General features: G+C 69.6%; 46 protein-coding genes, 1 tRNA gene and 2 pseudogenes (1 of these 49 running past the window's edge). 22 read left to right on the top strand and 27 right to left on the bottom strand.

Going from position 1 to position 57,671, the window contains the following annotated elements; genetic code table 11:
• The 3 genes from OH735_RS20585 to OH735_RS20575 all read left to right on the top strand — a co-directional run.
• On the top strand, positions 1–1,284 hold the 3' portion of the coding sequence (locus OH735_RS20585) for a hypothetical protein (protein ID WP_406382974.1). It extends 11,040 nt beyond the left edge of the window; 1,284 of the gene's 12,324 nt are visible here — the last part of the coding sequence; the start codon falls outside the window, past its left edge; it ends in the stop codon at positions 1,282–1,284.
• 774 nt (positions 1,285–2,058) lie between these two features.
• On the top strand, positions 2,059–5,001 hold the full coding sequence (locus OH735_RS20580; protein ID WP_406382973.1) for a hypothetical protein: 2,943 nt from the start codon (positions 2,059–2,061) through the stop codon (positions 4,999–5,001).
• Between the two features lie 49 nt (positions 5,002–5,050).
• Entirely contained in the window at positions 5,051–6,475 is a 1,425-nt protein-coding gene (locus OH735_RS20575) for a hypothetical protein (RefSeq protein ID WP_406382972.1), read from the top strand.
• A gap of 457 nt (positions 6,476–6,932) precedes the next feature.
• Here OH735_RS20575 and OH735_RS20570 read toward each other — a convergent pair whose 3' ends face one another.
• From OH735_RS20570 to OH735_RS20545, 6 genes and pseudogenes are all read right to left on the bottom strand, one after another.
• Entirely contained in the window at positions 6,933–8,051 is a 1,119-nt protein-coding gene (locus OH735_RS20570; protein ID WP_406382971.1) for a hypothetical protein, read from the bottom strand.
• A gap of 298 nt (positions 8,052–8,349) precedes the next feature.
• A pseudogene (locus OH735_RS20565) lies at positions 8,350–9,225 on the bottom strand (IS5 family transposase).
• 112 nt (positions 9,226–9,337) lie between these two features.
• The gene (locus OH735_RS20560) at positions 9,338–9,820 is read right to left on the bottom strand and encodes a hypothetical protein (RefSeq protein WP_406382970.1); all 483 of its coding nucleotides are present in this window, start codon (positions 9,818–9,820) and stop codon (positions 9,338–9,340) included.
• Positions 9,808–14,607, bottom strand: coding sequence for a putative T7SS-secreted protein (locus tag OH735_RS20555; RefSeq protein ID WP_406382969.1), 4,800 nt, complete (start codon positions 14,605–14,607; stop codon positions 9,808–9,810). Before OH735_RS20555 ends, OH735_RS20560 begins: the two co-directional genes overlap by 13 nt.
• Positions 14,608–14,609: 2 nt before the next feature.
• Entirely contained in the window at positions 14,610–15,275 is a 666-nt protein-coding gene (locus OH735_RS20550; RefSeq protein WP_406382968.1) for a hypothetical protein, read from the bottom strand.
• Positions 15,265–15,603, bottom strand: coding sequence for an SseB family protein (locus OH735_RS20545; protein WP_406386655.1), 339 nt, complete (start codon positions 15,601–15,603; stop codon positions 15,265–15,267). The genes OH735_RS20550 and OH735_RS20545 overlap by 11 nt, the downstream gene beginning before the upstream one ends.
• Before the next feature lie 600 nt (positions 15,604–16,203).
• On the opposite strand from OH735_RS20545, the gene OH735_RS20540 reads away from it, so the two are divergent.
• Both OH735_RS20540 and OH735_RS20535 read left to right on the top strand, forming a co-directional pair.
• On the top strand, positions 16,204–17,436 hold the full coding sequence (locus OH735_RS20540; protein ID WP_406386653.1) for an HNH endonuclease: 1,233 nt from the start codon (positions 16,204–16,206) through the stop codon (positions 17,434–17,436).
• A 54-nt stretch (positions 17,437–17,490) separates the two neighbouring features.
• Positions 17,491–17,751, top strand: a complete 261-nt coding sequence (locus tag OH735_RS20535; RefSeq protein WP_406382967.1) for a nucleoside triphosphate pyrophosphohydrolase — start codon at positions 17,491–17,493, stop codon at positions 17,749–17,751.
• Between the two features lie 225 nt (positions 17,752–17,976).
• On the opposite strand, the gene OH735_RS20530 is transcribed toward OH735_RS20535, so the two are convergent.
• Positions 17,977–18,050: transfer RNA gene (locus tag OH735_RS20530), tRNA-Thr, on the bottom strand.
• Positions 18,051–18,229: 179 nt separating this feature from the next.
• On the opposite strand from OH735_RS20530, the gene OH735_RS20525 reads away from it, so the two are divergent.
• The 3 genes from OH735_RS20525 to OH735_RS20515 all read left to right on the top strand — a co-directional run bounded on the left by OH735_RS20525 (position 18,230) and on the right by OH735_RS20515 (position 20,768).
• Positions 18,230–19,366: an ABC transporter ATP-binding protein gene (locus tag OH735_RS20525; RefSeq protein ID WP_406382966.1), complete on the top strand. Its 1,137-nt coding sequence runs from the start codon at positions 18,230–18,232 to the stop codon at positions 19,364–19,366.
• Positions 19,367–19,609: 243 nt separating this feature from the next.
• Positions 19,610–20,023 (top strand): hypothetical protein, encoded by a 414-nt coding sequence (locus OH735_RS20520; RefSeq protein ID WP_406382965.1) that lies wholly within the window; start codon positions 19,610–19,612, stop codon positions 20,021–20,023.
• A gap of 34 nt (positions 20,024–20,057) precedes the next feature.
• Complete coding sequence (locus OH735_RS20515; protein WP_406382964.1) at positions 20,058–20,768, top strand: NDP-sugar synthase; 711 nt, start codon at positions 20,058–20,060, stop codon at positions 20,766–20,768.
• Positions 20,769–20,895: 127 nt separating this feature from the next.
• Here the strand turns inward: OH735_RS20515 and OH735_RS20510 are convergent, their stop codons facing one another.
• The 6 genes from OH735_RS20510 to OH735_RS20485 all read right to left on the bottom strand — a co-directional run bounded on the left by OH735_RS20510 (position 20,896) and on the right by OH735_RS20485 (position 27,350).
• The gene (locus OH735_RS20510) at positions 20,896–22,581 is read right to left on the bottom strand and encodes a DoxX family membrane protein (RefSeq protein WP_406382963.1); all 1,686 of its coding nucleotides are present in this window, start codon (positions 22,579–22,581) and stop codon (positions 20,896–20,898) included.
• Between the two features lie 116 nt (positions 22,582–22,697).
• Positions 22,698–23,654: a 23S rRNA (guanosine(2251)-2'-O)-methyltransferase RlmB gene (gene rlmB, locus OH735_RS20505; RefSeq protein ID WP_406382962.1), complete on the bottom strand. Its 957-nt coding sequence runs from the start codon at positions 23,652–23,654 to the stop codon at positions 22,698–22,700.
• A gap of 94 nt (positions 23,655–23,748) precedes the next feature.
• Positions 23,749–25,152, bottom strand: coding sequence for a cysteine--tRNA ligase (cysS, locus tag OH735_RS20500; RefSeq protein WP_406382960.1), 1,404 nt, complete (start codon positions 25,150–25,152; stop codon positions 23,749–23,751).
• 142 nt (positions 25,153–25,294) lie between these two features.
• Positions 25,295–25,798, bottom strand: coding sequence for a 2-C-methyl-D-erythritol 2,4-cyclodiphosphate synthase (gene ispF / locus OH735_RS20495; protein WP_406382959.1), 504 nt, complete (start codon positions 25,796–25,798; stop codon positions 25,295–25,297).
• A complete protein-coding gene (gene ispD, locus OH735_RS20490) occupies positions 25,788–26,534 on the bottom strand; it encodes a 2-C-methyl-D-erythritol 4-phosphate cytidylyltransferase (RefSeq protein ID WP_406382958.1) in 747 nt (248 codons plus the stop codon). Before ispD ends, ispF begins: the two co-directional genes overlap by 11 nt.
• A 333-nt stretch (positions 26,535–26,867) precedes the next feature.
• The gene (locus OH735_RS20485; RefSeq protein ID WP_006380568.1) at positions 26,868–27,350 is read right to left on the bottom strand and encodes a CarD family transcriptional regulator; all 483 of its coding nucleotides are present in this window, start codon (positions 27,348–27,350) and stop codon (positions 26,868–26,870) included.
• 666 nt (positions 27,351–28,016) lie between these two features.
• On the opposite strand from OH735_RS20485, the gene OH735_RS20480 reads away from it, so the two are divergent.
• Entirely contained in the window at positions 28,017–28,613 is a 597-nt protein-coding gene (locus OH735_RS20480; RefSeq protein WP_406382957.1) for a DUF461 domain-containing protein, read from the top strand.
• A 173-nt stretch (positions 28,614–28,786) separates the two neighbouring features.
• Here the strand turns inward: OH735_RS20480 and OH735_RS20475 are convergent, their stop codons facing one another.
• The gene (locus tag OH735_RS20475) at positions 28,787–29,467 is read right to left on the bottom strand and encodes a response regulator (protein ID WP_406382956.1); all 681 of its coding nucleotides are present in this window, start codon (positions 29,465–29,467) and stop codon (positions 28,787–28,789) included.
• Positions 29,464–30,738: a sensor histidine kinase gene (locus OH735_RS20470; protein ID WP_406382954.1), complete on the bottom strand. Its 1,275-nt coding sequence runs from the start codon at positions 30,736–30,738 to the stop codon at positions 29,464–29,466. Before OH735_RS20470 ends, OH735_RS20475 begins: the two co-directional genes overlap by 4 nt.
• Before the next feature lie 198 nt (positions 30,739–30,936).
• Between OH735_RS20470 and phoU the strand changes: the two genes are divergently transcribed.
• On the top strand, positions 30,937–31,617 hold the full coding sequence (gene phoU, locus OH735_RS20465) for a phosphate signaling complex protein PhoU (protein WP_383759178.1): 681 nt from the start codon (positions 30,937–30,939) through the stop codon (positions 31,615–31,617).
• Positions 31,618–31,895: 278 nt separating this feature from the next.
• Positions 31,896–32,045, top strand: a complete 150-nt coding sequence (locus OH735_RS20460; protein ID WP_351075307.1) for a hypothetical protein — start codon at positions 31,896–31,898, stop codon at positions 32,043–32,045.
• Between the two features lie 114 nt (positions 32,046–32,159).
• Here the strand turns inward: OH735_RS20460 and OH735_RS20455 are convergent, their stop codons facing one another.
• On the bottom strand, positions 32,160–33,491 hold the full coding sequence (locus tag OH735_RS20455) for an MDR family MFS transporter (protein ID WP_406382953.1): 1,332 nt from the start codon (positions 33,489–33,491) through the stop codon (positions 32,160–32,162).
• Positions 33,492–33,760: 269 nt separating this feature from the next.
• Between OH735_RS20455 and OH735_RS20450 the strand changes: the two genes are divergently transcribed.
• Positions 33,761–34,522, top strand: coding sequence for a phosphoglyceromutase (locus OH735_RS20450; protein ID WP_406382951.1), 762 nt, complete (start codon positions 33,761–33,763; stop codon positions 34,520–34,522).
• A gap of 389 nt (positions 34,523–34,911) precedes the next feature.
• Here OH735_RS20450 and OH735_RS20445 read toward each other — a convergent pair whose 3' ends face one another.
• Positions 34,912–35,454 carry a GNAT family N-acetyltransferase gene (locus OH735_RS20445; protein WP_406382950.1) on the bottom strand — a complete coding sequence of 181 codons (543 nt, stop codon included), beginning with the start codon at positions 35,452–35,454 and terminating at the stop codon, positions 34,912–34,914.
• A gap of 144 nt (positions 35,455–35,598) precedes the next feature.
• On the opposite strand from OH735_RS20445, the gene OH735_RS20440 reads away from it, so the two are divergent.
• Positions 35,599–35,724: a hypothetical protein gene (locus OH735_RS20440; RefSeq protein ID WP_406382949.1), complete on the top strand. Its 126-nt coding sequence runs from the start codon at positions 35,599–35,601 to the stop codon at positions 35,722–35,724.
• 171 nt (positions 35,725–35,895) lie between these two features.
• Here the strand turns inward: OH735_RS20440 and OH735_RS20435 are convergent, their stop codons facing one another.
• Positions 35,896–36,363 carry a hypothetical protein gene (locus OH735_RS20435; RefSeq protein ID WP_406382948.1) on the bottom strand — a complete coding sequence of 156 codons (468 nt, stop codon included), beginning with the start codon at positions 36,361–36,363 and terminating at the stop codon, positions 35,896–35,898.
• Between the two features lie 673 nt (positions 36,364–37,036).
• On the opposite strand from OH735_RS20435, the gene OH735_RS20430 reads away from it, so the two are divergent.
• Positions 37,037–37,285, top strand: a complete 249-nt coding sequence (locus OH735_RS20430) for a hypothetical protein (protein WP_351202622.1) — start codon at positions 37,037–37,039, stop codon at positions 37,283–37,285.
• Positions 37,282–37,539 carry a hypothetical protein gene (locus OH735_RS20425; RefSeq protein WP_406382946.1) on the top strand — a complete coding sequence of 86 codons (258 nt, stop codon included), beginning with the start codon at positions 37,282–37,284 and terminating at the stop codon, positions 37,537–37,539. Before OH735_RS20430 ends, OH735_RS20425 begins: the two co-directional genes overlap by 4 nt.
• 60 nt (positions 37,540–37,599) lie before the next feature.
• Here OH735_RS20425 and OH735_RS20420 read toward each other — a convergent pair.
• Positions 37,600–37,880: pseudogene (locus OH735_RS20420) on the bottom strand (zinc ribbon domain-containing protein); the annotation flags it as partial.
• Between the two features lie 53 nt (positions 37,881–37,933).
• Entirely contained in the window at positions 37,934–38,725 is a 792-nt protein-coding gene (locus OH735_RS20415) for a hypothetical protein (protein WP_406382945.1), read from the bottom strand.
• A 184-nt stretch (positions 38,726–38,909) separates the two neighbouring features.
• On the opposite strand from OH735_RS20415, the gene OH735_RS20410 reads away from it, so the two are divergent.
• Complete coding sequence (locus OH735_RS20410; protein ID WP_406382944.1) at positions 38,910–39,329, top strand: hypothetical protein; 420 nt, start codon at positions 38,910–38,912, stop codon at positions 39,327–39,329.
• Here OH735_RS20410 and OH735_RS20405 read toward each other — a convergent pair.
• On the bottom strand, positions 39,298–39,840 hold the full coding sequence (locus OH735_RS20405) for a YbjN domain-containing protein (protein ID WP_406382943.1): 543 nt from the start codon (positions 39,838–39,840) through the stop codon (positions 39,298–39,300). The two genes, OH735_RS20410 and OH735_RS20405, sit on opposite strands and share 32 nt — an antisense overlap.
• Complete coding sequence (gene mshA / locus OH735_RS20400) at positions 39,833–41,185, bottom strand: D-inositol-3-phosphate glycosyltransferase (protein ID WP_406382942.1); 1,353 nt, start codon at positions 41,183–41,185, stop codon at positions 39,833–39,835. Before mshA ends, OH735_RS20405 begins: the two co-directional genes overlap by 8 nt.
• A gap of 196 nt (positions 41,186–41,381) precedes the next feature.
• Between mshA and OH735_RS20395 the strand changes: the two genes are divergently transcribed.
• From OH735_RS20395 to OH735_RS20385, 3 genes are all read left to right on the top strand, one after another.
• A complete protein-coding gene (locus OH735_RS20395) occupies positions 41,382–42,173 on the top strand; it encodes a class I SAM-dependent methyltransferase (protein ID WP_406382941.1) in 792 nt (263 codons plus the stop codon).
• A 286-nt stretch (positions 42,174–42,459) separates the two neighbouring features.
• Entirely contained in the window at positions 42,460–43,542 is a 1,083-nt protein-coding gene (locus tag OH735_RS20390; RefSeq protein WP_406382940.1) for a C40 family peptidase, read from the top strand.
• A 610-nt stretch (positions 43,543–44,152) separates the two neighbouring features.
• Positions 44,153–45,541, top strand: coding sequence for a PP2C family protein-serine/threonine phosphatase (locus OH735_RS20385; protein ID WP_406382939.1), 1,389 nt, complete (start codon positions 44,153–44,155; stop codon positions 45,539–45,541).
• Here OH735_RS20385 and OH735_RS20380 read toward each other — a convergent pair.
• The 5 genes from OH735_RS20380 to OH735_RS20360 all read right to left on the bottom strand — a co-directional run bounded on the left by OH735_RS20380 (position 45,523) and on the right by OH735_RS20360 (position 50,668).
• A complete protein-coding gene (locus tag OH735_RS20380) occupies positions 45,523–45,855 on the bottom strand; it encodes a DUF2516 family protein (protein ID WP_383760261.1) in 333 nt (110 codons plus the stop codon). The two genes, OH735_RS20385 and OH735_RS20380, sit on opposite strands and share 19 nt — an antisense overlap.
• Positions 45,856–45,978: 123 nt before the next feature.
• The gene (locus OH735_RS20375) at positions 45,979–46,635 is read right to left on the bottom strand and encodes a hypothetical protein (protein ID WP_406382938.1); all 657 of its coding nucleotides are present in this window, start codon (positions 46,633–46,635) and stop codon (positions 45,979–45,981) included.
• Between the two features lie 67 nt (positions 46,636–46,702).
• On the bottom strand, positions 46,703–47,173 hold the full coding sequence (locus OH735_RS20370; RefSeq protein ID WP_406382937.1) for a helix-turn-helix domain-containing protein: 471 nt from the start codon (positions 47,171–47,173) through the stop codon (positions 46,703–46,705).
• Positions 47,174–47,531: 358 nt separating this feature from the next.
• A complete protein-coding gene (locus OH735_RS20365) occupies positions 47,532–48,380 on the bottom strand; it encodes a putative RNA methyltransferase (protein ID WP_406382936.1) in 849 nt (282 codons plus the stop codon).
• Positions 48,381–49,018: 638 nt separating this feature from the next.
• On the bottom strand, positions 49,019–50,668 hold the full coding sequence (locus tag OH735_RS20360) for a TlrC/CarA/OleB/SrmB family ABC-F type ribosomal protection protein (protein WP_406382935.1): 1,650 nt from the start codon (positions 50,666–50,668) through the stop codon (positions 49,019–49,021).
• A gap of 805 nt (positions 50,669–51,473) precedes the next feature.
• Here OH735_RS20360 and OH735_RS20355 point away from each other — a divergent pair.
• The 3 genes from OH735_RS20355 to galE all read left to right on the top strand — a co-directional run bounded on the left by OH735_RS20355 (position 51,474) and on the right by galE (position 57,405).
• Positions 51,474–53,216 (top strand): hypothetical protein, encoded by a 1,743-nt coding sequence (locus OH735_RS20355; protein ID WP_406382934.1) that lies wholly within the window; start codon positions 51,474–51,476, stop codon positions 53,214–53,216.
• 568 nt (positions 53,217–53,784) lie between these two features.
• Entirely contained in the window at positions 53,785–56,175 is a 2,391-nt protein-coding gene (locus OH735_RS20350; RefSeq protein WP_406382933.1) for an ATP-binding cassette domain-containing protein, read from the top strand.
• A gap of 213 nt (positions 56,176–56,388) precedes the next feature.
• The gene (gene galE, locus OH735_RS20345; RefSeq protein WP_406382932.1) at positions 56,389–57,405 is read left to right on the top strand and encodes a UDP-glucose 4-epimerase GalE; all 1,017 of its coding nucleotides are present in this window, start codon (positions 56,389–56,391) and stop codon (positions 57,403–57,405) included.
• Positions 57,406–57,671 lie beyond the last annotated feature (266 nt).

Genomic DNA, 57,671 nt, shown 5'->3' with positions numbered 1-57,671 from the left:
TACCGCGATGCTCTCGGATTCAGCAGCTTGTCCTTCAATCCCAATCACGGCCATTTCTGGAAGTCGGCCGTGCAGAATCTCCTGGATCACCAACCCCATGTTGCCAACAGTCCGGAGTACGCACAGTATCTCCAGCACATGGTCGAGTCGACAGAGAACGAGACGGGCGATCCGACACCGACCAACCCGATGAGCACACCCGCGAGTTCCGGGGTGAGACCTCCGTCCGACGGCACCACGGTAATCGAGAACAACGGCCTTGAGATCCGGATTCCATCCTCGGACGGAGGAAAACACGGATACAGAACCGACTCCGACAGTGACATCGAGGTTTCCACCGAGAATGGAGCCAAACGCTATCGCTCCGTGAAACGTGAACGGCACGAGTACCTGGGTCCGGACGCCGGAAGGATCGGCCGAGGCAGCGACAGGGCAAGCGGAGGAAGGCAGGCCGTCCGCGCCCTGGACGAAGGCGAGAGGAGCTTGATCAGGGCCACCCATCTGTCGGGCGACCGAGAGAAGCTGAAAGAAATGCTCATCAATTTCTCCACACAGGGAGGAGTGCGCGGAATTCCAATATCGAACATAGAGTTTTCCGATATCATCGGGCTGAGCCCGGGCCACATCGGGCGCATTATCCTCGGGAAGTCCGGCCACGAAGCCCGGAACCAGAGAGATTTCGCGAAAAGAGTGCAAACCTTCATAGGAAAAGGCGAGGAAGCAGCCAGCCTCACCGAAGATCATTGGCTTGCGCTCGTCAACGAGATGTCCAGATTCCACATCGACAAGGAGACCGCCGAAGACATTTCCGGACTTTCCGGGAAACTCTTCGACAGCGCATACGACAGGCACATCGGGAATGAGAACATCGGACGCCTCGCCACCTCTCCCGGCGAAACGCTGAAGCAGCGGATAGGGAAGCATTTCACTGGCGGCTTCGAAGAATTCCGCATGGGCTGGGAAGAACTTTTGCATGTAGACAAAAATAAGCTTTCCAGGATGAGCGCACCGGAAATAGAGAAGCTTCTGGAAATCTACGAGGAAATCAACTCAGAAGGTGTTGATATCGACAATTTGTCCACCTTGCTGGACAATCCGCACTTCGGGGAAGTGACCTTGGGTGGCCTGGAGCGCCTTCGGACAGAGGTGAACAGCCCTTACTTCGGAGATGACGCCCACCCCGACGAACAAGGCGCAGACGGAGAAAGCGAAGAATTTGAGGACGGATCTCTTCGGGCTCGCTATGAAGCATATCTACGACACCTTCACGGAAGGAAGGGGTGATCGTAACGAAAGACACCGATGATTCGGATTGCCTGGCCCTACCGAGAAGCACCCTCACCGCAGTGCCGGTCAAGCGAATATACCGGCTCATGACAACAACCTCCTCGACCACGGCAGCCCTACGATCCCGGATTCACCGCGTCGTCGATGAAGAATCCCACCCCACTCCCCTATTCCCCGGAGTCGAGCCTCCTCGTCGACGGGGCGGACGTTCCGCTGGACAGCAAGGAGATCCGCCTGTGCCCCGTCGCGTACCGTGCCCGGCCACCCGCGCCGCTGGATCCGGGCGGGCGTCGGGCCACCGCCCGACCGGCTCTCCCGTGTGCCCGCCGGGTTTCCCCGCACGGCTTCCCCGGTCCCGGCCGGTGCCGCAGACGCAGGACCTGACAGGTCGGTTCGACTTGCCGGGCGCGGCCGTCAGTGATCTCTTCGTCCGCCTGACCACCGGCCGGACGCAACCGTTCAGCGCCACCATGGAGGTGGACGCGGAGCACGGCGTAGCCCGGACCGTCCCGAAGGACGCTTCGTCGTGCACCGAACTCGGCGCCACCGCGGCCTTCTTGCTCGACCTGCACACCGACGGCCCCGGCCGGCCCCTCCTCCTGACGGGTCCCGACGGCATACCCCGCACCTTCCCGAGGCCCTCCGCCGACAAAGCTCACTCAGCCCTCACCGAATCCGCTTCGGGCAGCTCACCCGCGATGCCGGAGAACCACGCTCCCGCACGAGGCGCTCTTCATGATCGAATCGGGGCGACCAGACAGGGGAGGGCCAGTGCGACAGGGTGACGACGGACGGGCGGGGCGGGCCTCGGGTGGCATATCCGAGCGGATGATGCGTCGGTTCCGCCGCCGCGACACCGCGCCCGCCGAGGAGGCGGGCGACTGTGCCGCCGGTGCGGCACGGGAGGCGTCGCCGCGCACCGTGCGGGACGAGTTCCCCCACCGCTACCTGCTGCGTTCCTCAGCCGTGCCGGACTCCCCGGTCCGTGAACTCGTACAGGAGCTGCCCGCCGACCCCCGGCGGCCCGTCGTCGTGGTCGACGTGCCCCGGACGGCCGCCGACAACCTCGGCGAGGAACTGGGCACGCTGCTGGCCCGGTTGCGCGAGGAGGAACCCCTCTCCGTCCGGCTGGTGCTGTCCGGGTCCGCCGCCCCGGCCGGCGAGGCCGGACCGCTGGCCCAACGCCTCGCCGACGCCTGGGAGGTGACCCTGGAAGCCCCCGACGCCCCCGCCGTCCTCACCCCCGGCGGCCTGCTCCACGTCACCGAACCCGCCACCCCCGGCGGCGGCTGGTGGCGTTTCGCCCCGGGGGCGGCCCCCGAGGCGCTGGGCGCCCGCCTGCCCGCCCCACGCTGGCAACGCGCCCTGACCCGGGTCCCCCTGGGACCGATCGGGGAGAGCGTGGTCCGTGCCGTCCCCGCAGGACTGGCCCTGTATCCGGCGGACGCCGCCGCGCCACGACCCGACGGGCCCGCATACGCGGTCGCCGTGCACCCCGAACGGCTGAGTGTGCTGCTCGGCGCCCCGCGCGCGAAGCCGGTCGCGGCGGAGGACCTGGCAACTCTCCTGGCCGGCCTGCCCGTCGAGCCCCGCCGCTCCCTGCGGCTCGTCCCGGCCGACGGCCGTGAGGCGGTCGCCCTGGCCGAGGAGGTGTGCGACCTCCTCGGTACGGAGATCGAAGTGAGCCTGGGGCTCCCGGTCGCCGCCACCGGGGACGAGGGCGAATCCGTACGACTGGTCTCTCCCGAGGGCGAGTTCACCTGGTCCGCACCGCTGACCGCCCTGGTGTGCTCCCCCACCGGGGACGACGGTTCCCGCCCCACCCCTCGCCCCACCGCCTGGACGCTCCCCGGCACGGCGGGCACCCCGGGGGCGGAACCGGCGAGCCTGCGGCTGCCGTCCGGTGCCTGGGCCGTGGCGGTGCGCTCCGGGCTCTGGCTCGGCACCACCCCCGAACCGCCCCCCGAGGTACGGGACCGGGCCGCCGAGTCCCGCGCCCTGCGGGTGGAGATCGCCCCGGACTGCCTGACCGGGAAAACGGCACGTGAGCGGCACCTGAAGGACTTGTCCACGCTTCTCGCCGGTCTCGACGCTGCGGCACGTACCCACGCGGAACTCGCCGTCTCCGACGGTACGGAGCCCGAGGCCGTCGCCGGACTGCGACGATTCGCGGTCCGTACAGGGCTGACGCTGGCGGCCGCACCTCAGCGGAGGAACGCCCCGTCGTCGTCCGGGAACGCCCCGTCGTCGTCCGGGGAGGTGGGCACCCGGCCCGCCGAGGCCACCGCTACGCGGGCCGAAACGGCGACGCCTCACCCGGGCACGCCCGTAACGGAATCCGGCCCGACGACCGGAGGGGGCTCGGCTGCGGAGCCCGAGGCGGAAGAGGCCCCTGCGGCAACGGCCCGGACAAGCGAAGGCGCGGCCCCGCACGCCGAAGGCGGGGCGGTCTCAACGGAGTCCGCGGCGGCGGTGAACCCCACCGCGGAGACGGGCCCGGACAAACCACGTACCGAAGGCCGCCTCCCCGCAGCAGAACCCACGGCACCACTCACCCCCGCCCGCCCGGGAAATACCCCCGAACCGGAAACGGGCCGGGGCACATCACGCACCGAGGGCCGACCGGCCGTAACAGGAGCCGGGGGCGGGGGCGGAGGCGCCTTCGGGGCACGCCTCGGCACGGCGGGGCCCGTACCGGGCGGGCAGCGGAACGCCACGGCAGGCTCCGACAGGTCCGCCCCGGCCCAGCGGGAAGAGCCCGAGACCCCGCCCACGACCACCACCGGGACACCCGCCACCCCGGCCACCCCCGCCACCCCACCGCCGGGGGTGACGGGCGCCACCCCGCCACCCCCGGTGCCCGCCCCCAGCGGCCTGCCGACTCCGGCACCCAACGCCCCGTCCCGGACCAAGCCCCCCAGCCCCCCGGTCCAGGCCAGGCCCCCCGCCACCCCGGCCCCGGCCCCCGTCCGGCGCCACCGCGCGCCCGAAAGCTTCAGCGGCGAGCCGGATCGCCGGGCGTTCCGGGAACTGGCCGCCGAGGTCTGGGAGAAGCACAGCGGACCCGTGAGCCAGGCGCTCATCCGGCTGCCCGCACTGCGCGGAACCGGTGAGGAGGCCGCACGGGCCGATCTGATCGCCGTCCACCTGTACCTCTCCTCCTCCCCTGAGGACCCCTTCGGGGCTCGTGCCCTCGCCGAGAACGGCGAGGCGCTGCGCCCGTACGCGGCCTGCCTGGCGTCCGGACTGCAGCGCCTGCCCGCCCTGCGGGGCACCCTGGTGCGCGCCGTGGCACAACCGGCCGTCCCGGACGAGGTGGTGCCGGGCGCGGTGCTGGAGTGCGACGCGCCCCTGGACGTCGTCCACCTGGAGGCACAGAACGCGCCCTTGCCGCCCCTGTCCCACGTTCGTTACGTCATCCGGCCCGTGACCGCCCGGCGCACCTCGGTGCTCTTCCGTGACGGAAACGGTGTGCGGGCGCTCTTCGGTACCGGGGCCGCTTTCACGGTCCTGGCCCGTCACGAGGCGGAGGGCGACGTACCCGCCCGGGTCCTGCTGGCCGAACTGCCCACCGGGACCGGCCGGTTCCGGGAACCGTCCCCAGAAGCCGTGGAACGGCTGGACAGCGCCGCCCGCCGCCCGGGGGCGGCCGGGGCGGTTCCCTGGCCGGACCGGTGCACCGGGCCGTTCCACCTCGCCCCACCGGTGCGCTGAGCGGCGCCCCCGCAGAACTCTTCCTCCCGCCCAGAAAGGCAGACCAGCCATGGCAAGCAAAGAGTCCACCCCGGCAGGCGAAAGCACCGCAGGCTCCTCGGTGCGACGCGCGGCGGCACTCGCCGCCCTGACCGAGGAGCCGTCCACCGGCCTGTTCCCTGAGACCGCCACTTCCACCACCGCCGCTTCCACGAGCACGAGCACGGGCACCTCGGTCTCCGGTGCGGCGACAGCCACCGCCGTGGCCTCCGCACCCGCCGAACCGGCGGCGGAAGAAGGCACGAAGGAGGGCACGGACCCCGCGGCGGAAAAGGAGCCGCACACCACGGCCACAACGGTCCCGAGCGGCGAAACCGCGGCGGCCACCGCCGAGACGGCCGAAGCGACCACCACCGGGAACGCTGCCGCTCCGGCCGGGACCGCCTCCGAAACCCGGACCCAGACCCGTACCGCGTCCGAGTCGGCGGCCGAGGCCCGTCTCGCCACCGCGACGCGCTCCGGGACCTCCGGGGGGCTCACCACCGTCCTGCCCCTGGGGCGGCCGAAGAAGCCGGTGATCGCCGCCGCCATGCTCTGCGGGCTGGTCCTCATCGGGCTGCCCTTCCTCATCTCCGGCCCCGACGACAAGCCGCGACCCAAGGCCGCCGACGCACCGGTCGGCAGCTCGATGAACCCCGACGGTTCCGGCCCCGGACTCGTCCCCGGCGAACAGCACATCTCCGCCCCGGGCGTGGCCAAGGCCAAGGACGAGCACTCCGGCAAGGGCCCCGGACCCGGCACCGGGCCGGAGCACAGCACCGGCCCGCTCGGCGGCATACACGAGTCCGGCACCAGCGGCGAGGACAAGGGCACCAAGCCCGGCACCCCGAAGGACACCCCGCCCTCCGCGGAGAGCAAGCAGGCCCCCGCGAACGACACACCCGCCAAGGACAAGCCCGCGAACGCCCCGGCCGCCCCCGCCCCCGCCCCGGCCGCCACGTACTCGCACCTCATCGGCCCCGGCTGCAACACCCCCGGCTTCGCCACCGGGGACTACTACACCGACGGGAACGAGGGCTGGCGCGGCAGCCGGGGAAGCACCACGTCCTACGGCTGCAGCGGCTTCTACTACAGCCTGCCGATGTCCGGCAGTTCACGCTCGGACGGCATCTGGGCACAGTGGAAGTTCACGAGCGGCGACGTGAAGAAGGGCAACTGCTCGGTCCAGGTGTACATCCCCAACGTCCACGACCTCTCGTACGTCGGCGGCACTCCGGGCCACTACACCGTCTACGGCGCCTTCACCCAGACGTCGAGCAACCAGATCGGCTCCTTCGAGATCAACCAGCCCTCCCACCTGGGTCAGTGGGTCGCCGCCGGCACCTTCCCGATCACGGGCAACAAGATCTCCGTCGTCCTCGACAACCGCGGCAACGGCGCCGACAACCGCCACGCCGCCGCGGCCCCGGTCCGCGTCAACTGCACCGCGACCTGACCCTGTGCCAACGAAAGGCCAGGTCACGGGATATGTGACCTGGCCTTCTCCGGAGCCCCCTGTCGGATTCGAACCGACGACCTACGCATTACAAGCCCACTAGGGATCACGACGCCCCGTGCCACGCCATCGTGCGAGATCCCGTTTTCCCAGATCAGAGCACATGTCGCCGTCCCGCTGCTCAGGCTCGGTGATGCACTGTCCAAAGGCATCCGCGCTCCCCTCGCGCTCCCCCGTCACCCGGCGAGGCGACAAGTACCCGTGGTGCCTTCCTCATCTGCAACCTGGCACCAGCTTGTAGAGATCGCACAGGCTAGGCATCAGCATCGTGCCGACGGCTGGTCACGGGATTGCCGTCGGAGTCGGGCTCGCCTAGTACTCCTCTCGCTGATGGGAACGCTCGGCCCTCGTAGTGTCCAACCGGCTTGCCGGGTCTGCAGGGGATCTTCTTCACGTCTCAGCGACCCCCGAAGACGTCTGCGGGGGAAGTGCCCTGCGGGTACATACGGAAGCGCCAGGTCTTGAGAACGTGATCACGCTCCCAATAGTCGTCCGGGACCAGCTTGGCGAGAAGCGCCGGCTCGGGCTCCTCGCGCAGCGCGAGGATCTTGCCCTCGTCCGTGGTGATGGCGTCGAGGAACCGCTGTGTGTAGAGCTTACTGAGGTACCCGAAGAACGCGAAGCCCTGCTCCTCGATATGACGGGCCGCCTCCTCGTCCGGAAGCTCCGGCTCCGAGACGAAGTCCAGTCGCACAAGCCGTCCCTGCTCGTCGAATTGGGACTCCTGCTTCTGCGGCCAGTCGCCGTGCAGCATCAGGAACCAGGCCAGGTTCTTCTCGTCGGGATCGGTGATGATCTGGCCAGCGCTCAGCATCTCCACCCCGCCGATGGTGAATGCGCGGTTCTCTTCACCGTCCCCAAGCCGCTCCACGACCCGCTCCTTGTCCCGGTCCATGATCACCGAGAAGGTGAGGGGCGGCTCGGTCGCGAGCATTCCATCCCCCAGTAGGTGCATCTCGCTAACCTTGATCGCGTCGAGGAGCGAGAGGCGCTGGTGGCTCCCGACGAGATTGAAGGCGGACGGGTCGACCAGCGTCCACAAGCCCCCGCCGCTCCAGAAATGGGCGTAGAGCAGACGGCCGCCCGTGGCCTGGGCGTAAGCCTGTGCCGCGGCCATGTCCTTGGCCCGCACCCTGGTCTCCAGGGGGTTCTTGTTCGGAGCTACGTTCTTGACCTCGACCAGAAGGTGCGTCCCGTCGGGCAGGACGATGCGGAAGTCAGGCGGCTGGAGCTCGCCGCCCGCTTCATCGAAGTAGAACAACCCCGAGTCCTCAGTCTTGATGAGGCGAACGGCGCCGAGGGCAACCACCACGGCCTCGAAGGCGTACTGCGTCATCCAGCCTTGCAGCCTGGAAGGGTTGTCCAGCGACGTACGCAGAGCATCGCCGATCGCGGTGACGGCCTCTCCGTGCCGGTCGATCAGTAGCTTTCGCCCATCGGGCTCCGGCAGGGCGAGTTCGATCAGCGACACGGCTTCGAGCCCCAGATCGCCTTTCCGGCCTCGTCGCAGTGCCATGTGCAAGCCCCCTGGTTTTTCGGTCTGCTCCGGGCCGCGGCGCCACCGGGCCCCTGCTGGACCTTCATGCATACCCCCCCGGGAAGGCGGGGCAACCTTTGGCCAAGTCCCCTGGAGAGCGGACTGCTTGCTCCCAGTCGGGAAGGCCCTTGTCGGTGCCGTACGCCATCCTGGGGCCATGTCCGCATGGCCGCGTATCACCTGCCCTATCTGCCGCCGCTCCGTCGCCGTGAACCCGGACACCCGGCGGATCGCCGACCACAAGCACCCCCGGCCGGGTGCGTTTCGAAAGTGCTGGTCACAGCCACTCGTTGATGGCTGCAACCAGTACGGTCGCCTCGTAGCGGACGGCGAGTTTGTCGTATCTCGTGGCGACTGCGCGGTGTCGCTTGAGGCGATTGATTCCGCACTCCACCGCGTGGCGCTCTTTGTAGTCGGCCTTGTCGAACTTCGGCGGCCGGCCACCGTGGGAGCCGCGCTTCTTGCGGTTGGCGATCTGGTCGCGCTTCTCCGGAATCGTGCAGCGGATACCCCGCTTGCGCAGGTAGGCGCGGTTCGCGCGGGAGCCGTACGCCTTGTCGGCGCGAACCTTGTCCGGCCGGGTGCGCGGGCGGCCCGGCCCGAGCATGGGCACCCTGATACGCCCCAGGACCGCCTGGAACTGCGGGGAATCACCACGTTGCCCTGCCGTGATCGCCAGTGACATCGGCTTCTGGGCCTGCTCGACCGCCAGGTGGAGCTTGGTGGTCAGCCCGCCCCGGGAGCGTCAGAGCCCGTGGTCGTCGGGCTCGGTGAAGACACCGCCTGGCGGTTCGACCTGCAGATCCCCCTTTTACGGGCTCCCGCCGCATACTGGTGGGCGCGGGCGATGGTCGAGTCCACCGAGACATCCCAGGTGATCAGACCCTCGGCGTCGGCCCGGGCCTGCAACTGCTCGACGATGCGGTGCCAGGTGCCGTCCCGCTGCCAACGCCGGAACAGGCCATAGACCGTCTCCCACGGGCCGTACCGCTCGGGCACGTCCCGCCACGGAGCACCAGCGCGGGTGCGCCAGCGTATGCCGTCTATCAGCTGCCGCTTGGTGTGCACCGGCGAACCGCCCAGGCTTCTTCCCGACCGGGAGCAGAGGCTCCAGCTTCGCCCACTGAGCATTCGTCAGATCATGCCTTCCCACGAAGTGGATCTCGACACATCAAGATCCACTTCTGAAACGCACCCTAGGCAGACCTCGAAAGGCACCGTACGGCTCGTCTTTGGATGCCCGGTCCCTCCACCGTGAGCCGCGGTCAGACGGTGCCGGGTTCCTCCAGCGCCACCACGACCATCACCGGAAGATCGGCGTCCTGCTGCATCACACCGGCGGTCAGGATCCGGCCGTCGAGGGTCCACTTCTTCACCGCGATGAACTCGTCCCTGTCCGCCTCCGTCTGCTCGGCCTCGACGAGGTGGCCGGCGAGCGGGGACTCCTCGATCTCGGGCAGGAAGTCGGCCAGCGCCTGCTCCCCCTGCTCGTAGACGGCTTCCACGTCGTCGAAGTAGCCCGACTCGTCGACGTCGCGGATCCAGACGGCGAACGAGACGCTGACCACCCCACCGCCGAACGTCTGGATCCAGCCCCCGACGCCGTCCTTGTCCCACGACGTCTCCACGCCGTCACGGGGCTTACCCCCGGGCGTCCACCCCTGGGCCGTGAACCGCGCCGCCGCACCCTCGGCGGTTAGCGGGGCGATGCCCCTGAGCTCTTCCAGCATTGCGATCACTGCAGCCATGAACTCATTCCACTCATGCCGTTGCCGGGCACGTGATACGCCCTCAGCTGCCCGCTGGCATAGGCCTCGGGGAAGGCCTTGGACAGCACTTCGTTCACATGCGCGGCACCCCATTCATTGGACACCATATAGCGGACCCCCTTGCCTCCGAGATCCTCGTTGAGGGCGAGCAGCTTGTCGGTCTGCTGGGTGAGCCGGCTCTCGTCGTAATACTTGAAATCGGGGTTGTACGGGGACTTCTTCCATTCGGGAAGGTTGTCACCGCCGGTCCACTTCGCCTCCGTGATCCAGCCGTCCCGCGGGCCGCCGTCGACGTGGACCTCCCGACCGTCCGGCAGGATCCACTGCTGCTCGTAGCTCTGGTCGGTGACGAGCCGCTGGTACCGGAACGACGGGCGTTCGAGCATCTTGTCCGTCAGCCAGCCCAAGCCTTTGAACTGCGAGTACGGCGACAGGCCGAGGGGGTCGCAGACGGTGAACGGGTTGTGCACATAGGCGACCGGATTCGGCGCGGGGCCGAGGCCGAGGGGGTCCGGGGAGGTGTAACGACCGGTCTCCGGGTCATAGTGGCGGAAGAGGTTGTAGTGGAGACCAGTCTCCGGGTCGTAGTACTGGCCGGGAAAACGCAGCGGGGTGTAAGCCGTGCTGGAGCGGGCCCAGGCAGTAGTGCCCCAGAGGGTGCTCCTGGCGTGCCAGGCTATCTCGCCGGACTCGTCGACCAATTCGGTGGGTGTTCCCACGAGGTCAGTGGCGATGGCGAAGAACCGGCGGTCGATCTCCTCCTGCCGGCTGTCCGGGGTGAGGAGGCGTTCCGTCTGGGACAGCGGCACCAGGCCGCGGTGGTCCCAGGTGAGGGCGACCACGTGTGGCAGGCCCGGTGTGTGGACCGTCTGTTCGCACAGGGTCGTGCCGTCCCAGGAGAAGCGGACCTCCTCTGCGACCCTCTCGCCGTCGTCGGCGAGGCGCTGCTTTGCGGTGCGGCGGCCCAGGGGGTCGTAGAGATAGCGCCAGCGGGTGCCGTCGGGGGTGACCACGGCCGCGAGACGGTCCTCCGCGTCCCACTCGTAGCGCCAGGTGTCGGGCTTGCGCGACAGGCGGGTTTTCTGGCGCAGGGTCACGCGGCCGAGGGCGTCGTGTTCGAAGCGGACGTTGCCGGCCCTGGTGACGGAGGTTCCGGTGTAGGAGCGGGGGCCGGTGGCGTCGTGGCCGGGGTGTGAGCCGGGCCAGGAGGCCGCCGTCTGATTGCCTGCGGCGTCGTAGGCGTAGCGCTCGGTCCACCCCTCGGCCTGGACCGCGTTGACCCGTCCAGACGCGTCCAGGTCGAAGGTGCGGGAGCCTGACAGATCGTCGGTTATGGAGGTGAGATGGCCGTCGGCGCGGTGGGCGTAGTGTCGGTGGTTGAGGGAACGGCCCCGGATCGTCAGGTGCTGGGCGCAGATCCTTCCGGCCTCGTCCCAGGCGGAGGCCAGGGTGAGGGATCCGCCGAAGACGCGCTCGAGTTCCCGGCCGGCCGCATCGTGGGTGAAGGCGATCTCGCGGCCGCCGCTGGTTATCCGGGCGGCACGGCCGGCGGCGTCGTAGCCGTACTCGGTGATCGCGCCGGTGGGGGTGATGCGGCGGGCCCGGCGGCCCAGGGTGTCGTAGGTATAGCTCATGGCGCGGCCGTCGACGAGTTCGGTCTTGGTCCGGCCACGCCGGTCGTACGCGTAGAGGATCTCGCTGTCCGGTCCGGCCGCGTGCAGCAGGCGTCCGGCACGGTCGTACGCGTAGGTGGTCACCTTGCCCGCCACGTCCTTGCGGACCGCTTGGCCGAGCTGGTCGTAGGTGTAGGACACGGTCCGGCCGAGTGCGTCGGACCGGGCGGTGAGCTGCCCGGCGGCGTCGTGTCGGTAGGTGAGGGTGCGGCCGTCGAAGTCCGTCTCGGAAGCGAGCCGGCCGGCGGCGTCGTACGTGTAGGACCAGGTGCCGTGCGGGCCGGTGACCCGGATCAGCCGCAGGTCTGCGTCGTGCTCGAACGTGTGGCGGGTGCCGTCGGGCCCGGTGCGGGTGGTGAGCAGGTCGAAGTGCGTGTAGTCGAAGCGGGATATGCCGTCGGCCAGGCCGGTATGGCTGAGGGGATTCCCCTCGCCGTCGTACGTCCACGACTCGGTGGCACCGTCCGGGGCGACACGGCGGGCGAGATTGCCGTCCTCGTCCAGGGCGACCCGGGTGACGTTGCCCACCGGGTCGACGGTACGCACGATCCGGCCCAGGGCGTCACGTTCCAGTCGGGTGGTGCCGCCGGTCGGGTCGGTCACTGCCACCGGCAGCCCCGCGGCGTCGCAGCGCACGGTGGTGGTGGTGGCGCCGAGCGCGTCGGTGACGGCGGTCAGCCTGCCTCGCCCGTCGTAGGCATACCGGGTGGTGGCCCCGGCCGGGTCGGTGACGGCGGTGCGGTTGCCGTACTCGTCGAATTCCTGGAGCCAGCGGGCACCGTCCGGCCCGCGGAACTCCGTGGACAACCCCGACGGGTCGCGCACGGTGCGCAGTTCGCTCCCGTCCGGGCGAGTGACGGCGAGCAGGCGGTCGTCCTCGTCGTGGGCGAAGGCGGTGGTGCGGCCCAGTGGATCGGTGCGGGTCAGGGTGTTGCCGCGAGCGTCGTAGGTGAAGCGGGTGGTGTGGCCGAGCGGATCGGTGGTGGCCACCACCCGGCAGTGGCGATCGATCCGGTGCCGGGTCGTGTGTCCACCAGCCGTGGTGAGGCTAGTGGTGCGAAGACCGGTCTCCGGGTCGGGTTCTGTGTAGGTGAGGGTGATCTGGATGTGGCCGGCCTGACCGCCTTCGGCGATGACGCGGTCGCGGTCGTCGTAGGTGTAGTCGTAGCGGCTGTTGTTGGAGTCGATCCAGGCGGTGACGCGGCGGCGGTCGTCGTGGACAAAGGTGGTGGTAGCGCCGGACGGCTTGACGACGGCGGTGAGGTTTCCGTCCTCGTAGCCGTATCGCATCAGAGGAAGGCCCGCCCCGTTCTTTCCCGCTCCCACCAGGGACAGGGCCGCGACCCGGCCGTCGCTCACCACTACGGCCACCCGACGGCCTGCAGAACAGGTCAGGGCGAGCGGGGTGCCGTTTTCGCTACGTTCTACGGCCCACCAGTTGCCGTGGCGGTCTTCGACCCGGTCCAGCCAAGCGTCGCCGTCGCCGCCCGGTTCGCAGTCGGCCGGGGCGGTGAAGTGCCGGACCAGACCCGTGCCGGAATCGGTGACGGTGTAGTCGCCGTCCGTTTCACGGGACAGCAGTGTGCGGGCGGTCCCGGACTCCGGCTTGGTCGGGGTGCCTGGGGCGGGGTGCGGATAGGGGATCAGGAGGCCGTCGGCGGTGACGTGGACGACGCCGACCGCGTCGATCTCCAGGCGCTCGTCGACGGTGGAGGTCCAGGATGGGCCAAGGAACCGGCCTGCCAACAGGCCGGACTCGGTGCGGCGGGTGAAGACCAGCGGCAGGGTTCCCGGCAACACCAGGTCGGTCTGGGGCAGGAACATCCGTCCCGAGGCGAGGTCGACCGGGTCGGTGCCGGAAACGAGGCGGTGCCCGTCGGGGCGGTTGTGAGTGCCGTTGGGGACGTTGTCGAGCAACCTGCGGACCCGGGAGGCCTTTGCCATGTCCGCGGCGAGGCGGACACCCTTGACGACGGACCCGCCACCGCCGGTGGCCACGGTCAGTGCCGCGTCGGGCAGCAGCCGACCGAATCCTTCCGCAGGGTCCTTCATGAAGTCGCTGATCATCTGCTTGCCGGTGCCGACCGGGTCGTTGGCGGCGACCACCAGGCCGGCGGCAAGACTGTTTAGGCTGGTGGCGTACTCGGCGGGGTGGGTGATGTTGTACGGGTCCAGCGGATTGATCCCCCGGACGAAGTTCACCAGCCCCGCGGTGCCCTTGATGACGCCGCCGCCGACGTGGTCGTTGATGATCTGCCACTCCTGCAGACCGTCGCCCACCTGTTGTGCGTACAACGGCTTTTCCGGGGCCATGTCACGGGCGCCGCGGACCGCGGCACGGGCGGTCTCCGCAGCAGTGTTCCGCTGTTCACGGGCCTGGGCAAGGAGTTCCTGCGCGTCCCGCATCAGCGATTTGCCCGGGTCGTCGAACGTCGGCGCGGGACAGGGCGGCAAAGTACCGGGGTTGCGCTTTTCTGGGGCCTGTGCTTTGTAACGGTCCACGGCCTTGTTGTAGTCGTCGATCCGCTTGAGGTGTGCGTCGGCCGCGTCCTGGGAGGCTTTGACGCCCTCCTTCCACACGTCGATCGCCGTCTGCGCCTGGTTCTGCGCCCAGGTGACGGTGTAGGCGAACGCCTCCAGCGCGGCGGCCGCCTTCTCGCAGGCATCGGAGCCGGTGAACCACTTCGGCGGCTGGGTACTCACCGCGGTGCGCAGCGCATCGGCCGTCTCACCCTTCAGCCGAGAGGAGTCGAGACCCTTCAACCCGCCGCCGGCATCGTCGAACGCCTTCCGAAAGGAACGGAGTTGCTCCGCAGTGGAGTGGATCTTGCTGGGGCTGCCGTACACCAGCTTGGTCTTGTCCTCGGTCTGCCCGAGGTCCATCTCCTCGACATCGGCGCCCATCCGGTTCGCCACCGAACGCGACTGTTCCCGCACCCAGTCCGAACCTGATTCCCAGCCCACGTCGTCCAGCCGGTCCGCCGTCCAGTTCCCGGCGTCCTCGACCCGGTTGCCGACCCACTCGACACCGCCCTCGACCGCGTCCTCAACCGAGTCCGGCGTGATGTCCCTGATGAAATCCCCGACGCCCATCTTCAGTCGTCCCCGCCCGTGTTCGACTCGCCCTGTTGCTGTGCCTGCTGGGCACGTTCCTCGGGCGACGGCCCGAACGTGTCGTCCAGTGCCCGGTCCCATTGGCCGTCACTGAGGCCGAGCTCGGTCTTGAGCCTCTCCGACACCTGATCGCCCGCCCCTTCGGTGAGAACGGTGCGGCCGGTGTCCTTCCAGGTCTGCTCCATGTCCTGGCCGGCCTTTTCGAACGACTCGGCGCTCCAGTCCGGGTCCAGGTAGTCAGGGGTGAAGATGTCACCCCAGTTCTGCTGGGAGATGTCCTCCTCGTCGGCGTGCGGGTTGCCGCCCATCACTGCGCTGACGCCGACCTTGAAGGAGCCCTCAACGTACTGGTCGTGCTCCCACTGCGTGCCCGCCGCCAGCCCGAGACGGTCCGCGAGCGCGCTCGCGTCGCTCACCAGGGCGCGCACCCCCCACTCCCACCGTTCGCAGAAGTCCTCGAAATCTACCGACAGCCCGCGATGCCCGGCCTCCATGCCCGTCATGGCCAGACCCGAAAACCCCTTGCCCATCACCGACCCGGTGGCGCCGCCGAGTTCGCCGAGTTGATCAATGGTCGCGCCCACACCCTGCGTGAACTTCGCCACCGACGCCTGGTCGAAAGCGAGGTCCGACCCGTCACCGCTCACGGCCGCCCCCCTCCTCCGCCGCGCCGGAGTCGACCGCGACGCCGTCCGGAACGATTCCGGTGACCGGCGGGAAGAACATCGCCCCGTCTTCGTCGGCGATATCCACAGCGAGCCCGGCGGGTTCGTCCAAAGCCGACACGATCTCATCCACGATCCGCGCCCCGAGCAGCGCGACGTAGTCCATCGGACGATCACCCGGACCGTGGTGAACGGCGAAGCGAGCCAGCGCCGTCTCGTCCGTGAACGCGCAGATCCACCGAACACCGCCCGATCGGGCGCTCCACAGACCGGGTTCGGCCGACGGGACCAGAAGAACCGTGCGACGCATCTCACCAACTAACGCCCGTGGATCGCCAACTCCCGCCCGTTGCTCGGATATTCGTTGGGCGAGCACGGTCCTCGGCTGTCCCACGGGTTCTCCCTTGTCCTGGTCGGCTGATGGCACCGTAGAACAGAACGAGTGTGCGGGTGGGAGGGTTCTCGCACGTCCACGCACCACAGCCCCCCAGCCTCATGGACATGAACACCTGCTGATGTCCCACCGAGACGGTCGAGTGGGGGGGCCTTGCCGACGTCCGACGACGACACGTCCCGTCCTCTTGAGTACGGAAGGAGCTCGGGTCGGGGTCCACGCTCGGCAACGCCATCTCATCGGTCCACACCGGCGAAGCCTCAGTGAAGGACGCGATCGTGTACGCGGCCGTCCACGGCTGGTAAGAGGGGCATATCCAGGGCGAGGACGAATACCCCGGGTGCGACTTCCGGGGCGGGCTGCCCAAGCACAGCAATCGCGGCTGACCACTCCGGAATGCCGAGGAGCGCCACCGATGCGTCGGTGGCGGGCTACATCTCGGGCCTCCTGGACGCCACCCTCCGTCGCCGACGCCGCTCGCGCGATGCCGTACCTACAGCTCGTCACTGATTGTCGGTGACGTCACCTACTGTTCACCGCATGGCATTGGCGGACATCACAGGCTCAGAGATCACCAAAGCAATCGAGGAATGCGACCGCCTCGGCCGCGAGAGGTTTCTCCGTGCCCATGGGTTCAAGCGCGCTCAGCGCTACTTCCTCTCTCACAACGGCAGGCTTTACGACTCCAAGGCGATCGTCGGCGTGGCGCACGGGTACCTCCTCGACCAGGGACCATTTGAGGCGAAAGCTTTCTCCGGTGGCGCAGACCACGCCGTTGCTCTGCTGCGCAGGCTCAGTTTCGCCGTCGTGGACGGTCCCGGCGCGGAGTCGGAGGCGTACAAGGAACTCCTCAGCCGTGTCCACAAGCTGAAGGTGAATCGTTCCTCCGGCCGCCCTCTCCTCTACCAGCCGATCACCTTGCTCTGGGCCATTGGACGGGCTCGCCGCGGAGACGAACGGCTTCTTTCCTGGAGCGCCACGGTGGAAGCAGTCCGCAGCCTGCTGGAACAGCACGGCATGCGAAGGGAGCGCCCGCGCCCCGACTATCCTGTCGCCGCCCTGTACCACGCCGGCCTCTGGGCACTGCACGACCACTCGGACCCGGTGCCCACCGCCCACGGAGATTCCACGTTGAGACGATGGTTCGCCGACAACCATCCCCGCGGCGGTCTCGTCGAGCCGACCTACGACCTGCTGCGCCGCTCCGGCGAAGCCCGCGTCGCCGTGATCGACACACTGCTGTCCGCCTACTTCGACGGCCTGGACTACGGGCCACTCCTCCACCGTGTCGGGCTGTACGACGATGAGATAGCGGACGACCTCGCCACCGACGGCGCCAAGCCGCTGCCTCCGGTAGTCACGGCAGCCCAGTACGACCGGCTGTGCCGGATCGTCGAGCACCGCGAGGGCGAGAATCGAGACAGGCGCACGCCCGACACCTCATACAACCCATTCCGGTCGGGGACAGCCAGACGGGCAGTGCTCTTGCGTAGCAAGGGAGTCTGCGAGAACCCGAACTGCACTGGTCAACCTGCCGATGTGACGAGCAAGGGCGCACCGATACTCGAAGTCGATCACGTCATGGACCTTGCCTGCGGTGGGCGCGACCACCCCAGCCAGATGGTTGCACTGTGCCCGAACTGCCACGCAATCAAGACCCGCGGCCGGAGCCGCGAGGAACTCCGCGAAGTGTTGCTTGAGGTGGCACAGGAGCGTCACACCCACTGGACTACGTTCGAGGATGACTGATGGCAGATGGCAAGCTCGTGCGAGACCTAATTCCTCAGATCATCCGCGAGAGCGGTGCGGAGCCGATGGTCTACGTTGCTGGCCCATGAAGAGTACCGGGAGCGCCTGCGCCATAAACTCAGGGAGGAGGTAGCCGAGTTCCTTTCAGCTGACGACTCCGCTGTTGCCGAGGAGCTGGCAGACGTTCTCGAAGTGGTTCACGCACTTGCCCTCGACCTTGGCATTAAGCCGGGCCACCTGGAAGAACTCCGAGCGCAGAAGGCCGAGGCCAGAGGTGGCTTCGCTGGCAGAGTCGTTTGGACCGGCAATGCCTGAGCCTGCTGTGACAGCTTGCCGGCTCCGAGGAGCCTTGCCGATCCGATGAGCGGCGCCGTCGCGTTGCCTCCCGCGCATCCCGCCGCACAGGCGCTGCGCTCATGCGCTCCCCTCGCGCACCCCGTGGCTTCGGTGGCACGATCCGAGCCGGCAGCGTCCGCCGACAGCGCCCCACCGGACAAGGAAAAAGCCAGGTCAGAGAGTGTCTGACCTGGTCCTTCCCAGAGCCCCCTGTCGGATTCGAACCGACGACCTACGCATTACAAGTGCGTTGCTCTGGCCAGCTGAGCTAAGGAGGCGTGCCGGAGCAGTGTAACCAACACCGCTCCCTGTTCGGTCCCCGAATTTCGCGCCCCTCGAACTACTGACAGATTTCACATGGCCAGGTAGCGTCGCCGAGGATTCACCCAAGTGGACCAGACCACTCCCTTACTCGGATCGTCCGGCACGTTCCTGCCGGTGGAGGAGAAGATTCTGCATGGCCAGTGTCACGTTCGACAAGGCGTCCCGCGTCTACCCCGGCTCCACGAAGCCGGCCGTGGACCAGCTCGAGATCGACATCGCGGACGGTGAGTTCCTCGTCCTCGTCGGTCCTTCCGGTTGTGGCAAGTCGACCTCCCTGCGCATGCTCGCGGGTCTTGAGGACGTCAACGGCGGCGCGATCCGCATCGGTGACCGCGACGTCACGCACCTGCCCCCGAAGGACCGGGACATCGCCATGGTGTTCCAGAACTACGCGCTCTATCCGCACATGACCGTCGCGGACAACATGGGCTTCGCGCTCAAGATCGCCGGTGTGAACAAGACGGAGATCCGGGCGAAGGTCGAAGAGGCCGCCAAGATGCTGGACCTCACCGAGTACCTGGACCGCAAGCCGAAGGCGCTCTCCGGTGGTCAGCGTCAGCGTGTCGCGATGGGCCGTGCCATCGTGCGTGAGCCGCAGGTCTTCCTCATGGACGAGCCGCTGTCGAACCTCGACGCCAAGCTGCGTGTCTCCACGCGTACGCAGATCGCCTCGCTCCAGCGCCGTCTGGGCATCACGACCGTTTACGTCACGCACGACCAGGTCGAGGCCCTGACCATGGGTGACCGTGTCGCGGTCCTCAAGGACGGTCTGCTCCAGCAGGTCGACTCGCCGCGCAACATGTACGACAAGCCGGCGAACCTCTTCGTGGCCGGCTTCATCGGCTCCCCGGCCATGAACCTGGTCGAGGTCCCGATCACCGACGGTGGCGTGAAGTTCGGCAACAGCGTCGTCCCGGTCTCCCGCGAGGCGCTCTCCGCCGCCGCGGAGAAGGGCGACACGACCGTCACGGTCGGCATCCGCCCCGAGCACTTCGACATCGTCGAGCACGGCGGCGCCGCCGCGAAGTCGCTCTCGAAGGACAGCGCCGACGCCCCGGCCGGTCTGGCCGTCTCGGTCAACGTCGTCGAGGAGCTCGGCGCCGACGGCTTCGTCTACGGCTCCGCGCGGGTCGGCGGCGAGGACAAGGACCTGGTCGTCCGTGTCGGCGGCCGTGCCGTTCCGGAGAAGGGCACCAAGCTGCACGTCGTGCCGCGCCCGGACGAGCTGCACGTCTTCTCCACCTCGACGGGCGAGCGTCTCACCGACTGACGTCCCGCGCCCCGCGCACACGCACACGCACGCGCACCACAGCGGCCCCGCACGTTCTCCGTGCGGGGCCGTTCGCGCGCCGCGTGGCGTGTCCGGGTTTGAATCCGCAGGGTGCCGGATTCCCCGGCACACCGGGCATTTCACCGCGGTCCGTCAACACGCGATTCGAAAGGCACCCTCGAACCATCCCCCGCAAGGGTGACGAAATGTCGCCAAATCATCACTGGCCGCTACGCTCGCTGCGTGACCCACACCGCTCGCCGCATCGGCCGATCCCTCGCTTTCGTACTGCCCGTCGTGATGGTCCTTTCCGGGACCCTCGCCGTCACCAGCGTGCCGTGGGCAGCGCACAACTCCGAGTCCCGGGTCCTGGCCGCGTCGGCTCAGGACGTGTCGAAGCGCGCCAAGTCGCGCACCCCGCAGGACGTCCTGCGGGACCGGCTGCTGCTGGAGCTCCGGGCGAAGGACCCGGGTGTCGCGCTGACGGACCTGCAGCGTTCCGTCGAGGCCCGTCCCTCGCTCGCCCGGCACTGCATGTCGATCGCGAGGGCGCTGGGCCGCGCGGCGGTCGAGCAGTACGGTCCGACACGCGCCCACCGGTTCTCGCGTCCCGTCTGCGACACGTCGTTCGCCTCGGGCGTCGCCCGGTTCAGCTGACCGGCCGGTCCGGGCACGGCATATCGTGCCTGGCATGCATACGTATCCGACGCAGGCCGTGATCCTGGCAGGTGGCCAGGGATCACGGCTGCGCCCGTACACCGACGACCGCCCCAAGCCGATGGTCGAGATCCCGGGCACCGGGACTCCGATCATCGGCCATCAGCTTTCCTGGCTGGCCGCCGAGGGCGTGACCGACGCCGTGGTGTCGTGCGGTCATCTGGCCGAGGTGCTGCAGGAGTGGCTGGACTCGGCGGTGCTGCCGCTACGCGTGACGACCGTCGTGGAGTCCGAGCCCCTGGGCCGCGGTGGCGGGCTGAAGTACGCCGCCGCCCGGCTGCCCGATCCGGGCGAGCCCTGGTACGCCACCAACGGCGACATCTGGACGCGCTTCTCGCTGCGCGAGATGGCCGCGTTCCACGCCGAGCGCGACGCCACCGCCACCCTGGCCCTGGCCCGTCCCCGGATCCCGTGGGGTGCCGTGGAGACGGACGCGTTCGGGCACATCACCGACTTCATCGAGTCGCCGCCGTCCCCGTATCTGATCAACGCCGGTGTGTACGTCTTCTCGCCGACGTTCACGACGCTGCTGCCGGACCGGGGCGACCACGAGCGGACGACGTTCCCGCGGCTGGCCCGCGAGCGCAGGCTGGCCGGGTACCCGTTGCCGCACGGGGCGTACTGGCGGGCCATCGACACGGCGAAGGACCTGACCGAGGCCGCCAAGGAGCTCGACGGGCGGTAGCAGTGGCAGGAGCGAGAGCCCCGGCGGGCGACGAGGACGAAGGGGCGGTCACCGGATACGTGTCTGGTGACCGCCCCTTCGTCGTGTGCCGGCCTGCGGCTCAGCTTCGTCGTGTGCCGGCCCTGGCTCAGCCGAGCAGGCCGCCGATGGGGTTCTGCCCGCCGCCGGAGGTCCCGCCGGAGGTCCCGCCGGTGGAGCCGCCGCCGTTGTCCGTGCCGCCGCCGCCCGTGGAGCCGCCGCCGGTGCCGGTTGAGCCGGAGGAGCTCGGGCCGGAGCTGCTGGAGAACGGGGGCTGCTGCGGAGTCGTCTGCTGCGGGGGCTGCTGGACGGTGCCCTGGGTCTGGCTGGGCTGTCCCGCACCGGCCCCCGCTTGGCCGGACTCGCGGACGGCGCCCGCGGCGGGCGTGGACTCCTTGGTGGAGGGAGTGGTGGCGGCACCGCTGCGGGAGGGTGCGGGGCGTTGCCCGGCGGGCGTGTGGGAGGCCCGGCCGCTGCGGGATTCCTGCGGGAGCGGGGAGCCGGGCAGCTGGTTGGTCGGGTTGCCGTTCGGGCCGGGCACGGTGACGACCTCGGAGGAGCGGACCGCGCCACCGAGCATGGAGCCCACGAGCAGAGTGAGGCCGGCGACGACCGTGGCGACGACGGCCCCCCGCCGGAGCACCCGGCGGCGCAGGTCCCAGATCGCGGAGCGCGGGCCGAGCCTGCGCCATGCCTCACCGGCGAGGCGTCCGTCGACGGAGTAGACGGGGGCGCCCGCGATGATGAGCGGGCTCCAGGCGGCGAGGTAGATGATGTCCGGCGTGTCGTAGGCGGCGACGGTACGCCAGCTGACGGTGACCAGCAGGGCGGCGGAGAGGAGAGCACCGAAGGAGGCGGCGACCCGCTGCCAGAGGCCGAGGACGGTGAGGACGCCGACGACTACCTGCAGGAAGGCGACGGTCAGGCCGGCGCCGACGGGGTGCGAGAGCGCGAAGTCGCGGAGCGGCTCGGCCAGTGCCCAGGGGTGCAGCGAGGTCAGCCACTTGACCATCGAGCCGCGCTCGCCGCCGTCGAAGTAGACGGGGTCGCACAGCTTGCCCATGCCGGCGTAGATCGAGATGAAGCCGAGGAAGATCCGCAGGGGCAGGAGCACGACGCCGAGGTTCATCCGGCGGCCGGGGTAGTACGCGTGCCGTACGGAGTCGTTGCCGTGGCGTGGGCCGCGGGCCTCGGTGCTGTCGTCGTAGTCGTCCTCGTCGTACGCGTCGTCCCGGTCGTAGGCTCCCCGGCCGTACGGTCCGGGGTCGACGGGGTCGTAGGCGCCGACCGCCCGGCGCATGGGCGGCAGCAGGGGGCCGTTGCCGTGGCGGCCCGGCCGGCGGGGTGCGGTGATGACGGGGTTGGGCTGGGTCTCTTCGAGGCGCTCGATGACCTGGGTGCCGCCCGTGCCGAGCCCGCCGTCGAACTCGTGGCCCGCGTGGGCGGGTTGGGGCACATAGGGGTCGTAGGGGTCGTACGCGGTGGCCGGGCGGCCCGCGGTGGAGTTCCGTACGGCCTGGAGGAGTCCGGTGGCGCCGGGGTCGCCGGGGGCGGACCTGCCGCTCCATACGACGGGCGAGCGCCTGCCGCGCGCCGCTCCGGTGCCGCCGCTCATGGCGGGGATCCTGGGCACGCCGACGGGGGCCAGACCGCGCAGCCGCGCGCGCTGGCCGTGGGCGAGCTGCACCCGGAAGCTGGCGTGGTTGACGATGACCTGCGCGGGGTCGCAGTCCACCTTGGTCATGCTCAGGGCGGGTTGTTCGTCGAACCGAGGCGTTCTGGTGTCCACACTCATCTAACCGAGTGATGTGTGTTTAGGACACTGCCTTGACGGGCCCGAAGTGTCCGAGGCCCGTCAATGGCCTCCGGCAGGGGGGCGCCCCGGTCGGCCGCCCCCCGTCCGGGTGTACGTCAGGCCCGGCGCCGCGCGACCTCGTAGAGGACGATCCCGGCCGCGACACCCGCGTTCAGCGACTCCGCGCCGCCCGGCATCGAGATGCGGACCCGGTAGTCGCAGGTCTCGCCGACGAGGCGGCCGAGGCCCTTGCCCTCGCTGCCGATGACGATGACGACGGGACCGGCGAGTGCCTCCAGGTCCTCGACGGTGTGCTCGCCGTCCGCGGCGAGGCCGACGACGGTGATGCCGGCCTTCTGGTAGCCCTCCAGGGCGCGGGTCAGGTTCGTCACCCGGGAGACCGGCGTACGGGCCGCCGTGCCCGCGGAGGACTTCCAGGCGCCCGCGGTCATCCCGGCCGCGCGCCGCTCCGGCACGACCACGCCGTGGCCGCCGAACGCGGAGACGGAGCGGACGATCGCGCCCAGGTTGCGCGGGTCGGTGACGCCGTCGAGGGCGACGATCAGCGGGTCCTCGCCGTTGTCGTACGCGGCGGCGGTGAGGTCCTCCGGGTGCGCGTACTCGTAGGGCGGGACCTGGAGGACGAGGCCCTGGTGGTTCAGGCCGTTCGTCATCCGGTCCAGTTCGGGGCGCGGGGCCTCCATCAGGTTGATGTTGCCGCGCTCACCGGCGAGCTGGAGCGCGTCGCGGACCCGCTCGTCGTTGTCGATGTACTGCTGGACGTACAGGGTCGTCGCCGGGACGCCGTCGCGCAGGGCCTCGTAGACGGGGTTGCGGCCGACGACCATCTCGGACGTGCCCTTGGCGCCGCCGCGCCGGGGGGCGGGGCGGCGGGCCGCGGCCTGCTTGGCCTGGGCGTTGGCGATGCGGTTCTTCTTGTGTCCCTTGCGGGCGGAGGCGGGCGGCGTCGGGCCCTTGCCTTCGAGGCCACGGCGTCGCTGCCCACCGCTGCCGACCTGCGCGCCCTTCTTGTTGGACGTGCGGCGGTTCCTGCGCTGGCTGTTCCCGGCCATGACCTACCTGTTTCGTTGCTTCTCAGACGCGCGAAGACGTGCGTACGTATAAGTGAAGTGTGCCGCCCGGATCGCCGGGCGGCACATGGGGGGACTACTGGCGCGGGCCGAGTGTCCACCGTGGTCCGGCCGGGCTGTCCTCGATGACGAGCCCGGACTGGCCCAGCTGGTCGCGGATGGCGTCGGCCGCGGGCCAGTCCTTGCGTTCGCGGGCCGACTGTCGCTGGTCCAGGACGAGGCGTACGAGCGTGTCGACGACCCCGTGCAGGTCGTCTCCGTGGTCTCTCTCGCCCGCCCAGTTCTCGTCGAGCGGGTCGAGGCCGAGGACGCCGAGCATCGCGCGGACCTCCGCGAACCGGGCGACGGCGGCTTCCTTGTCGTCGGCGGCGAGCGCGGAGTTGCCCTGGCGGACCGTGGTGTGGACGATCGCGAGCGCCTGCGGGACGCCCAGGTCGTCGTCCATCGCCTCGGCGAACGCAGGCGGCACCTCGGTGGCGGGCTCGACCGTCTCGCCCGCCTTTTCGGTGACGCGCTGCACGAAGCCCTCGATCCGTGCGAACGCGGACTCGGCCTCGCGCAGGGCCTCCTCGCTGTACTCGATCATCGACCGGTAGTGCGGGGTGCCGAGGTAGTAGCGCAGCACGATCGGACGCCACTGCTTGACCATCTCGCTGACCAGCACGGAGTTGCCGAGCGACTTCGACATCTTCTCGCCGGACATGGTGACCCAGCCGTTGTGCACCCAGTAACTGGCGAACTCGTCGCCGTAGCCCTTGGCCTGGGCGATCTCGTTCTCGTGGTGCGGGAAGATCAGGTCGATGCCGCCGCCGTGGATGTCGAAGGCGGTGCCGAGGTACTTGTGGGCCATGGCGGAGCACTCCAGGTGCCAGCCGGGCCGGCCGCGGCCCCACGGGGTCTCCCAGCTGGGCTCGCCCGGCTTGGACGCCTTCCACATCGCGAAGTCGCGCTGGTCGCGCTTGCCGGTCTCGCCCTCCCCGGACGGCTGGCGCAGATCGTCCAGGTCCTGGTTGGAGAGTTCCAGGTAGCCGGGGAAGGAGCGCACGTCGAAGTAGACGTTGCCGTCGGCGGCGTAGGCGTGACCGCGTTCGATCAGGCCGCGCATCATCTCGATCATCTCGGGGATGTGGCCGGTCGCGCGCGGTTCGTAGGTGACCGGGAGGCAGCCGAGCGCGTCGTATCCGGCGTTGAACGCGCGCTCGTTCTCGTACCCGATCGCCCACCACGGGCGGCCCTGCTCGGCCGACTTCGCGATGATCTTGTCGTCGATGTCGGTGACGTTCCGGATGAACGTGACGTCGTAGCCGCGGTACTCGAACCAGCGGCGCATGATGTCGAAGTTCAGCCCGGACCGGATGTGCCCGATGTGCGGGGCGGCCTGGACAGTCGCGCCACAGAGGTAGATCGAGACACAGCCCGCTGTGAGCGGGACGAAATCACGGATCTGCCGGGCGCTGGTGTCGTGCAGGCGAATAGTCACGCCTCAAGGGTAGTGGGCGCGCACCAGTGCCCCGCGACCCCTTGGGGATCGCGGGGAAAAGTTTCCGGCGGCGTCGTGTCCGCGGAGAGGCCCCGTGGATCAGCGGGTCGGCCCGGGCGGCAGGGCAGCGGCAGCGCGGCGGTCAGCCCGTGCGGTAGACGAGCGCGGTCGCGATCCCGGCGAGGCCCTCGGCCCGCCCGGTGAAGCCGAGTCCGTCGGAGGTGGCGGCGGAGAGCGAGACGGGCGCGCCCACGGCGGCCGACAGAACCCGCTGCGCCTCGTCGCGCCGCTTGCCGATCTTCGGCCGTACGCCGACGACCTGGACGGCTACGTTGCCGATCTCGAAGCCCTCGGCCCGCACGATCCGCGCCGCCTCGGTCAGCAGGGTGACTCCGGCGGCGCCGGACCACTCGGGCCGCCCGGTGCCGAAGTGCTGCCCGAGGTCGCCGAGCCCGGCGGCGGAGAAGAGCGCGTTGCACGCGGCGTGCGCGACGACATCGGCGTCGGAGTGCCCGGCCAGACCGGGGCCCTCGCCCTCCCACAGCAGCCCCGCGCACCACAGCTCGCGGCCCTCTTCGAAGGCGTGGATGTCCGTGCCGATCCCGACCTGCGGGATCACGGGCCCGGTCCGTTCCTCAGAAGCCATCGGTCGCCCTCCGTCGCGCGAGTACCGCCTCGGCCAGCACCAGGTCCAGCGGCCGGGTCACCTTGAACGCCTCTTCGTGCCCGGGTACGACGACGACCGGCGTCCCGAGCCGCTCCACCATGCCCGCGTCGTCCGTGGCGCCCTCGCCGCTGACGGCGACGGTCTGGTGCGCGCGCACCAGGGTGTCGCGGTCGAAGCCCTGCGGGGTCTGCACGGCGCGCAGCCGGGCCCGCACGGGCGTGCCGAGCACCGGTTCCGGCTCCCCCGGCGCGCCCGGCTCGACCTCCTTGGCGGTGTCGGCGAGCGGCAGGGCCGGCACGACGGCGGGCGCGCCGTCCCGTACCGCTTCGATCACCGCGTCCACGGTGTCGACGGGCACCAGCGGGCGCGCCGCGTCGTGGACGAGGACGATGGAGATGCCCTCGGGCAGGGCGTCGAGGCCGAGCCGCACCGACTCCTGGCGGGTCTCACCACCGGGCACCACGAGATAGTCGGTGCGCTCGGGCAGCGCGTGCGCGTCGAGCAGGTTCTTGACCTCGGGGGCACCGTCCGGCGGCGCCACGACGACGACCAGGGAGACGGAACGGGACGCGGCCATGGCCCGTACCGCGTGGATGAGCATGGGCGTCCCGCCCAGCGCGCGGAGCGCCTTGGGGACGCCCGGGCCGAGCCGTACGCCGCGGCCGGCCGCAGGGATCACGGCGGCTGTGCGGTACGGACGCGATTGATCAGACATCGGTTGCACTCCGAAGCTTCGGCATGTTTGTTTCCACGGCCGACATGGGTATGGCCACAAGCGAGCCGGGCGCCACGCCATGACTCGCCCGGGCCCTTTCCGTGACACCCGGTCGACGACGGACACGCCGCACCGGCCGCTCGGGGTCGGCTGCGCAAGATCGCGAGCAACGTATCCGGGGGATTGCCGACGAAGCCAACGCATCGGTGAGTCGGGGCGAGGTCCGGCCATGCCGTGGCCGAATGCAAACATGCCGCAGCGCCCGACGACATCCCGTGAATACGGTTGTCAGCGGGCACCGCGGCACATCATTTACGGTCGGCGTGAGCCGGTTCAGGACGCGAGTACCTCGTCGAGCAGAGCCTCGGCCTTGTCCTCGTTCGTGTTCTCCGCGAGAGCGAGCTCGCTCACCAGAATCTGGCGAGCCTTGGCGAGCATCCGCTTCTCACCTGCGGAGAGTCCACGCTCGCGCTCACGACGCCACAGGTCGCGAACCACTTCGGCGACCTTGATGACATCGCCGGAGGCGAGCTTCTCCAGATTTGCCTTGTAGCGCCGGGACCAGTTCGTCGGCTCTTCGGCATACGGTGCACGCAGCACTTCGAAGACCCGGTCCAGCCCCTCCTGCCCGACCACGTCACGCACACCCACGAACTCCGCATTGTCCGCCGGCACACGAACCGTCAAGTCGCCCTGGGCGACCTTGAGCACCAAGTAGGTCTTGTCCACGCCTTTGATCTGGCGAGTTTCGATAGCCTCGATCAGCGCGGCCCCGTGATGGGGATAGACCACGGTGTCGCCAACCTTGAACGTCATGTGACAGGTACCCCTTCCGTGGCTATCAAGAGTAACACGAGAACAGCTTCTCCTGAATGGCGTTTTCGCAGGTCAGGGCATATCTCGGGGCTTGACAACAGCGACACGTACGTGCTGCGGAAGGTTCACGGGGGACGGTATTCGCAGGTCGGACGGGCTGTACGGGCGACGCGAAACACGCACGTCACACACATCCGAACCCCGCTCCGAAGTGGTTGAACGTCCCGTTTTGCCGGGTTCAGGATGATGAACTTTACGTACTCCGTTCGGAGATCGATCACCCGCTCGGACGCACGTGTGGCTGATCAATGGATATTGATCAGCACCCCGCTGCGATCGGTTAATACGAACGGAATGCGCCACGCTCCATGACACGTTCCATGACACGTTCCATGAATTGATCACCCGCGATATGTGAACGGCACGTGTCGATGGTTTCGGGGGGGTTCGGTGGTGCTCCGTTCCGTGCGCCCCGGCCCGGGCGCGGGACTCGAACGGCACCGGCCCCGGGACGTGCCGGAGCACGAAGGGGCGCGTAGGGGCGGGTCGGGTGCGGGGCGCGAGGGACGGCTCGGTAGCCTAAGGCCGCTGACACACCCTTAGGGCGGCTTTACGCCGCTCGCCCCTCCCGTCCGCTGTCCGAACGTTCAAGGAGTTGCCGCCGCCGTGAGCCGCAGCCTTCGACACGGCGCTCTCGCCGCCACAGCCATCGTGTTCTCGATCGCCTCGCTCGCCGCGTGCGGTGCGGGCAATGACGCAGCAACGCTCGATGTCAGGCCGGACAGTGCTGCCGCCAGGTCCGGTGACATCAGCATCCAGAACGCGAACGTCATCACCCAGCCCGAGCGCACCGCCACGGGCCCCGCCGTCGTCTCCGCGACGCTCTTCAACAACGGCACCAAGCAGCAGACCCTGGACGCCATCACCCTGCCGGGTACGAGCGCCGCGGTGCAGCTGCACGCCGCCCAGGGCAAGGGACCCGTCGTGGTCCCGGCCGGAGGCAAGGTGGTCCTCGGCGGCAAGGGCAATGCGTCCGCCGTGATCGAGAACGGCCACGAGGCCGCGCAGGCGGGCAATGTGCAGCCCGTCGTCTTCAAGCTCAGCTCGACGGGGGAGATCACGCTCGGCGCGTTCGTCGTTCCGGCAACCAGCTACTTCACGGACTTCGGCCCGAGTTCGCTGCCGGTGGCGCCGTCGAAGGCCCCCTCGTCGCCCAGCACTCCCTCCGGTTCCGCCTCCGCGACCCCGGGTACGCCGGGCTAGCCCCAGTCCGGTTCCACGGACGAGGCGGTCACCCCGACCGACGCCGCGTCCGCCTCGGCGCAGACCGGCTGACCGGCCGGCCCACACGGGATACGCGCGTACGCAACACGTGAACGGCGGAGGGCGCCCTCCCTTTCGGGGGGGGCGCCCTCCGCCGTCGTGTACGGGCCGGTCTACGGCTCGAACTTGTACCCCAGGCCCCGCACCGTCACCAGGAAGCGCGGCGCGCCCGGGTCGGGCTCGATCTTGGCGCGCAGGCGCTTGACGTGGACGTCGAGGGTCTTGGTGTCGCCCACGTAGTCCGCGCCCCAGACCCGGTCGATCAGCTGCATGCGGGTCAGGACCCGGCCGGCGTTGCGCAGCAGCATCTCCAGCAGGTCGAACTCCTTGAGCGGGAGGTCGACCTTGGCGCCGGAGACCGTGACGACGTGGCGGTCGACGTCCATCCGGACCGGGCCCGCCTCCAGGGCGGCCGGCGTGACCTCCTCCGGCTCACCCCGGCGGCGCAGCACCGCGCGGATGCGGGCGACGAGCTCCCGCGAGGAGAACGGCTTGGTGACGTAGTCGTCGGCTCCTATTTCCAGGCCGACGACCTTGTCGATCTCGCTGTCCTTGGCCGTGACCATGATCACGGGGACGTTGGACCGGCTGCGCAGCTGACGGCAGACCTCCGTACCGGGCAGGCCCGGCAGCATCAGGTCGAGCAGCACGAGATCCGCGCCGTTGCGCTCGAACTCGTCGAGCCCTTCCGGGCCCGTCGCCGCGATGGCGACTTCGAAGCCCTCCTTACGGAGCATGTACGACAGGGCGTCGCTGAAGGATTCCTCATCCTCGACGACAAGCACTCGGGTCACGGAAGGACCTCCGGGGCAGGAAATGGTTCGGGGGTGTCGGGGTGAGCGGGCCCGTAGGGGCCCTCGTCGCCGTTGACGATGAGCGGTCCGCCCGGGCTGCGGTCGCGGTCCCGTGCGGAGCCCGCTTCGGGCAGCCGCAGGGTGAAGGTGGAGCCCTGGCCCTCCGAGCTCCAGACCGTGACCTCCCCGCCGTGCGAGGCGGCCACGTGCTTGACGATGGCGAGGCCGAGGCCGGTGCCACCGGTGGCCCGTGAGCGGGCCGGGTCGACGCGGTAGAAGCGTTCGAAGACCCGCTCGCGGTCCTTCTCCGAGATGCCGATGCCCTGGTCGGTCACCGCTATCTCGATCTGGTCCCCGCCGGGTACGGACAGTCGCCTGGCGGCGATGCCCACTCGGGTGCGGGCGGGGCTGTAGTTGACGGCGTTCTCGACGAGGTTGCCGAGCGCCGCGGCGAGCTGGCCGCGGTTGCCCCAGATGCGGAGCTCCGCGGTGCCGCCCGCTGCCATGGTGATCTGCTTCGAGCCGGCCTGCTGGCGGCAGCGGTCGATGGCCTCGGCCACCAGCTCGTCCACCCGGACCGGCTCGGCGTCCTCCAGCGGGTCGTCGTTCTGCACCCGGGAGAGGTCGATGATCTCCTGTACGAGGTTGGTCAGCCGGGTCGCCTCGATCTGCATCCGCCCCGCGAACCGCTCCACCGCCTCCGGGTCGTCGGAGGCGTCCATCACGGCCTCGGAGAGCAGCGAGAGCGCGCCGACCGGGGTCTTGAGCTCATGGCTGACGTTGGCGACGAAGTCGCGCCGTACCGCTTCGATACGGCGGGCCTCGGTGAGGTCCTCGACCAGCAGGAGCACCAGCCGGGAACCCAGCGGGGCGACCCGGGCGGAGACCGCGAGGGCCTCGCCCCGCCCCGTACCGCGCCGGGGAAGGTCCAGTTCGACCTGGCGTATCTCACCGTCACGACGGGTGTCCCGGGCCATGGTCAGCATCGCCTCGACGGCGAGCCGCCCGCCCCTGACCAGTCCCAGCGCGTAGGCGGCGGAGCTGGCCTTGACCACGCTGTCGCTCTCGTCGAGCACGACCGCGGAGGAGCTGAGCACGGACAGGACCGTGTCCACCCCCGGGGGAAGGGGGGCGTTGCTGTCGGGCCGCAGGGACGTGCGCGTCGGCTTCTTCTGGTCACGCTCGCTCCAGCGAAACGCCAGCATGGCGATCACGCCGGTACCCGCACCGCCGATCGCCGCAGCTGCGGCGACTGCCGCGTTCACGTCCATACGTCAAGGTTATGCGGGTCCGGGAGGACTCTCCCAGCCATCCGAGCACCTGTCCGAACACTCGTCGCCCAGAGTTCACCGAGGAGCAAGGGTTGGTTCATTTGGGCGGCCGGATCCCGACGCGTAGGCCGCCCAGGGTGGCAGCGTGGGGTTCAAACCTGGCCCCGGCCTTAGACAGAGGACTGGAGAGGGACTTCCATGCGTGACGCTTACCACGAGGAACTCGACTCGATCGGCGAGGGACTGGTCGAGATGGCCCGGCTCGTCGGGTCGGCGATCGGCCGGGCGACGACGTCCATGCTCGACGCCGATCTCAAGCTCGCAGAGAGCGTGATCGCCGCGGACCAGAAGGTCGACGACCTCCAGCACGACCTGGAGGCGCGGGCCATCGCCCTGCTCGCGCGCCAGCAGCCCGTGGCGACGGATCTGCGGATCGTGGTCACGTCGCTGCGGATGAGCGCCGACCTGGAGCGCTCGGGGGACCTCGCCCAGCACGTCGCCAAGCTGGCCCGGCTGCGGTTCCCGGAATCGGCGGTGCCGCACGACCTGCACGCCACCATCCTGGAGATGGGGCAGCTGGCGCAGCGCCTGATGGCCAAGGCCGCCGAGGTGATCATCACCAAGGACGTCGATCTGGCACTTCAGCTGGAGCAGGACGACGACGAGATGGACCTGCTGCACCGCACGCTGTTCCAGCACCTGATGGACGACCGCTGGAAGCACGGCATCGAGACGGCCGTCGACGTGACGCTGCTCGGCCGCTACTACGAGCGCTTCGCCGACCACGCGGTGTCGGTCGCCAAGCGGGTCGTGTACCTGGTGACGGGTGAGCACGCGGACGAGATCCAGCAGCAGCAGACGGCGGTGGAGGGCGCGTAGCGGGACGCGAAGCGGGGACCGTGGGGCTGTCCGTGGCGGGTGAGGGCTGTCGGGGCGCGTGGGGAGCATGAGGCCGCGGGACCGTGGGGCCGTGACGCAGGGTTGGTGGGCGTACGCGGTCGCATTCGGTCGCACATGTGTCTCTGCGCGTGTGCGCCGTTGATGCGCCCGCCCGGGTGGGCGTGCAATGGGGTGGGGCGGCACGTCTTGTCCGTACGCCCCGGTCGTGCGCGCGTCGCTGTGGCGTACGGCCCTGTCGTACGCCTAGAGGAGGAACCATGGCCGATTCCCCCACGACCGACCCCCAGCAGGAGGCACCCGCAGACGTGGTGCACCTGACCGTGCTCGGCGCCTGCGGCTGCGGCTCGGGCTGCGGATGCGGCTGCCAGTCCGGGGCCCCGTGCCAGTGCGGTGGCTGCTGCGGCTGACCGACCGCCACGGAAGCCGAAGGGCGCCCCGCGCGGAGCAGGCTTTTCGCTGCTCCGCGCGGGGCGCCGTCGTGTGCGGGCGGCCCGTCTCAGGCCGACCCGTCTCAGGCCGTATCAGCCCGCCGGCTCGACGGAAGGCCCGGCCCCGGCCCCTGAAACCTCGGGAACACCGCTCCCCTCGCCCGCTTCGCTCTCCGCCACCCGGCTGCCGCTCCCGGAGGCCGCCCCGTCCTCCCCCGGAAGATTCCGCATCAGCAGCCAGTACCCGAGCGCGGCCCCGGTCCCCAGGACGGCGCAGGTGCCCCACAGCCACGCCGCCCCGAAACGGTCGATCACCACACCCGACATCAGTGGTGCGACCAGCGCCGCCGCGGACCAGGACATCGTGTACATGCCTTGATAGCGGCCGCGGCCCTGGGCGGGCGAGAGCCGGACCACGAGACCGGTCTGAATGGGCGAGTTGACGATCTCGGCGACCGTCCAGACGCAGATGGTCAGCGCATACACGGCGACGGACCCGGCGAACGCGGTCAGCCCGAATCCGTACCCCGCAAGCAGCGACGACACGATGAGCAGCCGGCGCGGATCGCGGTGCTGGATGAAGCGGGTGACCGGGATCTGGAGCACCACGATCAGCACACCGTTGACGGCGACGGCGGTGCCGAAGTCTGAGCTGGAGAACCCGTCCGCCCCCATGGCCACCGGCAGCCCCACGTACCCCTGCTGGAAGATCAGCGCGATCACGAAGGACAGCCCGACGACGCTCATGAACCGCCCGTCGCGCAGCACGGTGGAGAGCCGGACCTCGTCCGCGCCGCCGACCGCGCGGCCCGGCACCGCCGCCGACTTCTCGGGCCGCGACTCGGGCACCTTCATGAAGACGACGAAGGCGCAGACCAGCGTCATCGCGGCCTCGCCCAGGAACCCGGCGAGATAGCTGTACTCAGCGACGAACCCGGCCCCGGCCGAGGAGACGGCGAAGCCGAGGTTGATCGCCCAGTAGTTGAGCGAGAAGGCCCGGACCCGGTCCTCGGGCCGGACGATGTCCGCCATCATGGCCTGCACGGCGGGCCGCGACGCGTTGCTGGCCATGCCCACGACGAAGGCGACGGCCGCGATCGCCACCGGGTGGACCATGAACCCGAGGACGGCCACGGACACGGCGGTCGAGGTCTGCGCGATGAGCATGGTGGGCCGCCGACCGAGCCGGTCGGTCATCACCCCCGCCCCGAGCGAGGAGACGACCCCGCCGAGCCCGTGCAGCGCCGCGACCAGACCGGCGTACGAGGCGGAGTACCCCCGGTCCAGGGTCAGGTAGAGCGCCATGAACGTGGCGACGAACGCCCCGAGGCGGTTGACCAGCGTGCTGGTCCACAGCCACCAGAACTCCCTGGGGAGACCGGACACGGATTCACGTGCGGCCCGTCTGAGACCGGCGACAGACATACGGAACTCCCCCAGGGAAGTACAGAACGGACACCATCAGTAAGAGGCCCGATGGTCACCCGAACATTACGAACCCCGGATTCCGGCCCGCTACTCAATTGACGCCGCCCGTCAATCGGCACGCCCCCGAGCCGGCCACACCCCCCTCAACCGCCCCTGCCCCCCATCCGTCCCCCATCCGTCCCCCGCCTGTCCCCCACCCATCCCCCACCTGTCCGCCCTGTGACCGGCCGCGCAGCGCCCGTACGGCTTCGATTACGCTCGGAGCCATGGCCGACGCACCGTACAAGCTGATCCTCCTCCGCCACGGCGAGAGCGAATGGAACGCGAAGAACCTGTTCACCGGTTGGGTGGACGTCAACCTCACCGAGAAGGGCGAGAAGGAGGCAGTCCGCGGCGGTGAGCTGCTCAAGGACGCCGGCCTGCTCCCCGACGTCCTGCACACCTCCCTCCAGAAGCGCGCCATCCGCACCGCGCAGCTCGCGCTGGAATCCGCGGACCGCCACTGGATCCCCGTCCACCGCTCCTGGCGGCTGAATGAGCGCCACTACGGCGCCCTGCAGGGCAAGGACAAGGCGCAGACGCTCGCCGAGTTCGGCGAGGAGCAGTTCATGCTCTGGCGCCGCTCGTACGACACCCCGCCGCCCGCCCTGGAGGACGGCACCGAGTTCTCCCAGAGCGACGACCCGCGCTACGCGACGATCCCGCCGGAGCTGCGCCCGCGCACCGAGTGTCTCAAGGACGTCGTCGTCCGCATGCTGCCGTACTGGTACGACGGCATCGTCCCGGACCTCCTGGCCGGCCGCACGGTCCTGGTCGCCGCCCACGGCAACAGCCTCCGCGCCCTGGTCAAGCACCTCGACGGCATCTCCGACGCCGACATCGCGGGCCTGAACATCCCGACCGGCATCCCGCTCGCCTACGAGCTGGACGCCGACTTCCGCCCGATCGAGCCGGGCGGCACGTACCTCGACCCGGACGCAGCGAAGGCCGCCATCGAGGCCGTGAAGAACCAGGGCAAGAAGAAGTAGGAGTGGCGATCATGCCCCTGACCTGCACTTACGGTGCAAGTCAGGGGCTGTCGTTTGTTCTGGGCCCACCCTGGGCCCTCAGTGCAGAGGTTCGTCCGGCCACGAGAACCTTACCGAGAACCTTCGGAGAGGAGGGGACGGTCGAGGATCGCCAACGCTGCGAGGAGACCGCCGGCTTGGACCGGGCGGGGTTCAAGATCGTGGTCAGCGGGATGCGCCAGCGTCTCGCAGAAAGCGCCGCCGACGCCCCGCCCATGCCGCAGGCGCCAGTTGGGCGGTCACCCTGCTCTCGCCGTGCCGGACGCTCCGTCGTCCACGTCACGGTGGCGGCGGCCAGGACCTCTTGGAGGGGCGAATTCCGGAAGAGGGCCTGATGTCCTGCGCCAAATCTAGTCGATCGGATCGTCGTCCCATGGGGGAGGCGTTACCGTACCCGCCATCCAGTCGCGGCGCAGGACCGCATAACCGACCGTGTCGTGAACCGTTCCGTCGCATGCCGGCCACGCGTCGCGGTAGTGCGCTTCCTTCACGTAGCCGCAGCGCAGGAAGACGCGCCGCATCGGGACGTTGTCCTGTCGAGTAGTTCCCTCGATGCGACGTACCTGCGGGAACTCCATGAACAGGTACCGCGTCAGCCACGTCACAGCCTGCGCGCCGATGCCGTTGCCCCGGTGCGCGGCCCGGATCCGCAGATCGAACAGGGGCGTATCGTCGGTCAGTTCCATGAGCCGGACCAGACCGACGGGCGTCCCGTCCGCGACGATCCAGAAGCTGCGGTTCTCCTCGCTCGCAAAGCGGCCCTCGGCGACCCACTGGCGCGCTGTCGCATCGTCCACCTCGCTGATCACGTGGAAGGGCCACCTCTCGCCGGCCAGAAAGCGGATGAGAGCATCAGCGTCGGAGTCGCTCAGGCGCCGGAAGTCGATGTCCATGGGCCGCACCTTACGGGCATGACCTCTTGGCGACGCCGGGCCGTGCGGCCCCGTCGGTCACACCGGGCAAGGGTCGTGAACTCGCTTGCGGATACCTCCTGTTAGTCTGCGGCAGTTTGAACCCCTGCCAGTGAGCGGCCGTGCATGCGCACAGGCAACCTGAAGACCACGGTCAAGGCGTCCACGGACGGCTACTGGCGCTGGACCTTCAGCGAGATGTCCACGACGGGCGGCGCGGCGGCCGCCGGCGACTACGTCGGCGTCAGGTAACGATGGACCTACCGCGGCGGCGCGAGCCGTCGCGGTAACGTCCTGCGTCAGTCGGGCGGCCGTACGGGGCGCTTTCCGAACAGTGCCGGGGTGTCACCACGGTTGCTCAGGAGCGTCATCTTCGGCCCCTTTCCCCCCATCAGGCACCCCTCTCGCCCACCCGCGTCTCGACTACGCCGGGAGGCAAATGGTCTCAGTCACCTCTTGGGACTTCCCCGTTGCTACATCGACGGTCTTCGTGGTGGTGACGTGGCAACCAGCGTTCGGGTTTTTCTGCGGGTTGTTCTGCTGGTTGTTCTGCTGCGGGTTGTTCTGCTGGTTGTTCTGCTGCGGGTTGTTCTGCTGGTTGTTCTGCTGGTTGTTCTGCTGCGGGTTGTTCTGCTGGTTGTTCTGGTTGAAGTTGTTGTTGTTGTTGCACGGCACTCGTTGGCCGTGACGGAAGCAGTGTCCGGCGATTGGCACAGTTCTCTGCTGTGCCGTGTCAATGGACCCCTTGGCAACAGCCTGCGTTGTGGACACTGCTTGAGTCGGCTGTGCCGCCGCTTCCGCGACAGGAACGGCTCCTGAAAAAGCAAGAGCCGAGATCAAAGCCGTAGCGCCGATGAAACCGGGGATTCGCCGCCTGGATGCACTGGACATGACTGTGACCCCTCAAGATCGTGAGTCTGCGGCGTTCTGCATGCCCTCAGTGGTTACGTACCGAGGGCTCAACGCCCATAGGGTAGTTCCCCATATCTCCAGCTTGCGCCTTTCGCCAATGCCTCGCAATCCGCACTATTTGACAAATCAAGGGTCGTGAGGCAGCCCCTCTCAGGTCCCCATCCGGGCGGCACAGAGGATGCACTATCGCTACCGAGGCGGCTCATCACCAATTCGACTTGCGGGGCGAATCGAGCACAACTCGCCCGCCCCGGCGCGCAGACGTAGAGAAACCTCGCTCCCACGCCACCGATGACTCGCGGCTGAGCGCCATAGGGCAACACGGCGTTGGGAATTCCGTCGAATTGATGGAGGCCGAAATGGTGTTCGGCCGCCGTCACGGCCTCCACAGCGCTCACCACGTCGTCGGACTCGACCACGAAACCCGCTGCGTCAGCAGCCAGTTGATGGGTCGGTGGCTCTCGCCGACACCTGCCACCCCGCCGAGCGGCAGTATGCCCCATGATGTTCCGATCCCGGCGGAAACGTATCGCGTGGGCTCCGCCCCCGCCTCCGGACCTGGCGCTAACGTGACCCAAGTACTGGCCCGCGCAAGGGCGGAGCCGACTGGGCGGGCCGTGCGGAGAGAGCAAGGAGAGCGGGGAGAGCAACCATGGGCGAGCCCCTGAAGACCTTCGTCGGCGGTGCCGAAGTCGACGTGCCCAACAGCATCCCGGACATCCGGGCGACCCTTCCCGAGGAGAGACGCGAGGAGTTCGACCGCGCCATCAACGACGCCGGCGTGGGCGAGATCCAGGCGGTGATGCGGCATTGGATGCTGGAGGCCGTACCCGATCCGGAGGCCGAGAAGATCCTGGACCGGCTGGCGCAGGACGAGGCCGAGAGGCGGACCGTCGCTTGAGCTTCCGCATCTCCTACGCCCCGCCCGCCGACGACTCCCTGGCCAAGATGCGCGACGGCGAGACCTTCCGGAACGAGATGGCCCGCACCCTGGGCCTTGACCCGTACGGACACGGGTCGTCGGCCGTCAAGAGCGAGCACGACCGGCGCGAGGCGACGGTCGCCGGGGCGATCGTGCTCTATTACGTCTCCGGGTCGGTCCTGACCGTCACCGTGGTGAGACTCGTCCCGCTGCCGTCAACGACCCGGGACTGAAGTCCCGGGCTTGCTGCTCGGGTCATCGATGGCTTCGATGGGTCCGGCTGCGTCCAGCTCTCACGCGATCAGCGTGAGAGCAGGGGCCGTTGACTCGACCCCGCAGACCCACACATACCACCCTCGGTGGGCGATGTTGTGGGACGAGTTGTGGTCCGCGTGCTCAACGAACCGCAGGACCGGCAGGAAAAGACGGCCTGGGAAGGCCGGTTGCCGCGTTCAACGTGATGACACTGCGAGCATTCCTGGCTGGTGTGCGCCGGATCGACATATACCACGGGCACCCCGGCCCGCATGGCCTTGTACCGGATGGAGGCGCCGAGCTGGGCGAACGGCCAGGAGAACGAGACACCGATCACGAGTGCGAATACTCACTTATGGCCGCACAGGAGCCCTACGCCAGCTTCGCGGCCTGGGCCTCGACCACCGCGGTCGGCAGCTCGAAGTCCCCGCCCCCGCCCATCGCGGCCAGGTTCATCGAGGAGAACGAGGCGAACGTGGGACCCTGACGCAGGCCCACCAGCTTCAACTGGACCTTCTCGCCGCCCTGTTCCAGCTGCACCGTCCAGGCGACCGCTTCCTCGCCACCCTTGACCTGCTCCTCGGTGATCTTGCTGACCCTCTGCTTCTCACCGGCCGCCGTGAAGTCGAACCCGCCCGCGCATTCGGTGGCCGCGGTACGCAGAGAGGTGACCGACTCCTCCGCGCCCTTGCCGTCGTACGAACCGAGGGCCAGCTGCGTCGTCGTGATGTCGAAGGCCGTCTTGAACGCCTCCTCGGGGTCCGCGTCACCCTTGTCCATGCTGCCCTTCTTGGGCTCGCTGACGACGGTCCGCTTGGTGAACGCGCCGGGCTCACCAACCTCCGCGCCCATCAGCGCGTGCGCGAGCGGGGCGCAGACCTCCTTCTCGACCTTGATGCCGTCGACGGGGACCACGTCCTTGGCCGCTGCCTTGCCAATCTTGTGCCCCTTGACGTCGCCCTGGGTGAGCGCGACCTTCTCCAACTCGGCGGCGGTCAGCGCCTTGGCCGCCGGCTTGGCGGCCGCGGACTCCTTGCCCTTGGCATCCGCACCCTTGCCGCCGGAACCGGAATCGGAATCCGAGCCGCCGCAACCGGCGGCGAGCAGGGCCAGGGACACCGCGGCGGCGGCAACAGCGGTACGTCGTATGGCGGTGGATCGCATGGGTCCGGTCCGTCTCTCTGAGCTGGGTTCTTCGGGTTTTGCCTACTCTATGAGCGGGAGTTGGTTTGTTGATCAACAAAGGAGGGCACGGGATGCGATCGTGACGGCGCCGTGATCGTCCCGTGAAAGCACGGCCCTTCACGGCAAGCCCTACGACTTTCGACCCAGAGGGGCATTTCGACCCATGCAGATGGATGAGGCAACTTTGCGTGTTCTCCGTGCTGTTGGCGTGACGGAGGAACGGATCGCCGCATGCACCCCCCTCGCCGGAGGCACGTTCAACGCCGTGACCCGGGTCGCTCTCACCGACGGCAGCGACTGGGTGGTGAAGATACCGCCGCCCGCGGTCGCCGGAACCCTCATGAGCTACGAGCGCGATCTGCTGGTCAACGAGGTCGAGTTCTACGGCCACGCGGGTGCGTCGACAGCGGTGGTCCCCCACGTCCTGCACAGCGAACTCGCCCCACAGTTACCGAATTTCCCGGATTTCCCACAGCTCTCTGAGCTCTCGGAGTTCCCTGAGTCCCCGGAGTTCCCGGAGCCATCCGCGTCAATGGGGGGTGTGCAAACGGTCAGTCGGCCGGGCGTTGGGTCAGATGCGTGAACGCGTCCAGGTTCCGTGTGGACTCACCGCGCGACACCCGCCACTCGTACTCCTTGCGGATCGCGTTCGCGAAACCCAGCTCCAGCAGGGTGTTGAACGAGCCGTCGGCCGCTTCCAGGACCGTGCCGAGCAGCCGGTCCAGCTCCTGCGGGGTGACGACGGAGAGCGGCAGCTTGCCGACGAGATAGATGTCGCCGAGCGGGTCGAGCGCGTAACTCACGCCGAAGAGGCGGAGGTTGCGCTCCAGCAGCCAGCGATGGACCGCCGCGTCGTTCTCGTCCGGATGGCGAACGACGAAGGCGTTGAGGGAGAGCGAGTGCTTGCCGACGCGCAGTGAGCAGGTGGTGGACAGCTTGCGCGTGCCGGGCAGCGTGACGACGTAGCCACCGGGTTCGGGGCTCTCCCAGGCGAGCCCGGCGTCCTCCAGGGTCGCCTCGATGACCTGCGCGACCTGTGCGGCCTGCGTCGTCGCCGCCACAGCCGTTGCCGCTTCGTCGGGTACGTCAGCCATGGTGCGAGCGTACGCGACGGCGGTGTTCGTGCATCGCGGCCGTGTACACGTCGGCGGTCGCGGACGCGGCGGTGTCCCAGCCGAAGCCCTGGGCGTGCGCGGCGGCGGCCGCACCCATCCGGGCGACCAGTTCCGGCGCGTCCGCGAACCGGCCCAGCGCCTGGGCGTACGCCTGCGGGTCGTGCCCCGGTATCAGGAAGCCGCTGACCCCGTCCCGCACCGCCACCGGGAGCCCGCCGACGGCCGCCGCGACGACCGGGGTGCCCGCGGCCTGGGCCTCGATGGCGACCAGGCCGAAGGACTCGCTGTACGAGGGCATGACCAGCACCGACGCGGCCCGGAACCAGTCGGCGAGCTGGTCCTGCCCGACCGGCGGGTGGAAGCGCACGACGTCCGCGATGCCGAGCCGCGCGGCCAGCTTCTGCAGCCCCTCCGGCTTGGCGAGCCCGCTGCCGCTGGGGCCGCCGACGACGGGTACGACCATCCGGGTACGCAACGACGGATCGCGTTCCAGCAGTGCGGCGACGGCCCGCAGCAGCACGTCCGGGGCCTTCAGCGGCTGGATGCGCCCCGCGAAGAGCGGGATCAGGGCGTCCCGCGGCAGCCCGAGGCGCGCACGCGCCGCCGCCCGTCCGTCGGCCGGGCGGAAGCGGTCCAGGTTGACCCCGGGGTGGACGACGGCGACGGACCCGGGATCGGCCTCGTAGAAGCGGACGAGCTCGTCCGCCTCCCCGGCGGTGTTCGCGATCAGCCGGTCGGCCGCGCTGACGATCTGGGTCTCGCCGATGACGCGGGCGGCCGGCTCGGGGGTGTCGCCCTCGGCGAGCGACGCGTTCTTGACCTTGGCCATGGTGTGCATGGCGTGGACGAGCGGGACGCCCCAGCGCTGGGCCGCGAGCCAGCCGACGTGACCGGAGAGCCAGTAGTGGGAGTGGACCAGGTCGTAGTAGCCGGGGCGCTGACGGGCCCAGGCCTGCATCACGCCGTGCGTGAAGGCACAGAGCTGGGCGGGCAGCTCCTCCTTGGCCAGACCCTCGTACGGTCCCGCGTCGACGTGCCGGACCAGGACACCGGGCGCCAGCTCGACCACCGGGGGCAGCCCGCCGGTGGTGGACCGGGTGAAGACCTCCACCTCGATGTTGATCGCGGCGAGGCGCCTGGCCAGCTCCACGATGTAGACGTTCATGCCGCCCGCGTCACCCGTGCCCGGCTGGTGCAGCGGAGAGGTGTGCACGGAGAGCATCGCGACACGGCGGGGTTTGCGGTGGCCGCCGGGGAAGGCGGTGGGGAGCCTGAGGCGCGGTGCGACACGGCTGCTGCCGAGCCGGGAGACGTACTGACTCACGTCGTCCGGTCCTCCTCACTCAGGGCATGACAGCGCGGGGACTTGAGCCCCTCGCAAGGGGCTGCAACAGTGGAATGCCTCCTTTCATTTCCGCTTTACCAAATCATTACGGTGCGGGAGCCGCACACCGGGGCCGGGAAGCGGGGCCGGGCCCCGCGCCGCCTGCCACCCCCGCGGAATCGTTACGCTCGCTGTCATGCGCCCCATCGGCACCGCGACCCGCGGGACCACCAACCCGAACCGGCTCCGCCGCATGGACCGCTGGATCGCCGCCACCCACGGCCCGGCCCTGCGCCGCGCCGACGCCCCCGCCGCCGTCGACCTCGGGTACGGCGCCGCGCCCTGGACCGCCGTCGAGCTGCTCCAGCGCCTGCGCACCGCGGAGCCGCGCACGACGGTGACCGGCATCGAGATCGACCCGGCGCGGGTCGCGGCGGCGAAACCGTACGAACGCGAGGGCCTCACCTTCCTGCACGGCGGCTTCGAGATCCCGCTCCCCACCCGCCCCGACCTCATCAGGGCGGCGAACGTGCTGCGCCAGTACGACGAGGACGAGGTCGCCGCGGTCTGGCGACGGCTGTGCGGCCGGCTCGCGCCGGGCGGGCTGCTGGTGGAGGGGACGTGCGACGAGATCGGGCGCCGCCACGTCTGGGTGGCGCTCGGCCCGGAGGGCCCGCGCACGGTGACGTTCGCGACCCGGCTCGGCTCCCTGGACCGCCCCTCCGACCTCGCGGAACGCCTGCCCAAGGCGCTGATCCACCGCAACGTGCCGGGCGAACCGGTCCACGCCTTCCTGCGGGACTTCGACCGGGCATGGGCCGCGGCCGCCCCGTACGCCTCGCTGAGTGCCCGGCAGCGCTGGATCACGGCCGTGCGGTCGCTGTCGGCCGACTGGCCGCTGACGGACGGGGTACGGCGCTGGCGTCAGGGCGAAGTCACGGTGGAATGGGCCGCCCTCCGGCCCGACCGACAACCCGGCACACGCTGAACAGGCCCGGCAAACCCGCGTACGGGACGGCGGGCGGGAACACCGACGGGGCATCGTTCGTCGAGACAAAGGGTAGCGACAGCGATCACGGGGCCGTCAGGACAGCGGCCGTGTGCCTCTGTTGCTTTTCGGTACGGCATGGCACGATCTCGTCATCGACCGAAGTTACTGACGGTAAATCAGATTCAGTGGATCTACCGGTTCCACAAGTCTTACAGGTTCCACAGGCTTTACAGGTTTCACAGGCTTTACAGATCGGATTCGGGTTCATTCGGAGGGGGATCTCGTGAACCGACGTCACTGTGCCGCAGCGGCGATCACTCTGGCCTGCGCGCTGGCCGTACTCACCGCGCCGGTCCAGGCATTCGCAGCGCCGCCACCCCCCTCCCCCTCCGCGTCGAAGCCCGCTTCCCGGTCCGAGGCGGCGAAGCCGAAAAAAACCCTCGAAGAGGTACGCAAGGAGATCGACGCCCTCTACCGCAAGGCCGGGGCGGCCACCGACGCGTACAACCTCGCCGAAGAGAAGGCCGAGAAGCAGTCCGGCGAGATCGTCAAGCTGGCCCGGGCCATAGTCGCGGGCCAGGCGAAGATCGCCGAACTCAAGAGCCAGGCGGGCGCCCAGGCCCGCGAGCAGTACCGCTCCGGCGGACTGCCGCCCGGCACCCAGCTGATGCTCAGCGACGACCCGCAGCTGTTCCTGGACGGGGTGACCCGGGTCACGGAGGGCCAGCGGGCCGCCCAGGGCGTCCTCGGCGAACTGACCAGGACCCAGCAGGACTTGGAGACGTACACCCAGGACGCCGGCACCAACTGGGAGAAGCTCGAAGCGAGCCGCCTCAAGCAGGCCGAGGCCAAGAGGAAGATCAACGCGCAGATCGCCGCGGCGAAGAAGCTGGAATCCCAGCTGAAGAAGGAGGAACGGGCCCGCCTGCTGAAGCTGGAGCAGGAGGCGGAGTACAAGCAGCAGACGGCCTGGCTCAGCTCCGGCGCCCTGAAGGACATCAACCGCGAGGCGAGCGCGAGCGGCAAGAAGGCGGTGGCCTTCGCGACCGCGCAGATCGGCAAGCCGTACGTCTGGGGGGCCGAGGGCCCCGGTTCGTACGACTGCTCGGGGCTGACGTCACAGGCTTGGGCGGCGGCGGGCCGACCGATCCCGCGCACCTCGCAGGAGCAGTGGCGGCGACTGCCGCGCATCGCCGTCAAGGACATGCGCCCCGGCGACCTGATCATCTACCACGGCGACGCCAGCCACGTGGGCATGTACATCGGCGACGGGGCGATCGTCCACGCCCCGCGCCCCGGCCGCAACGTCACCCTGGCGGGCGCGGGCTCGATGCAGATCCTCGGAGTCGTACGCCCGGACAAGTAGGGACACGGGCCGGATACGGGGTGCGGACCGGACGCGCGGGCCGGACGCGGGCCGGACGCGGGCCGGACGCGCGGGCGCGGGCCGGATACGGGGGGTGCGGGCCGGACGCGCGGGTGCGGGCCGGATACAGGGGCGGGCACGGGGGCGCGGGCCGGAGGCGCGGGCGCGGGCCGGATACAGGGGCGGGCACGGGGATACGTACGGGGCTGCGGGCCGGATACGGGGGCGCGGGCACGGGGATACGGGGGTGCGGGCCGCGTCGAGCCCGCCCGTCGATCGAGGACGAACACGTCCCGTCCGCCCCTCTCACCCGGCGCCCCGCCGAAGCCCCCTGACCCCGTGGGAGTGACCCGCGCTCCCACGGGAGTGACCCGCGCCACCGGCCCCCCACCACCCCGCGTGACCTTTGTCATGCCCGGATACCCGCCCCCACGCCCGCGCATCTCGCCGGATCCGTGACCTGACGCGGCTTATGGCGGTGCATATGACAGCGGCCGATCGCGGAACGCCATTCCGTTCCCCCACCGCGGACCGCTATCGTCCCCGTCTGGCGGGTCGTCGATCGTCGTCCCGCCGCGCCCTCGGGGGGAGGGAAGGAAACCCGAAACCGATGCCCGTACCCGTACCGCAGCAACAACAGCACACCGCCCCCGCTGCAGAGACCTCCCACGGCACCCACCTCACCCTCCTGGTGATCGAGGGCGACCCGGCGGGCACGTTCACCGTCCCGGAGCTCCCGGCCATGGCCGGCACGCGGGTCCGCATCCGCACCGCCCGCAACCTGACCGAAGCGGGTCGGCTCCTCACCGACGACGTGGACTGCATCCTGCTGGACCTGGCCCTGCCCACCGGCAACGAGGCGCGCTCCACCGGGCCCGAAGGGGTCGAGCGGGCCGACGGGCTCGCCACCCTCGATCACGTCCTGCGGATCGCCCCACGCCAAGCCGTCCTCGCCCTCACGACGGAGGACGACGCCGAGCTGGGCGCCGAGGCGGTACGGGTCGGCGCCCAGGACTACCTCTTCCACGGCGAACTCGACGGGCTGGTCCTCGGCCGCGCCATCCGCTACGCCGTCGAACGCAAGCGTGCCGACACCGCCCAGCACCAGCTCACCGAGTCCCGGCTGCGCGCCCAGGAGAATGCCCGCCTCGAACGCGGCCTGCTCCCCACCCCGCTGCTCGAAGGCTCCGACCTGCGCTTCGCGGCCCGCTACCGCCCCGGCCGCAGCCGCGCGCTGCTCGGCGGGGACTTCTACGACACGGTCCGTACGCCCGACGGCACCGTCCACGCGATGATCGGCGACGTCTGCGGACACGGCCCCGACGAGGCGGCACTCGGCGTGGAACTGCGCATAGCGTGGCGGGCGTTGACCCTGGCCGGGCTCTGCGGGGACGAACTGCTCTCCACGCTCCAGCAGGTCCTGGAGCACGAGCGGGAGAGCGAGGAGATCTTCGCGACGCTCTGCACCGTCGACATCGCGCCCGAGGGCAGGCGCGCCGGGCTCTGCCTGGCGGGCCACCCCGCGCCGCTGATCGCCCGGCGCGGAAAGGCCGCGCGTCTTCTCCCGTACGAGGACGGCGGCCCGGCCCTCGGCCTGCTGCCGCGCGCCCGGTGGCCGCGCCGACAGGTGGACCTCGGGGGCACCTGGAGCCTGATGATGTACACGGACGGGCTGATCGAGGGGCGCGTGGGGCCGGACGGTACGCAGCGGCTCGGCCAGGACGGCATGGTCGCGATGATCAACCGCCGGCTGGCGGAGGGGTTCACCGGCGAGGCCCTCCTGGAGGCGGCCGTCACCGAGGCCCGGGAGCTGAACGGCGGAGAGCTGACCGACGACGTCGCGGTCCTGCTGCTCGACCGCGACCAGGATCACAGCCACCGGTGGGGCATGAACGGCGAACGGGGCCGGAGCATCCCGCGCCCCCGCCCCGAACCGACACCACCCACGCCTTCCGCGAGCACCGCGGGCGCCGCGAGCGGTCAACGCCCGCCGTTGTAGGGGCCGTACGGCCCGTCGCTGCTGGAGCCACCGCGCCGGCCGCCGCCCGAGACCGCCTGCAGCGCGGGCCGTACGTCCACCAGGAAGACGATGGACGCGACAGCTCCGGCAAGCTGCAGGAACAGCATCGGCACGAAGAGATTCACCGCGACGGTGATGCCGAGGATGATCAGCCAGAAGGACTTCTTCTGCTTGTCCGCGGCCCGGTAGGCGTCCTCACGGGCCGTGGCGGCCATGATCAGTGCGACCACGGCCAGGACGAGCATGACCATGTAGAGCAACCAGACGAGTGTGCTGAATCCTGTGAGCAACATGGTGTGCACCGCCTAATAAATGGATGAGCGCCTCGCGGCCAAGGTACCGGGACAACGAGCCGGGCGCCCCGAAAGGTGCCCATCCCGTGCCCCGGTACACCATCCCGCCGGGGCGTCGAGACCCTACTTCGCGGTCGGCGGAGTGGTCTTCTTCGCGGCGGGCTTGCGCGCGGGCGCCTTCTTGGCGGGCGCGGCCTGAGCCCTGCTCTCCGGCCGGACGGCCTTCGGGGCGGGCGCGGCCTTGGCCGGCCCCGGCCCCGGCTTCGCGGCCGGACCGGGCTTGGCGGCCGGCTGCGTCTTCGCGGTGCCCGTCGGCCTGGACTCCTTGCGCGGCTCGACGACGACGGCGATCTCGACGATCTCGTCGGCCGTCTCGCCACGCCAGTTCTTCACGGTCTGCTCACCGCGCTCGGCGACCTTCTCGTACGTCTCCCGGGCCCGCACCGCGTACTCCGCGGCCACGCCCAGGCCCCGCAGCGCCAGGTCCTGCGCGTTCTCGCCCAGCTTCCGCAGGTCGCTGTCGAACGACCCGATCACCTCGGTGACCTTGGCCTGCACGGTGGCCTGCGCCTCCTTGGCCTGCGAGGCGACCTTCTCCTGCACGGCCTTGGGGTCGGCGTTGCGTACGGCCTCGATACGCTCCGGCGCCTCCGCGCGCAGCTGCTCGATCAGGGCCGGGACCTTGCGCGCCTGCTCGACGGCGATGTCGGCCGTACCGGCGGCGAAGTAGAGGGGGGTCGGGTCGGTGAGGGTCTTGCGCAGGTCATCGGTGATGGCCATGACTGTGGTCCTCCCGGATCATCAGACTCAGTGTGAGGGTTTTGAAGACTTTCAAGGCCTCGAAGCCTCAAGGTTTCGAAGCCGAGCCGGCATCGCTGCCGCCGGGCTGGTGAGGGCCGTCGGTACCGGCCCCCGCTCCGGACTCGCCGCCGGTCTCCGATCCGGCTCCGACGCCGGATTCCGGTCCGGGCTCGAACCCGTTCTCCTTGCGGAAGGACTCGTAGATCTGCAGCAGAACACTCTTCTGCCGCTCGTTTATGGACGGGTCGGCCAGAATCACCGCCCGCGTCTCCAGCTCCTCCCGCTCCCGCTCATCCAGAATCCCGGCCCGCACGTACAGGGTCTCGGCGGAGATCCGCAGCGCCTTGGCGACCTGCTGCAGCACCTCGGCGCTCGGCTTGCGCAGCCCGCGCTCGATCTGGCTGAGGTAGGGATTGGACACCCCCGCGGCATCCGCGAGCTGCCGCAGCGACAGCTGCGCGTTGCGCCGCTGCTCGCGCAGATACTCACCGAGATTGCCGACGTTGAGTGATGCCATATCCCGATGGTGCACCCACCTTGCTAACTTTTGCAAGCGCCCGCTTGCAAAAGTGCGCCACACCACTCGGACCGCCTACGTGAGCCGAAGTGTCCGATTGTCCGTTCCCGGTCTATCTGCGATTTCCCACCGGGTCTGCAGTGTGAAGTGAACGGGTCCCGGACGACCTGCGCAGCGACCAGCCCACCAGAGCCACCTGCCCGCGAGGGCAGTGCCTACCGCTCCGGCTGTCGGATGGCCTGGGAGATCACGACGGCCAGCGGACGGACGCCCCACCTTGCCCGAGTTGCCAGGAAGGTGGGGCGCCAGGCGCGCCCATTGGTTCGTCGGTTCAGCAGGCGTATCCGCCCGCTCGTGGTTACCGAGGCTGGTAGGAGGTGGCCACCACGGAGACGGTCACCTGACTGGGCAGGGAGCCGTGGCCGCTCAGGTCCGCGTGGGTCAGGTGGCGTGCGCTCGGTGTCATCCCCACCAGGTCGATGGCTTCTTGCCTGGTCAGGGGTGTGGTGTATTCGACGTGCTGGGTACCGGCTTCCTGGAAGTAGGGGTCCAACGCCTGTTGCAGGCGCTGTTCCTTGTCCGGGTCGATCGTGACCATCGCGGGGATCTGGCCCCGTAGCTCGGCCAGGTGCCGCTCGATGGGGCGCACCACGATCAACCGGCCGGTCGGACGGAGCACTCGGTGGAACTCGGACGGGTTGCGCGGGGCGAACACGTCCAGCATGACGTCGACCCCCTGGTCAACCAAGGGGAAGGGGCGGAAGACGTCCCAGCTCGCCGCAGCAGCTCGCGGATGGGCTCGGGCCGCTGAGCGCAGGGCGCGTGCTGACGTGTCCAGCCCCAGGCCGCGGGTGCCGGGCAGTTGATCGAGTACACCGGCCAGGTAGTAGCCGGTGCCGCATCCGACGTCCACGACCGTGCCTTGACCAGGCAGGGCGTCGGCTGTCATACGGGCCAGGGTCTGATGGATAGGGGCGTACCTGCCAGTGGACAGGAACCGGTTCCGGGCCTGAACCATGGCTGCGTCGTCACCGCTGGTGGCGCGGATGCCCGTCAGCAGGCTGACGTAGCCCTGACGGGCGATGTCGAAGGTGTGGCCCGCCGGGCAGCGCAGTGAGCCAGAGGCGGGTCGGAGACGGGCGCGGCACACCGGGCAGCGCAGCAAGTCGAGGAACGGTTCGAGGGCAGGGGGAAGCAACGCAGGCACGAGGCACTCCAGGCAACGGCGAAGGGAAGGGACCGTGCCTGTACGCGCTGTCAAAAGCCGCCGTCTTAAGAAGAACGAGGCCCGGCATCCCGCGGCCTCAGTGCGAGCGGCGCAAGGAAGATGGATCACGTAGCAGGCACGCCAAGGAGGGCGACGCCCTACGGCATCGCCCTCAACGCCTCGTGATTACAGAGCCTGGATGTGCTGGGTCCACATGCCTACACCTTACGAGCCTTACCGAAAGCCCCTCGCCTCGCCTCAACAGTTAAGAGACACGGCCCAGCGACGGGGGATCGCGCCGAACTGTGCAATCACCCGGACGAGGGGTTTGGTCCCATTCAAGCTGCCCAGTCCCCTTGCTCCAGTGGCTGGTCAGAGCTGTCCTGTCGCATTGAAGCTGTCGGATTCCCGGTCGGTCTCGTTCGTGCTGGCAGATTCTCAGTGCGGTGGCTCCTGGGCGGCGGTGTTTGCTTCGTTCGCAGGCCGGCGGGCCGCAAGCCGTTAGATGTCCTACGACAGGACACCACCGGTCCCTCTGTCCCGTCGCAGTGCGGACGAGGTGGTGGCCTGCCGGTGGGAGAGGGCCCGTGGGAAGGCCACCTTGTGCTGGGTGACGACGCAGAGGCGACCTGTGGGCTTCAGCCCGCTGCGGTCTCCTGAGACTGTGCGACGTGGCCAGCGTTCAGTTCCACGTGCCTGCCGGTGAAGCGGGTTCGCATGCGCCGGTCGTGGGTGACGACGACGACCGCGCCTTGGTAGCAGGCCAGGGCTCCTTCCAGTTCTTCGACCAAGACGGGGGAGAGATGGTTGGTGGGCTCGTCCAGCAGCAACAGGTCGACGGGTTCGCTGACGAGGCGGGCCAGTTCGATCCGGCGCCTTTGTCCATAGGACAGTTCGCTCACTTTCAGACGCAGGTCGGCAGGGCTGAACAGGCCGAGGGACAACAGATGGTCGATGCGCTCATCCAGTTCGCCCCCGCGGCCGTGGGCGAACGCCTGTGGGACTGTCAGGCCAGGCGGCCACGGTGTCTCCTCCTGTCTCAAGTGCCCGACTCGGCTCCGCGTGCGCACCGTTCCCTCATCGGGCTGCAGCTCACCCGCCAGCACCCGCATCAGCGTTGTCTTGCCAGCCCCGTTGGGCCCGGTGACCAACAGCCGCTCCTCGCCGCCGATCCGCAGCGAAGGTACGTGCAGCCGGTCCTCGACACGGATGCCGGTGAGTTCCGCCGCGGCCTGCGACGTCTGACCGTCGGCGGTGGTCATCCGAGCGGCGAACACCAGCGGTTCGGGCGGCGGCGCGACAGGATTGTCCGTCAGCCGTTCGACACGCTCCTTCGCATTGCGGATACGGACCATCGCCCCGTGACCACGGCCGCGGGCACGGAAGCCGCCGTGGCCGAACACGGCAAACGGCAGCTTGCGAGGGATCGCCTCCAACCGTGCCACGTTCGTGGCGGCCAACTTCTGATTGCGGGCCAGCTCCGTGCACCAGTCCGCGTACTCCTGCAGACGGCGCCGCCGCTCAGCGGCCTTGGCGGCAAGGTAGCCGTCGTAGCCGTCGCCGTGACGCGTCACCTTGCCCTCGCCGACCTCCAGGATCGTGGTGGTGACCCGTTCCAGGAACACCCGGTCATGGGTGACCGCGAGCACCGTGCCGCGATGCGCCCGCAGGTGTGCCTCCAGCCAGCCCACCGCCTGGTCGTCCAGATCGTTGGTCGGCTCGTCCAGCAGTAACAGCTCCGGCTGGGACGCCAAGGTCGCGGCCAGCGCCAGCCGTGATCGCTCACCGCCCGACAGCGTGCCCAGGGTCCGATCCCGAGCCAGACCCGGCAGGCCGAGCCCGTGCAGGGCGATGTCCACCCGGGCATCGGCTTCGTAGCCGGCGCGCGCCTCGTACTGGGCGACCATGTGGGCGTAGGCGTCCAGCGCGGCGGTGAGCTCCGCCCCCGCCAAGCCCGTGAGTCCGGCTTCGGCGTGGTGCATCCGCGCTTCGAGTTCACGCAGGTCGGCAAGAGCCATATCCACTGCGGCCTGGACGGTGGCCTCGGGGGGCAGTGCCAACGACTGGGCCAGATAGCCCGAGCCGCCTGGTGCGGTCACGGTCAGTTCGCCGTTGTCGGGCCGGTCCTGCCCGGCGATCAGTCGCAGCAGGGTGGATTTTCCGGCTCCGTTGTCGCCGATGATGCCGACCCTCTCGCCCGGCTTGATGCTGAAGGACACGTCGTCCAGCACGACGTGGTCGTCGTAGCGGCGGGTGACGTTCTGAAGAGATAGCTGTGCAGTAAACATGGAGTCCCCTGTTCTCGGCCGGGCCGATCGGCACGGGTGGATGGACGCATCCGCGCACGCCAGAAACACTCCGCGGCACGCCAAACAGACGGCATCACGGGAGGAGCGGAAGCACGCATGAGAACGCGCGACGGCGGAGCCAAGCTCAACGCGGCCGCACGGGGACTATCACAGGGAACCCATGCGCAGCACCGTAGGCGGGGAATCCGTGTGGCTGCAAGCCGTTTCTTCGGTGAGGTGTGGCAGACAGGTGCAACAGAGGCGGGCCAATCCCCGCGGTCGACCGGCGACGACGAGTACGAGTACGGCACCGGCGCGGACGGCATGGGAAGCCGGCCTCTTCGCCGGGAGGGCGGGTCCCACCTCCGCGAAAGCCAACTCGTTTGAGATCGAAACCGAACCGCGTTCCCAGACTTTCTGGCAGCTCCGCAGATCAGAGCCCCGTCACCCACCGACTCGAATGCGACAGGACAGTAGTTGTCACATAGGCAGGCTTGTTGTCATCGTTGCGGCCGCCGGCCGTTGCCGATGTGACTCTGTGGGCTCATAGGGTTGTGACGATGAGTCGCTGTTGTGGATCATCGGGTGGTCGTGGGGGTTCCTGCCAGCCGGTGCTTAACGCTGTGACTCCGGGGCGAAGGCGGTACGGCGGTCCGGTGGGGGCGGTCTCCTGCCACATAATCCTCATGTGTCCGAAACTCCCGTCCCAATACCGTCGGGCTCTGTTCCGGCAGGTACGCCCGCCTGGTCGTCCACCGATGCCGCCCTATGGGCCCGGGCCCGCCCCGCATCCTGGGCCAGGCCCATGTGGTCAGTGCCGGCGCTGCTGATCACCGTTGTATGGGCGATCGCGGTGGAACCGGTGCCGTCGTGCAGCGATGCGGCGCCCTGCGGCCCGGACTGGGGCGGCATGGCGGAAGTGGGTCTGGCCGTCGGGCTGTTGTACTGGCTCGCCCGGCTTCCGGAGCTCACGCTGATCGCAGCGCCCGCGCTGACGGCCATGGTGGCGTGGGGAGAGCTGCCGGGCGCCGGCCGAATGTCCCAGGTCGCGAACTTCGCCGTGATCGGGGCCCTGGGCTTCGGCTGGGCCGCGGCCCGCGAGCGGCTGGCGGCCCGGTCCAGACAGCGGCGGCTCGTGGAACGGGCCGCCGGAGTGCGGCATCGGTTGCCGGAGCCCGCCGGCCCACTCGTGCGAGGCAGGCTCCCGCTCGCCGCCGGGCTGGTCCTGTGCGCCGTGGCCGCCGGTGCGGTCCTCTCGGGGCTGAGCGGCATCCGCGCGGACGAGCGGCACGCGGACCGGGCCGTGCACATCACGGCGACGGTGATCCGCCGCGGCGAGGAGACAGTGCGCGTCCGCACCGATGACGAACGGCGCATCACCGTCGACGCGTTCTACCCCGAGGACTACGGCGTCGGCAGCACGGTGACCGTGCTGGAGGACGGCTCGTGGCGGCGCCTGGTGGCGGAGCCGTACGACGCCTTCGGCCGGCAGTTGCTGGTCCTGGCGGCCGGGCTGCCCGGGCTCTCTTTCCTCACGGTGGGTGTCCTCGCCCGCCGCCGTGCCGTGGCGCTGCGCCGCGCACCGGTGCCGGCCCTGCGCGTGCTGGAACGCACGGACTGTGAAGGACGTACCTGGGTCTACGCGGCCGACGACACCGCCGGCCAGAGCGCGCTCTTCACCTGTCTCTGCACGGGGACGCTCCCCGATGACGACGAGCTGGTGGACCGCATCGAAGACGAAGCCGAGGACGAGGAGGAATTGCCCGTCGACACGTGGTTGCACGAAGCGGTCCTGCTCGGCGCCCCCTACGAAGGCGGCGAACTGGTCCTCGTCACGACGGACCGGGCGGGGGACCCGATCGTGATCCGCACCGCCGGCCCGGTCCGGCTCCCCCGAACCGGCAAGAAGCCCCTTCTGGGAGCCACTGCCCTCACGGGTACCGACCCCGACACCTCGGATCCGCAGCGGCGGGCCCGGATCGACCGCATCGCCGCCACCCTGGCGCCCACCGGTCGCCCGGTGCGCTGGGGGCCGGGCCCTGTGGCCCGAACCGCCGGACTGGCCCTCACCGCGGGCGTGGCGGCCGGAATCTCCTTCACCGCACACTCCCTCGCGACGGACGGCTTCGACTGGCACCTCCTCCTCCCCCTGCTTTCACTGCCGATGTGGATCCACTTCGCGGCCGTCCTCCTCAACTGGCGTGCCACCGCGGACAGCACCGGTCTGTGGCTGACCGGAGCCTGGACCGTACGGCACGTCCCATGGGAACGGCTGCGGGCAGCCGAGTACACCGACGAGGGCAGCGTGGAGATACGCCGGTCGGACGGCGGCACCTGGCATCTGACGGGGCTGGGGGAGCCGCGCCTCGAACGACGACTGCGACTGCGCCCGTCGTACGTCCGCATGGCCGAGGAGGTCACAGCCCTGCACGCCCACCCGGAACTGCGGCCCGCGGAACCGAGCCCACCCAGCGACCACGGCCTGCCACTGGGTCCCGTCCTGCTCCTTCTTGGCGGCCTCGCCGTCACGGCCATGCTCATCACGTGAGCACGAAACGTGCACCGAACGTCACCCGAGCTGTGCCGGAACCTCTGGAACGCCCCCTATTACCTCATCCCGGCAACCCGGGGCCCGGCGGGCGTTGGGACATCCCGTATCCCCGTGTCCCGCCCCGGGGATCCGCTCCGTTGGCGACGGATCCGGCGCCGTAACCCGTGCCGCTATCCTTCGACAGGGGTCGGCCCACACCCGCGGCGTGTCCATGACCAAGGGGGAGGCCGAGGCCCACGGGGTCGACGCGCTGCCGCAGGAGCGGGGTGACCGGTGCGCCGCGCGCACCGGCTTCGGCCCTTCCCCAAGCTCTCGACTTCGTTCGAGCAGGGGAGACCCCATTGCTCCACCCGCCCCGTACCGCTGGTTCCGCTTCTCTCCACGCCGCAGCCGAGCGTGCCGCATGGCCGGGACTGCCCAGAGGCTTCACGAGCCGAAGCGGCGAAACGGCCGCAATGGCCGGAGCGAAGGAGAACCAGGCGTACCGCCCGAAGCCGGTCGGATCGAGCCGGGCGACGCCGACGGGGACCGCGAAAGCGGCCCCCGCCCGACAGATGGAGACACGATGAGCATGGCCACGAGGACGGACCCGCAGTCGTCCGCGCCGCACACCGCCGACAGCCACGATCTGATCCGCGTGCACGGCGCGCGCGAGAACAACCTCAAGGACGTCAGCATCGAGATCCCGAAGCGCCGCCTCACGGTGTTCACCGGCGTCTCCGGCTCGGGCAAGAGCTCGCTGGTGTTCGACACGATCGCCGCCGAGTCGCAGCGGCTGATCAACGAGACGTACAGCGCCTTCGTGCAGGGCTTCATGCCGACGCTGGCGCGTCCCGAGGTCGACGTCCTCGAAGGGCTGACCACCGCGATCGCCGTCGACCAGCGCCGGATGGGCGGCGACCCCCGCTCCACGGTCGGCACCGCCACCGACGCCAACGCGATGCTGCGCATCCTCTTCAGCCGGCTCGGGAAGCCGCACATCGGCCCGCCCAGCGCGTTCTCCTTCAACACCGCCTCGGTCCGGGCGAGCGGCGCGATCACCGTCGAGCGCGGTAACAAGAAGGCGGTGAAGGCGACCTTCTCCCGCACCGGCGGCATGTGCACGCACTGCGAAGGCCGGGGCACGGTCTCCGACATCGATCTCACGCAGCTCTATGACGACTCCAAGTCGCTCGCCGAGGGCGCGTTCACCATCCCCGGCTGGAAGTCCGACAGCTTCTGGACGGTCCGGGTCTACGCCGAGTCGGGCCTCCTCGATCCGGACAAGCCGATCCGCAAGTACACCGAGAAGGAGATGCAGGACTTCCTCTACCGGGAGCCGACCAAGGTGAAGGTCGAGGGAGTGAACCTCACCTACGAGGGGCTGATCCCCAAGATCCAGAAGTCGTTCCTGTCCAAGGACAAGGAGGCGCTGCAGCCGCACATCCGGGCGTTCGTGGAGCGGGCGGTCACCTTCACCACCTGCCCCGAGTGCGACGGGACGCGGCTGAGCGAGGGGGCGCGGTCGTCGAAGATCGAGGGGATCAACATCGCCGACGCCTGCGCGATGGAGATCCGTGACCTCGCCGAATGGATCCGCGGCCTGGAGGAGCCCTCGGTGGCGCCGCTGCTCGCCGCGCTGCAGGAGACCCTCGACTCGTTCGTGGAGATCGGCCTCGGCTACCTCGCGCTCGACCGGCCGGCGGGCACGCTGTCGGGCGGCGAGGCGCAGCGCGTCAAGATGATCCGCCACCTCGGTTCCTCGCTCACCGACGTCACGTACGTCTTCGACGAGCCCAGCGCGGGCCTGCACCCCCATGACATCCAGCGGATGAACGACCTGCTGCTGCGGCTGCGGGACAAGGGCAACACGGTGCTCGTCGTCGAGCACAAGCCGGAGATGATCGCGATCGCCGACCACGTCGTCGACCTCGGTCCCGGCGCCGGTACGGCGGGCGGCGCCGTCTGCTTCGAGGGCACCGTCGAGGAGCTGCGGGCCGGTGACACCGTCACCGGCCGCCATCTCGACGACCGGGCCGTCGTCAAGGAGACGGTACGCAAGCCGACCGGCGCGCTGGAGATCCGCGGCGCGACGGCGAACAACCTGCAGGGCGTCGACGTGGACATCCCGCTCGGGGTGCTCGCCGTCGTCACCGGCGTCGCCGGCTCCGGCAAGAGTTCGCTCGTGCACGGGTCGGTGCCCGCCGGCGAGGGCGTGGTGTCGGTCGACCAGAGCCCGATCAAGGGCTCGCGACGGAGCAACCCGGCGACGTACACCGGGCTGCTCGACCCGATCCGCAAGGCGTTCGCGAAGGCCAACGGCGTGAAGCCGGCCCTGTTCAGCGCCAACTCCGAGGGTGCCTGCCCCACGTGCAACGGCGCCGGTGTCGTCTACACCGACCTGGCGATGATGGCCGGCGTCGCCACCCCCTGCGAGGAGTGCGAGGGGAAGCGGTACCAGGCGTCGGTGCTGGAGTACCACCTCGGCGGCCGCGACATCAGCGAGGTGCTCGCGATGTCGGTGGCCGAGGCCGAGGAGTTCTTCGGCGACGGCGAGGCGCGCACACCGGCCGCGCACCGCATCCTCGAACGGCTCGCCGACGTCGGGCTCGGCTACCTCAGCCTCGGCCAGCCGCTCACCACGCTGTCCGGCGGCGAGCGGCAGCGGCTCAAGCTGGCCACGCACATGGCCGACAAGGGCGGCGTCTACGTCCTCGACGAGCCGACCACCGGCCTGCACCTCGCCGACGTCGAGCAGCTGCTCGGCCTGCTCGACCGGCTCGTCGACTCCGGCAAGTCGGTCATCGTCGTCGAGCACCACCAGGCGGTCATGGCGCATGCCGACTGGATCATCGACCTCGGCCCCGGCGCCGGCCACGACGGCGGCCGGATCGTCTTCGAGGGCACGCCCGCCGACCTCGTCACCGCCCGCTCCACCGTCACCGGCGAGCACCTCGCGGCCTACGTCGGCGCCTGACCGGGGCGGCCCGTAGGGCGGGGTCTCGCGCACGAAGCCGGCGTGCCCGGACCGCGACCGGGCACGGGTCGGCCGGACAGCGCGCCGCCGCTGTCCGGCCCGGCGGCCGACCGCGCTCGCCTACGATCGCCTCAGCAGCTCCGCCTCGGCCCGCCGGTCCGGCCCTGCGACCGCAGGCGGCAGGGCGGAGAGCCACAGAGAGGCAGGCACGGCATGAAGGTCCTGATCGCCGGAGGCGCGGGCTACATCGGCAGCACGGTCGCGTCCGCCTGTGCGGACGCGGGGATCACTCCGGTCGTCCTCGACAACCTGGTCACGGGCAGACGGGAGTTCACGGCGGGGCGGGCCTTCTACGAGGGCGACATCGCGGACGGCCCGCTGATCGACCGGGTCTTCGCCGAGCACCCGGACATCGACGCCGTCGTCCACTGCGCGGCCCTGATCGTGGTTCCGGACTCGGTCGCCGACCCGGTCGGCTACTACCGGGCGAACGTGGCCAAGAGCCTGGAGTTCGCCGGCCACCTCCTGCGCAACGGCTGTACCCGCATGATCTTCAGCTCGTCCGCCTCCATCTACGGCGCGGACGCCGATCTGACGGTCGACGAGGACTCCCCCATCGCCCCGCAGAGCCCGTACGCGCGCACCAAGGCGGTGTGCGAGGCGATGTTCACCGACATCGCCGCCACCCAGCCTCTGCGCGTGCTGTCCCTGCGCTACTTCAACCCGATCGGCGCAGATCCGAAGATGCGTACGGGACTTCAGCTGCGTCGCCCGAGCCACGCCCTGGGCAAGATGATCCAGGCGCAGGAGGAGGGCGCCGCGTTCCAGGTCACCGGAACCGGCTACCCGACGCGCGACGGTTCGGGCATCCGCGACTACGTCCACGTCTGGGACCTCGCCGCCGCACATGTGGCCGCGCTCGGCGCCTTCGACGCCGTCCTGCCGGTCGCGGGGTCCGGGCCGGCGGCCACCTCCGCCATCATCAACCTGGGTACCGGTACGGGCACCACCGTGCGCGAGCTCCTCGACGCCTTCAACAGCGTGGTCGAAGCACCCGTGCCCGCGGTCGACGCCGAAGCCCGGCCGGGCGATGTCGCGGGGGCGTACACCCGGAGCGACCGGGCGAAGCGGCTGCTGGGCTGGCAGCCGCGGTACTCGCTGGCGGAGGGCATCCGCCACTCCCTGGAGTGGGCCGGCGTACGGGAGGACAGGCTCGGCCGTTCCGTTTAGACCGACCGGCAAATGGGGGGCGGGAGAAGGAGCGGGGCTGGGTGCGTGCAGCTGCAAGGCGGAGGATTGAGGCAGATGGGGTCTCCCCTGCTCGAGCGAAGCCGAGAGCTTGGGGAAGGAGCGTTGGTGATTGACGACAACGCCGCAGATGCGCGTGCCCAGCCCCGCGACGCCGCCCCCCATTTGCCGGTCGGTCTTAGGCGCAGGGGAAGGGTGTACGCACGGGAAGGGAACGGACCTCGTACGCCCGCCCCCGGATCCACACG

The sequence above is a fragment of the Streptomyces sp. NBC_01618 genome, assembly GCF_045209435.1.
Taxonomy (GTDB): Bacteria; Actinomycetota; Actinomycetes; order Streptomycetales; family Streptomycetaceae; genus Streptomyces.
This window is presented reverse-complemented; position numbering and strand designations above follow the sequence as displayed.

What these genes read in the sequence shown, in the direction of transcription:
- OH735_RS20370 (WP_406382937.1), bottom strand. Translation starts at nt 47,173, where the DNA reads ATGGCATCACTCAACGTCGGCAATCTCGGTGAGTATCTGCGCGAGCAG.
- OH735_RS20510 (WP_406382963.1), bottom strand. Translation starts at nt 22,581, where the DNA reads ATGAGTGTGGACACCAGAACGCCTCGGTTCGACGAACAACCCGCCCTG.
- OH735_RS20375 (WP_406382938.1), bottom strand. Translation starts at nt 46,635, where the DNA reads ATGGCCATCACCGATGACCTGCGCAAGACCCTCACCGACCCGACCCCC.
- OH735_RS20395 (WP_406382941.1), top strand. Translation starts at nt 41,382, where the DNA reads ATGCGCCCCATCGGCACCGCGACCCGCGGGACCACCAACCCGAACCGG.
- OH735_RS20545 (WP_406386655.1), bottom strand. Translation starts at nt 15,603, where the DNA reads ATGCGTCGCACGGTTCTTCTGGTCCCGTCGGCCGAACCCGGTCTGTGG.
- ispF (WP_406382959.1), bottom strand. Translation starts at nt 25,798, where the DNA reads ATGGCTTCTGAGGAACGGACCGGGCCCGTGATCCCGCAGGTCGGGATC.
- OH735_RS20440 (WP_406382949.1), top strand. Translation starts at nt 35,599, where the DNA reads ATGCGCACAGGCAACCTGAAGACCACGGTCAAGGCGTCCACGGACGGC.
- OH735_RS20385 (WP_406382939.1), top strand. Translation starts at nt 44,153, where the DNA reads ATGCCCGTACCCGTACCGCAGCAACAACAGCACACCGCCCCCGCTGCA.
- OH735_RS20570 (WP_406382971.1), bottom strand. Translation starts at nt 8,051, where the DNA reads ATGGCACTGCGACGAGGCCGGAAAGGCGATCTGGGGCTCGAAGCCGTG.
- OH735_RS20560 (WP_406382970.1), bottom strand. Translation starts at nt 9,820, where the DNA reads ATGGCTGCAGTGATCGCAATGCTGGAAGAGCTCAGGGGCATCGCCCCG.
- OH735_RS20380 (WP_383760261.1), bottom strand. Translation starts at nt 45,855, where the DNA reads ATGTTGCTCACAGGATTCAGCACACTCGTCTGGTTGCTCTACATGGTC.
- OH735_RS20485 (WP_006380568.1), bottom strand. Translation starts at nt 27,350, where the DNA reads ATGACGTTCAAGGTTGGCGACACCGTGGTCTATCCCCATCACGGGGCC.
- OH735_RS20525 (WP_406382966.1), top strand. Translation starts at nt 18,230, where the DNA reads ATGGCCAGTGTCACGTTCGACAAGGCGTCCCGCGTCTACCCCGGCTCC.
- OH735_RS20355 (WP_406382934.1), top strand. Translation starts at nt 51,474, where the DNA reads ATGTGGTCAGTGCCGGCGCTGCTGATCACCGTTGTATGGGCGATCGCG.
- OH735_RS20435 (WP_406382948.1), bottom strand. Translation starts at nt 36,363, where the DNA reads ATGTCCAGTGCATCCAGGCGGCGAATCCCCGGTTTCATCGGCGCTACG.
- OH735_RS20450 (WP_406382951.1), top strand. Translation starts at nt 33,761, where the DNA reads ATGGCCGACGCACCGTACAAGCTGATCCTCCTCCGCCACGGCGAGAGC.
- OH735_RS20415 (WP_406382945.1), bottom strand. Translation starts at nt 38,725, where the DNA reads ATGCGATCCACCGCCATACGACGTACCGCTGTTGCCGCCGCCGCGGTG.
- OH735_RS20460 (WP_351075307.1), top strand. Translation starts at nt 31,896, where the DNA reads ATGGCCGATTCCCCCACGACCGACCCCCAGCAGGAGGCACCCGCAGAC.
- OH735_RS20350 (WP_406382933.1), top strand. Translation starts at nt 53,785, where the DNA reads ATGAGCATGGCCACGAGGACGGACCCGCAGTCGTCCGCGCCGCACACC.
- OH735_RS20575 (WP_406382972.1), top strand. Translation starts at nt 5,051, where the DNA reads ATGGCAAGCAAAGAGTCCACCCCGGCAGGCGAAAGCACCGCAGGCTCC.
- OH735_RS20410 (WP_406382944.1), top strand. Translation starts at nt 38,910, where the DNA reads ATGCAGATGGATGAGGCAACTTTGCGTGTTCTCCGTGCTGTTGGCGTG.
- rlmB (WP_406382962.1), bottom strand. Translation starts at nt 23,654, where the DNA reads ATGGCCGGGAACAGCCAGCGCAGGAACCGCCGCACGTCCAACAAGAAG.
- OH735_RS20470 (WP_406382954.1), bottom strand. Translation starts at nt 30,738, where the DNA reads ATGGACGTGAACGCGGCAGTCGCCGCAGCTGCGGCGATCGGCGGTGCG.
- phoU (WP_383759178.1), top strand. Translation starts at nt 30,937, where the DNA reads ATGCGTGACGCTTACCACGAGGAACTCGACTCGATCGGCGAGGGACTG.
- ispD (WP_406382958.1), bottom strand. Translation starts at nt 26,534, where the DNA reads ATGTCTGATCAATCGCGTCCGTACCGCACAGCCGCCGTGATCCCTGCG.
- OH735_RS20445 (WP_406382950.1), bottom strand. Translation starts at nt 35,454, where the DNA reads ATGGACATCGACTTCCGGCGCCTGAGCGACTCCGACGCTGATGCTCTC.
- OH735_RS20360 (WP_406382935.1), bottom strand. Translation starts at nt 50,668, where the DNA reads ATGTTTACTGCACAGCTATCTCTTCAGAACGTCACCCGCCGCTACGAC.
- OH735_RS20430 (WP_351202622.1), top strand. Translation starts at nt 37,037, where the DNA reads ATGGGCGAGCCCCTGAAGACCTTCGTCGGCGGTGCCGAAGTCGACGTG.
- OH735_RS20555 (WP_406382969.1), bottom strand. Translation starts at nt 14,607, where the DNA reads ATGGGCGTCGGGGATTTCATCAGGGACATCACGCCGGACTCGGTTGAG.
- galE (WP_406382932.1), top strand. Translation starts at nt 56,389, where the DNA reads ATGAAGGTCCTGATCGCCGGAGGCGCGGGCTACATCGGCAGCACGGTC.
- OH735_RS20455 (WP_406382953.1), bottom strand. Translation starts at nt 33,491, where the DNA reads ATGTCTGTCGCCGGTCTCAGACGGGCCGCACGTGAATCCGTGTCCGGT.
- OH735_RS20515 (WP_406382964.1), top strand. Translation starts at nt 20,058, where the DNA reads ATGCATACGTATCCGACGCAGGCCGTGATCCTGGCAGGTGGCCAGGGA.
- OH735_RS20405 (WP_406382943.1), bottom strand. Translation starts at nt 39,840, where the DNA reads ATGGCTGACGTACCCGACGAAGCGGCAACGGCTGTGGCGGCGACGACG.